The sequence below is a fragment of the Vibrio sp. J2-3(2022) genome, from assembly GCF_021725735.1.
Lineage (GTDB): Bacteria > Pseudomonadota > Gammaproteobacteria > Enterobacterales > Vibrionaceae > Vibrio > Vibrio diabolicus.
The window spans coordinates 865,074-922,744 of sequence record NZ_JAKKCK010000001.1 but is presented as its reverse complement, the minus strand read 5'-3'; the positions used below and the strand labels follow the sequence as shown (position 1 = coordinate 922,744).

General features: G+C 40.8%; 43 protein-coding genes and 2 pseudogenes (2 of these 45 cut by a window edge). 25 read left to right on the top strand and 20 right to left on the bottom strand.

Features of this window, described 5'->3' with window-relative positions; all coding sequences use genetic code 11:
• The 10 genes from L3V27_RS03965 to L3V27_RS03920 all read right to left on the bottom strand — a co-directional run.
• Positions 1 to 852 carry the 5' portion of a DUF1501 domain-containing protein gene (locus tag L3V27_RS03965; protein WP_237311068.1) on the bottom strand. 474 nt of this gene lie to the left of the window's left edge, so 852 of the gene's 1,326 nt are visible here — the first part of the coding sequence; it begins with the start codon at positions 850 to 852; its stop codon lies off the left edge, out of view.
• Between the two features lie 9 nt (positions 853 to 861).
• Positions 862 to 2,430, bottom strand: a complete 1,569-nt coding sequence (locus L3V27_RS03960) for a DUF1800 domain-containing protein (RefSeq protein ID WP_134645694.1) — start codon at positions 2,428 to 2,430, stop codon at positions 862 to 864.
• A 406-nt stretch (positions 2,431 to 2,836) separates the two neighbouring features.
• Positions 2,837 to 4,099: a hydroxymethylglutaryl-CoA reductase gene (locus L3V27_RS03955; protein WP_237311066.1), complete on the bottom strand. Its 1,263-nt coding sequence runs from the start codon at positions 4,097 to 4,099 to the stop codon at positions 2,837 to 2,839.
• 352 nt (positions 4,100 to 4,451) lie between these two features.
• Positions 4,452 to 5,669, bottom strand: coding sequence for a mannose-6-phosphate isomerase, class I (manA, locus tag L3V27_RS03950; protein ID WP_237311064.1), 1,218 nt, complete (start codon positions 5,667 to 5,669; stop codon positions 4,452 to 4,454).
• 124 nt (positions 5,670 to 5,793) lie between these two features.
• Positions 5,794 to 7,134: an MFS transporter gene (locus tag L3V27_RS03945; RefSeq protein WP_237311063.1), complete on the bottom strand. Its 1,341-nt coding sequence runs from the start codon at positions 7,132 to 7,134 to the stop codon at positions 5,794 to 5,796.
• Positions 7,135 to 7,140: 6 nt separating this feature from the next.
• Positions 7,141 to 8,643 (bottom strand): signal transduction histidine-protein kinase/phosphatase UhpB, encoded by a 1,503-nt coding sequence (gene uhpB, locus L3V27_RS03940; protein WP_237311061.1) that lies wholly within the window; start codon positions 8,641 to 8,643, stop codon positions 7,141 to 7,143.
• On the bottom strand, positions 8,643 to 9,251 hold the full coding sequence (uhpA, locus tag L3V27_RS03935) for a transcriptional regulator UhpA (RefSeq protein ID WP_005376090.1): 609 nt from the start codon (positions 9,249 to 9,251) through the stop codon (positions 8,643 to 8,645). The genes uhpB and uhpA overlap by 1 nt, the downstream gene beginning before the upstream one ends.
• A 138-nt stretch (positions 9,252 to 9,389) precedes the next feature.
• Positions 9,390 to 10,784 (bottom strand): hexose-6-phosphate:phosphate antiporter, encoded by a 1,395-nt coding sequence (gene uhpT, locus L3V27_RS03930; RefSeq protein WP_021707729.1) that lies wholly within the window; start codon positions 10,782 to 10,784, stop codon positions 9,390 to 9,392.
• 406 nt (positions 10,785 to 11,190) lie between these two features.
• Positions 11,191 to 12,021, bottom strand: a complete 831-nt coding sequence (gene fdhD / locus L3V27_RS03925; protein ID WP_237311059.1) for a formate dehydrogenase accessory sulfurtransferase FdhD — start codon at positions 12,019 to 12,021, stop codon at positions 11,191 to 11,193.
• 53 nt (positions 12,022 to 12,074) lie between these two features.
• Positions 12,075 to 12,959 carry a LysR family transcriptional regulator gene (locus tag L3V27_RS03920; protein ID WP_237311058.1) on the bottom strand — a complete coding sequence of 295 codons (885 nt, stop codon included), beginning with the start codon at positions 12,957 to 12,959 and terminating at the stop codon, positions 12,075 to 12,077.
• Between the two features lie 666 nt (positions 12,960 to 13,625).
• Between L3V27_RS03920 and L3V27_RS03915 the strand changes: the two genes are divergently transcribed.
• The 4 genes from L3V27_RS03915 to L3V27_RS03900 all read left to right on the top strand — a co-directional run bounded on the left by L3V27_RS03915 (position 13,626) and on the right by L3V27_RS03900 (position 18,507).
• The gene (locus tag L3V27_RS03915; protein ID WP_237311057.1) at positions 13,626 to 15,950 is read left to right on the top strand and encodes an FdhF/YdeP family oxidoreductase; all 2,325 of its coding nucleotides are present in this window, start codon (positions 13,626 to 13,628) and stop codon (positions 15,948 to 15,950) included.
• A 297-nt stretch (positions 15,951 to 16,247) separates the two neighbouring features.
• Positions 16,248 to 16,724, top strand: a complete 477-nt coding sequence (locus tag L3V27_RS03910; RefSeq protein ID WP_046875407.1) for a DM13 domain-containing protein — start codon at positions 16,248 to 16,250, stop codon at positions 16,722 to 16,724.
• A gap of 141 nt (positions 16,725 to 16,865) precedes the next feature.
• Entirely contained in the window at positions 16,866 to 17,666 is an 801-nt protein-coding gene (locus tag L3V27_RS03905; RefSeq protein WP_237311055.1) for a PhzF family phenazine biosynthesis protein, read from the top strand.
• Positions 17,667 to 17,811: 145 nt separating this feature from the next.
• Positions 17,812 to 18,507: an aspartate/glutamate racemase family protein gene (locus L3V27_RS03900; protein WP_237311053.1), complete on the top strand. Its 696-nt coding sequence runs from the start codon at positions 17,812 to 17,814 to the stop codon at positions 18,505 to 18,507.
• Between the two features lie 76 nt (positions 18,508 to 18,583).
• Here the strand turns inward: L3V27_RS03900 and L3V27_RS03895 are convergent.
• Positions 18,584 to 20,176, bottom strand: a pseudogene (locus tag L3V27_RS03895) (FAD-dependent oxidoreductase); the annotation flags it as partial.
• A 48-nt stretch (positions 20,177 to 20,224) separates the two neighbouring features.
• Here L3V27_RS03895 and L3V27_RS03890 point away from each other — a divergent pair.
• The 8 genes from L3V27_RS03890 (at position 20,225) to L3V27_RS03855 (ending at position 28,678) form a co-directional block, all read left to right on the top strand.
• Positions 20,225 to 21,862, top strand: coding sequence for a recombinase family protein (locus tag L3V27_RS03890; protein ID WP_193280022.1), 1,638 nt, complete (start codon positions 20,225 to 20,227; stop codon positions 21,860 to 21,862).
• A gap of 863 nt (positions 21,863 to 22,725) precedes the next feature.
• Entirely contained in the window at positions 22,726 to 23,271 is a 546-nt protein-coding gene (locus L3V27_RS03885) for a chromosome partitioning protein ParA (RefSeq protein WP_116921287.1), read from the top strand.
• On the top strand, positions 23,261 to 24,649 hold the full coding sequence (locus L3V27_RS03880) for a relaxase/mobilization nuclease domain-containing protein (protein WP_180208754.1): 1,389 nt from the start codon (positions 23,261 to 23,263) through the stop codon (positions 24,647 to 24,649). Before L3V27_RS03885 ends, L3V27_RS03880 begins: the two co-directional genes overlap by 11 nt.
• 309 nt (positions 24,650 to 24,958) lie before the next feature.
• Entirely contained in the window at positions 24,959 to 25,726 is a 768-nt protein-coding gene (locus L3V27_RS03875; RefSeq protein WP_025794814.1) for a hypothetical protein, read from the top strand.
• 156 nt (positions 25,727 to 25,882) lie between these two features.
• Positions 25,883 to 26,080, top strand: coding sequence for a hypothetical protein (locus L3V27_RS03870; protein ID WP_005444613.1), 198 nt, complete (start codon positions 25,883 to 25,885; stop codon positions 26,078 to 26,080).
• 130 nt (positions 26,081 to 26,210) lie between these two features.
• Positions 26,211 to 26,582: a transcriptional regulator gene (locus L3V27_RS03865; RefSeq protein ID WP_180208755.1), complete on the top strand. Its 372-nt coding sequence runs from the start codon at positions 26,211 to 26,213 to the stop codon at positions 26,580 to 26,582.
• Between the two features lie 693 nt (positions 26,583 to 27,275).
• Positions 27,276 to 27,662: an HNH endonuclease family protein gene (locus L3V27_RS03860; protein ID WP_193280018.1), complete on the top strand. Its 387-nt coding sequence runs from the start codon at positions 27,276 to 27,278 to the stop codon at positions 27,660 to 27,662.
• 521 nt (positions 27,663 to 28,183) lie between these two features.
• Positions 28,184 to 28,678: a hypothetical protein gene (locus tag L3V27_RS03855; RefSeq protein WP_180208757.1), complete on the top strand. Its 495-nt coding sequence runs from the start codon at positions 28,184 to 28,186 to the stop codon at positions 28,676 to 28,678.
• A 230-nt stretch (positions 28,679 to 28,908) separates the two neighbouring features.
• Here L3V27_RS03855 and L3V27_RS03850 read toward each other — a convergent pair whose 3' ends face one another.
• The 6 genes from L3V27_RS03850 to L3V27_RS03825 form a co-directional block, all read right to left on the bottom strand.
• Positions 28,909 to 29,922, bottom strand: a complete 1,014-nt coding sequence (locus tag L3V27_RS03850; protein ID WP_180208758.1) for a restriction endonuclease — start codon at positions 29,920 to 29,922, stop codon at positions 28,909 to 28,911.
• 66 nt (positions 29,923 to 29,988) lie between these two features.
• The gene (locus L3V27_RS03845; RefSeq protein WP_048624877.1) at positions 29,989 to 32,307 is read right to left on the bottom strand and encodes an AAA family ATPase; all 2,319 of its coding nucleotides are present in this window, start codon (positions 32,305 to 32,307) and stop codon (positions 29,989 to 29,991) included.
• Between the two features lie 286 nt (positions 32,308 to 32,593).
• The gene (locus L3V27_RS03840) at positions 32,594 to 33,316 is read right to left on the bottom strand and encodes an NYN domain-containing protein (RefSeq protein ID WP_025559098.1); all 723 of its coding nucleotides are present in this window, start codon (positions 33,314 to 33,316) and stop codon (positions 32,594 to 32,596) included.
• Between the two features lie 244 nt (positions 33,317 to 33,560).
• Positions 33,561 to 34,073 carry a hypothetical protein gene (locus tag L3V27_RS03835; protein ID WP_025605171.1) on the bottom strand — a complete coding sequence of 171 codons (513 nt, stop codon included), beginning with the start codon at positions 34,071 to 34,073 and terminating at the stop codon, positions 33,561 to 33,563.
• The gene (locus L3V27_RS03830; protein WP_237311049.1) at positions 34,073 to 34,897 is read right to left on the bottom strand and encodes a hypothetical protein; all 825 of its coding nucleotides are present in this window, start codon (positions 34,895 to 34,897) and stop codon (positions 34,073 to 34,075) included. Before L3V27_RS03830 ends, L3V27_RS03835 begins: the two co-directional genes overlap by 1 nt.
• Before the next feature lie 351 nt (positions 34,898 to 35,248).
• Positions 35,249 to 35,881, bottom strand: a complete 633-nt coding sequence (locus L3V27_RS03825) for a GGDEF domain-containing protein (protein WP_180208759.1) — start codon at positions 35,879 to 35,881, stop codon at positions 35,249 to 35,251.
• Between the two features lie 335 nt (positions 35,882 to 36,216).
• Here L3V27_RS03825 and L3V27_RS03820 point away from each other — a divergent pair, with 335 nt between their 5' ends.
• From L3V27_RS03820 to L3V27_RS03795, 6 genes are all read left to right on the top strand, one after another.
• Entirely contained in the window at positions 36,217 to 37,182 is a 966-nt protein-coding gene (locus L3V27_RS03820; protein WP_140360246.1) for a WYL domain-containing protein, read from the top strand.
• Between the two features lie 5 nt (positions 37,183 to 37,187).
• Positions 37,188 to 38,810 carry a dynamin family protein gene (locus tag L3V27_RS03815; RefSeq protein WP_140360247.1) on the top strand — a complete coding sequence of 541 codons (1,623 nt, stop codon included), beginning with the start codon at positions 37,188 to 37,190 and terminating at the stop codon, positions 38,808 to 38,810.
• 11 nt (positions 38,811 to 38,821) lie between these two features.
• Positions 38,822 to 42,445, top strand: coding sequence for a patatin-like phospholipase family protein (locus L3V27_RS03810; protein WP_140360248.1), 3,624 nt, complete (start codon positions 38,822 to 38,824; stop codon positions 42,443 to 42,445).
• A gap of 13 nt (positions 42,446 to 42,458) precedes the next feature.
• The gene (locus L3V27_RS03805) at positions 42,459 to 43,694 is read left to right on the top strand and encodes a TerB family tellurite resistance protein (protein ID WP_180208760.1); all 1,236 of its coding nucleotides are present in this window, start codon (positions 42,459 to 42,461) and stop codon (positions 43,692 to 43,694) included.
• A 79-nt stretch (positions 43,695 to 43,773) separates the two neighbouring features.
• Positions 43,774 to 44,916 carry a TerB family tellurite resistance protein gene (locus L3V27_RS03800; protein WP_180208761.1) on the top strand — a complete coding sequence of 381 codons (1,143 nt, stop codon included), beginning with the start codon at positions 43,774 to 43,776 and terminating at the stop codon, positions 44,914 to 44,916.
• Between the two features lie 4 nt (positions 44,917 to 44,920).
• Positions 44,921 to 47,137, top strand: coding sequence for a dynamin family protein (locus L3V27_RS03795; protein WP_140360275.1), 2,217 nt, complete (start codon positions 44,921 to 44,923; stop codon positions 47,135 to 47,137).
• A gap of 85 nt (positions 47,138 to 47,222) precedes the next feature.
• On the opposite strand, the gene L3V27_RS03790 is transcribed toward L3V27_RS03795, so the two are convergent.
• Both L3V27_RS03790 and L3V27_RS03785 read right to left on the bottom strand, forming a co-directional pair.
• Positions 47,223 to 47,876: a HEPN domain-containing protein gene (locus L3V27_RS03790; RefSeq protein ID WP_193280006.1), complete on the bottom strand. Its 654-nt coding sequence runs from the start codon at positions 47,874 to 47,876 to the stop codon at positions 47,223 to 47,225.
• Between the two features lie 392 nt (positions 47,877 to 48,268).
• Entirely contained in the window at positions 48,269 to 48,844 is a 576-nt protein-coding gene (locus L3V27_RS03785) for a DUF2913 family protein (protein ID WP_180208762.1), read from the bottom strand.
• A gap of 570 nt (positions 48,845 to 49,414) precedes the next feature.
• Between L3V27_RS03785 and L3V27_RS03780 the strand changes: the two genes are divergently transcribed.
• Both L3V27_RS03780 and L3V27_RS03775 read left to right on the top strand, forming a co-directional pair.
• Positions 49,415 to 49,837 carry an ATP-binding protein gene (locus L3V27_RS03780; RefSeq protein WP_180208763.1) on the top strand — a complete coding sequence of 141 codons (423 nt, stop codon included), beginning with the start codon at positions 49,415 to 49,417 and terminating at the stop codon, positions 49,835 to 49,837.
• Positions 49,834 to 50,226 carry a hypothetical protein gene (locus tag L3V27_RS03775; protein ID WP_025796295.1) on the top strand — a complete coding sequence of 131 codons (393 nt, stop codon included), beginning with the start codon at positions 49,834 to 49,836 and terminating at the stop codon, positions 50,224 to 50,226. The genes L3V27_RS03780 and L3V27_RS03775 overlap by 4 nt, the downstream gene beginning before the upstream one ends.
• Positions 50,227 to 50,238: 12 nt before the next feature.
• Here the strand turns inward: L3V27_RS03775 and L3V27_RS03770 are convergent.
• Positions 50,239 to 50,382 (bottom strand): annotated as a pseudogene (locus L3V27_RS03770) (DUF4113 domain-containing protein); the annotation flags it as partial.
• 106 nt (positions 50,383 to 50,488) lie between these two features.
• Between L3V27_RS03770 and L3V27_RS03765 the strand changes: the two are divergent.
• The 5 genes from L3V27_RS03765 to L3V27_RS03745 all read left to right on the top strand — a co-directional run.
• Positions 50,489 to 51,376: a WYL domain-containing protein gene (locus tag L3V27_RS03765; protein ID WP_025796294.1), complete on the top strand. Its 888-nt coding sequence runs from the start codon at positions 50,489 to 50,491 to the stop codon at positions 51,374 to 51,376.
• Positions 51,369 to 52,148 (top strand): hypothetical protein, encoded by a 780-nt coding sequence (locus tag L3V27_RS03760; RefSeq protein ID WP_001088014.1) that lies wholly within the window; start codon positions 51,369 to 51,371, stop codon positions 52,146 to 52,148. The genes L3V27_RS03765 and L3V27_RS03760 overlap by 8 nt, the downstream gene beginning before the upstream one ends.
• Complete coding sequence (locus tag L3V27_RS03755) at positions 52,148 to 52,693, top strand: BREX protein BrxB domain-containing protein (protein ID WP_001283833.1); 546 nt, start codon at positions 52,148 to 52,150, stop codon at positions 52,691 to 52,693. The genes L3V27_RS03760 and L3V27_RS03755 overlap by 1 nt, the downstream gene beginning before the upstream one ends.
• Positions 52,694 to 52,705: 12 nt before the next feature.
• Complete coding sequence (brxC, locus tag L3V27_RS03750) at positions 52,706 to 56,179, top strand: BREX system P-loop protein BrxC (protein WP_180208765.1); 3,474 nt, start codon at positions 52,706 to 52,708, stop codon at positions 56,177 to 56,179.
• Positions 56,180 to 56,332: 153 nt separating this feature from the next.
• Positions 56,333 to 57,671, top strand: partial view of a DNA methyltransferase gene (locus L3V27_RS03745; RefSeq protein WP_193280004.1) — the 5' portion only. The gene runs 2,042 nt beyond the window's last position; only the first 1,339 of its 3,381 coding nucleotides appear in the window; its start codon is at positions 56,333 to 56,335; its stop codon lies off the right edge, out of view.

Here is a 57,671-nt window from a genome sequence, read left to right as displayed (position 1 = left end):
TTGGCTTGCGATCAATTTATAGACGGTTTGCATCTGCTTGCCGAGTGTTGATGAGGTGAACAGCGGCGCGTCATCAATATGATTGAGTTGCTCGCTTAGCACACGGCTCATCATCATCGACTCATCAACCATCAAATTAAAGTGACCACTAAACGGATTCTCTGTTTGATGAGAAAGCAGTTGGTCATAGATCCCCTTGTATAGCGGGTTATCAATCGCGGTAAGCTGAACCGCACGGTCTTTTTTCAGCACGGTTTGGCGGTGTTCCATCGCGCGTAACCAAAGCGAGTTCCCGTGCACACTGTATAGTGGGGTTATTTCTGATTCAGAAGTTAATACGTCCAACATTCTTCCTGCCCAACCCAAGTTGCTAGATTCTTGCATACCACCAAGTAACCAAGCGTCAGTTTGTGAATTGTGGGAAAACAGTTGCTCGGGAAGTGACGCTTCACCTAGCTCAATCGCTTGTTTTGTAACGGGATGGTTGAGAATGCCGCTATTGAGCACGATATTGGCATCGCCTTGTTCGAAAATTGAAGACAGCGCCTTTAGTTTGGGGTGTAAGCCAAGTTCTACCAGATTATCCGAGCTATCGGCGGTATGCAAATTGATAGGGAGTATGTCGTCTTTGGCGACAGAAAGAGCACCTCTGACTTTGGCATATTGGTTATAGTGCGCGTCAGACAACGGCAGTACAGTGTTGAACGCATCGTTTCCACCTGCTAAATAAACACATATCAATGCTCGAAAGTCATTGGATGGCGCCGCGAGAGAATAACCCGGTAGACCAAGCGAAGCTAAAGCGCCCATCGATGCAGTGCTTTTTATAAAATGTCGTCGTGAAATATCCATAATCCACTCCTAATCCTGAATATAGAATTCATCGCCGGAAATGGCGGTAAAAATCACCAAGGCGAGCTTTGTTGTTGGCACATAGTCCTCACGATATTCATCTAACACGGTGAGCATGAGTTTTTTTAATTCCGCCGAGGCCGTTCCAGCAAAGAAGCGTGCGTTAACCAGCTCGACTAAGGCATCGTGATCATCCAAAAGAAGATAAAACTCGCCGAGATCGAGAGTGTAGGAATCACCGCCGCCTCTGCGAGTGCTGGTCAACATATAGTTGACCAAATCGGTATAAACAGACCAGTTCAGTAGCTCATACTCCGGAGAGCTAATACCAGACTCCGTAAACTCGTTAGATGGTTGGTAATCAGGAGAGTAAAAATTAAATACGGAAGGAGAACGAAGAGGTCCTTGATTGGCGATATTCATCATCGTAGTAGCGTCTTCGTAACGTGTAGATTTGATTGTAAAACCCGCTGCTCGATGAAAATTAGTTAGGACCAGTATTGGCTCTTTCACTTTTATTGGCGGGGTATCTGTCATGCCTAGAGCCTCAGAATCGAGCAAGATGGCATGAATGACCGCGTTTAAATCTCCTTTTTCTCCTTTGCCATTGTTATTGAATACCGAAGCAACACGTGCGATGTACTCCGGACTTGGATTCGAAGTTACAAAACGTTGGATAAGTAGCTTAGAAACAAACGGCGCCATGTTTGGATGAGACATCAAAATATCGATCACTTTTGAAAGCTCTTCTTGCGCAGTTAAACCAGCAGGAATTGTGTTACCAAGCAATCGTTTCTCGCCATCATCGTGTCGGTGGCTGATGACTCGCATCGGTTCGACAAACGCTAAATCGGCATTTTTCCACCCAGTTAATGCTCGAGCGAGCTCTTGAATATCCGTTTGGGTATATGTGGGGATAGGCTTACCCGTTGTACGATCAAGCTTTTTACTGCCATCGATATTCAGTTCATACAAGCCTAGGGTGAACAACTGCATCAACTCTCGAGCGAAGTTCTCATCAGGTAATGCACCCGTCGTGTTGTTCTCTTTTGCGCTCCCGAGCATGGACAAATAGCTGCCCATAACAGGATGAATGGAAACGTCATATAATAAATCTCGGTAGTTGCCAAAAGCGTTAGCAATCAATACATCATAGTAGTCGACTAGACCAGTGGGCTTACTGGAAAGAACACCGCCATAGCGAGAGACCACTAAGATCTGGCTTAATGCATACGCCATGCGTTGTCTGAGTTGATCATCAGCAGTAATAACAATTTGATACCAAGCGTTTTCGCGATTGGATTGTGCGCCTTTGGAAAAAGGTGTCCGATAGAGCGGTTGATGATAGGTGGCAGGAAGGTAGATTTGTTGAGATATCCAACTTTCCATCCCGACTTCTTCTACCTCATCAATTAATGTTGGTGTTGGCCCAAAAGTGCTCTGATAGAGGAAACGCGCAACGGTTTGATCGGAGGGCGTTAGTTCCATTTCTGCTGGTACTGAAGGGACGTAACTTAGTAATAAGATAATCAACCCTAGTACCCAACAAGAGATTTCATTCTGTTTCTGACGTCTCATAGTTAACTCGCTTACCCGAGGGAACGACTTAAATCCATTTAACGGGAGTGATTAAGCTCATTTGAGCTAAATAATAAATTTAGAAAAATCAAGTAGCTGCAGGAACGAGTATAGTCTCTATAAGTGACTAACAAAAAACTCAATCTATGAATTTGGTACTTTAGTGCTAGATGTTTTTGATATTTATTTAGGTAACGTACTGATATTTAATATCGTGTGAGAATAGGGTCAAACAGTGATATAGCGAGGAATGTGTGGTGATACTGCAATAATGCGGTCAACGTGAGAGTGGTGTAATCATTGAGTCTGCAATATAACTTAAACTAATTTATGAGCTAATAAATAAAGTTGCTTTATTGGCACAAGAGAAAACCGCATGGGTGTTCTCTTGTACAAAGTAAAAGGATTATTTTCTAGCAAGTTTATGGTGAGCCCGGGAGAAGTGATCGGCACAAAATGCGCCCACAATCGAGAGTTCGCCAGCCAGACAAAGCGCAGCTGCGACTTCGGCTAAGGCTTTCGCTTTGCCGTTGCCGTGCAAACCCAAAATATCCAAACATGCTTTTTGCGTTGGAAGGCCAGTACCCCCGCCAACCGTGCCAACCATGATGTTTGGCAAGGTCACGCACGCGTACAAGTTGCCTTGAGCGTCCACATCCATACGAGTGATACCAATGGCAGACTCTGCAACGCAAGCGGCATCTTGACCACAAGCAATGTACAGCGCGGCAAGGGCGTTTGCGTAATGCGCGTTGACGCCAATTGTCCCGCTGAGTAAACCGCCCACCGTTGTCATTTTGCCAAATTGAACCATAGACTCCGGCGTTGTATGCAGATATTTCTCCACCAACTCAGCAGGAATAGTCACTTCGGCGGATACTTTCTTACCGCGTACCGAGCGCAGTGTGTGCGCGTTTGGTTTTTTGTCGCCTGATAAGTTGCCATCCAAGAAGGCTTGAGTTGGTTTGATTGGGCTGGTCGCCAAAATATGATGGAACACTTCGTTTGTTGCGATGGTCACCATGTTTTGTCCGGAAGCGTCACCAGTCACGTATTCAAAGACCAAATAAACATGGTTTCCTTCGATATTTACATTGATGTCTTTGAGTTTGCCATGTGAGGTGGTGGATTCCGCAATTTGACGAAATGCCTCAAACTGAGTCACCACCCAACTGACGAACTGACCCGCATCGGCAAGGTTGTTAAAGGCGAACACTGGCGTTCGGCTCACCCCTTCACTCAGCAACAATGCGCTCGCGCCACCAGCGGCGGTAATAAGATTTGCGCCACGGTTGTAGGAAGCGACTAACGCGGCTTCTGTCGTTGCGAGCGGAACCAAAAAATCATCGTTCGCATACAAGCCGTTGACGCGCAAAGGGCCTGCGATGCCGACCGGCACATTGACAGTACCAATGAAGTGCTCGATGTTGTTGGAGTAAGCGTCGCAATGTGATTGCGTGAAAGGATCAAGGAGATGATCTTTATTGGTCACTTGTTCGAGTACTTGCCAACGGCGCGCTAAATGCTTATCCGATAGGCCAGGGCTTAAGCAGAGACGTTTCTCTGGCTTGTGAAACTTCGGTTCTAATGCCGATTGAATCTTGCTGCTGGTTTCGATATCGGAAAGGGCGGAGCTTTGAACAGGGTTATCTTGGTTTAACTTCGGCATACAAACGTTAACTGAAAAATCGAACCAGAGATTGTAGTGATTGGGGCTTTGATTACAACGTTGATTATACGTTTTGCAACAAATACCACTGTGCAAGCGCCTTTATTATCCAAGTGATTTGATATTGGAGCGACGAATTTACCGGACATAAATGGGGTTTGACAATGAATGTTGCAGTAAATGGCAGATCCGGGAGGTTATGGCTCTTAGAGAAACTGGCCTGTAGGTGTTTGGATTCGACAAGGTGTAAGCATGAGTGCCTTAAAAGCGGAATGATTCAATCTATGAAAGGAATAAATTGTCTAACCCAGTCCCTTGGGTCAGACGTTAGTTTGAATCAGTTATTCAAAAACTAGTTGAAGGCGCGAGCCACACGTCCCGCACTTTGAATGCGATAATGGCCAACGTAAGCAGGAACAAATACAGATTGTCCTTTCGCGGCGGTTAACGTCTCACCGTTATCACTGATGAGTGTCAGTTCGGCATCAATCGCCATCAAAATCTCTGCGCTGTTTGCCTCAACCACGTCGTGATTCGGTTGGTTAAGAATGCTGAAACTAAAGTCTGCGACTGGAACGGGGTAAAGGTTCTGGCAACCATTGGCATTGGGTTCTAAAACAAGGCTGTCAAAAGGCTTAGGCACAAAATCTGTGCATTTAACCAGTTCTTCAACATCCATATGTTTCGGCGTGAGTCCTGCACGCAAAACGTTATCTGAGTTCGCCATGATCTCTAATCCCGTACCTTTAATGTAAGCGTGTGGCGTTCTTGCGCTCAGGAACATCGCTTCGCCAGGCTGCAGCGTGATGACATTCAACAGTAAAGGCGCAAACAAGCCGACATCGCCGGGATATTGAGTGGATAGATCCAAGATGAGCTGGAAGACGTCGCTGTCAGTGCCTTGCTCCGATTGACGTGAAGCGTGGGTAAGAAGCTGTTTCAGTGCTCTTTCTTTCGTTTCGCCTTCCATGGTCAGAATGTGCACAAAGAAATCTCGCAAACCTTGTGAGTTGATTTCGCGTTTGAATGCATCTAATGGCGCACGTAGCTCATCGATATCACAAAGGCTAAATGCCTCAATAATCTCGGCATACGAGCGAAAACCGTTCATGGCTTGGTAACTTGTCAATGCGTATACCAACTCAGGCTTGTGATTTGGATCCTTGTAGTTACGATGGCTCGCGTTTAGTGGGATGCCAGCACTTTGCTCTTTTTCGAAACCTATTTCAGCATCTTGTTTACTTGGGTGAACTTGAATCGACAGTGCGTGTTCGGCCGCTAAGATCTTAAACAGAAAGGGCAGGTCGCCAAATTTCGCTGCGGTTTCTGCTGATAAGTAAGCGGGTTGGTTTTGTTTGATCAGTTCAGACAAAGGCAGCGTGTTTTGCTCAATCTGAACTTCAGAGCAGCCGTTTGGGTGAGTCCCCATCCATACTTCTGCTTGAGGCTCATTCGTTTCGTTAGAAAAGCCAAACAAATCGTGAATAGAAGAGGTGCTTCCCCAAGCGTAGTTTTGGATTTTGTTGTTCATTTGAAAGAAGCTATGCGATGAAATAGTGTTCAAATTCATGAATTTTTCCCATAGTTAACCCTCCGAACTGAATCGGAAGAAAAATTGAGCAGAGATACGTTAAATAAGGATGGCGAGCGCGGTTAGGTCACTCGCCAATTTGCCCGAAGGGCGATAAGTCGATTTACAACCGAGGTTTTGGTTCGAGTGGTTTTCGTGATGGTTGCGCTTGCAAAAATGGCAGCAACAAAAGGCCAATGACGGCTGCACAAACTGAAATGGTGATGAAGAAACCCGTCCAATGATATTCTTCAAGAATTAACGCCAGTGGATAGCCAGACAATGCTGCGCCCATGTAGGCGAACAAGCCCACGAATCCTGTTGCCGCGCCGGCAGAATCTTTGTGAGAGCACTCAGCCGCCGCCATACCGATTAGCATTTGTGGTCCAAAGACAAAGAAGCCGATGGAGAACAATCCCGCCGCTTGGAATGCAAAGTTGGTCAGAGGCATCAGCCAAAGCGCGGAGACAGATAAGAAAATCCCAATCGCGAACAGCAAGTTCATTGGCCCACGGTTACCGCCAAAGAGTTTGTCTGAGCCCCAACCCGCAACCAATGAACCAACAAAACCGCCGATTTCAAACATAGAAAGGGCAGCGTTGGCGTTAATCAGGCTATAGTGATGCTGCTCGGTTAAGTACAGGTTTCCCCAGTCATTGATTGCGGTTCGGACTATGTAAACCAACACATAACTGAACGCGAGCAGCCAGATGTATTTGTTGTTAAATACGTACGATTTCAGAATTTCGCGGTAGGTGAGGCCACGTCCGTAATTTTCTTGCGCAAGTTCTAGCGCGTCGTTGCGCCATTGTCCGACACTTGGTAAACCCATTGTTGTGGGTTTATCGCGCAATCGCCAACAAACGAATAGACCGAGTAATACACCGATGATGCCGGGTAGAATAAAGCCTTCACGCCAGCTGTAGTGCAACGTTAAATAGCCCACCAAAACAGGGATCAGCGCGCCACCAACGTTGTGTGCGGTGTTCCAAATCGCCCATAAGAAGCCACGCTCAGAGCGTGAATACCAAGTGGTTAACAGCTTGGAGCATGAAGGCCAGCCCCAGCCTTGGAACCACGCGTTTAAGATCCACAGAGTGATGAAAGCCGCGAGTGAGCTAGAAAAGCCGAACGCGATATTGACCAGACCTGTCGCAATCAAGCCTAGCCCCATGAAATAACGAGGGTTAGAGCGATCCGAAATCGTGCCAGAAATAAACTTCGAGCAGCCGTAGGTGATGTAGAAAAGCGTGCCTATAAGACCCAAATCGCCTTTGTCTAGGCCAAGATCGGTAATCATAGCTGGTGCGGCGTAGTTAAAGGTCTTACGGGTAAAGTAGAAACCTGCGTAGCCGATGTACATTCCCAACATAATGTGCAAACGCCAATGGTGGTAACGCTGGTCGATTTGCTCGTTGCTCAGACTCGGTTGAGTAAATTTAGGTGAACGTAAAAATCCAAACATCTTGAGTTACACCTTAGGTAAAGTAATGCTGATTTGTGTGCCGATCACTTGATCGCTGGTGGAGTAGATAACCATTTTTCCACCTAACGCGTGCACACGCTCTTGCATGCCGCGAACGCCCATGCCTTTCATGCTGTCCTGAACTTTGAAACCGACACCATCATCGTGAATCATTAGTGACACCGCCGTTTCTCCGATCGTCAGTTCAATACTGATCAACTGCGCTTCTGCATATTTGGCGGCGTTATTCAATGACTCTTGGCATAAACGAAATAGGGTGACTTTGAGCGTGTCACTCAGGCTGGTGTAATCGCCCTGCCAGTTCAGTTGAACGTTGGTTCCGTGATTGGCGAACTCCATTTCTCGCGTTAGTTGCTCGACGGATTCTTTTAAGTCCAAATCATCCAGCATTTTTGGTCTTAGCTTGCTTAACAGTCGCTTAGTGGTGTCGTACACGTTGAGGGAAAGCCCTTCGATCATGTCGGCGCAACCCACGCGTGTTTCTGTGTTATTTACCCGCTTAATGATGTTGGCTTGTGTGCGGATTGCCGTGATGTTCTGGCCGATTTCGTCATGTAGCTCGCGCGCAATATCGCGTCTTACGGATTCTTCCGCTTTGATAAGCTGGCGAGACAAATTCTGATTGCGTGCAAGTTCGCCGCGCAGTTTGTGATTGAGGTCTTTTTGTTTCTGAACCCCTAAACCGAGCATAATGCCGGTGATGGTTTGCGCCGAGAGAGATAATAACAAATCGGTGATTTCTAGATTTGATACGCCGCTGCGAGCCGCAATCAGCGCAATGCTGTTGAGCATGGTGGCGAGTAGGGCACCTTGCCAGCCGTAACGCAGAGCAAGCACGATGATTGGAATCGCCATACAAAATGGCGCAAATCGTTTTAGCTCTTCAGGCAAACTGGTTTGCACCAAAATACTGCCGATCAAAAGCAGCGCATAAAGCACGATATGACGCACCTGAAATACAACGGTATTACTAAGTAGGAGAGAGCTAAGCGGAGACCAACGACTTTGGAACAAATAACTCCATAACAAGTAGCACATAGGCACCACGAGCAAGCCTCCAGAAATGCTAGCCAGCCATACCATGTAAACCGAAGGAACGTGAAAACCAACGGCCATCACATTAATAAACGCGCTAATGATAATGACTGCGCTCATCACGGCTAAATGGCGGTTTTGGTCTCCGTAGTAGTATTTTTTCGCAATCAGAGTGACCGGGATACTGGCAATGCTCGCAATCAGCACGGTAAGCCACTGCGGTTGACCCAGTAACATCGCAAGTGCGATGGAAAGCCCCCACTCCGAAAGGTAAATCGTTGGCCAATAAGCGGTGCGAGTGTGTAGGGCGACACCTAATCGTAAAGCGAAAGGAAACAATAAGATCGCCAGCTCGGGATCATTGACAAAGTAATAGGCAATCACCCACAAGCAAAACCAAGCGCAAGCCATAACAAATAGTCCGCAAATGGTAGTAACAGCGTAAGCTCGCATTAAAAGGACTCTTGAGAAAATAGTTTGGCGAGCTCAACGTTGTTTTTCACGCCGAGTTTGTCGATGGCATTCGCACGATGCACATGCACGGTCTTGTGGCTCAAGCCAAGCTCTGCCGCGACAGACTTTACATCCAACCCGGTCGCAAGTAGCTGACATACCTCGTTCTCACGTTTTGTCAGTTGGCATAGAGAGGTGGTGTTGTCGCTAGGCGTTGCAAGTTTAAGTGCAATATCTGATGTGAGGTAACAGCCACCAGAAGCACTGGTTCTCACGGCTTGAATAAGTTCGTCTGGGCTACAGCGTTTACTAAGATAGCCTTTTGCACCTAGCTTTAGTGATTTTTCCACCATCGCAGGGGAGTCATGCACGCTAAGCATCACGCAGGCAATGCCAGTTGGTATTTCGCTAAGAAAGTTTAAGCCGCTTTCATCTGGCATGGAAATATCTAGGATGACGACGTGTGGGTGTACCGCAGGCAACCCTTTGCGCGCTTCTGCGACAGAACCAAATTCACCAACAACGGTAATATCACTTTCTAAATTTAATAATTGTGCGAAACCTGAACGCACGATGACGTGATCATCAACTAGAGCAACATGAATCATTATTACAACCAAATAGAGCAGACGACTAACAACAATAAGCTCCAACAGGAGCTAATAGAAAAATCTTTAATGATACTGAATTGAGCCATGCTTTTTAATGATCTTGCGCGCTTTACCGAAGTAAAGCGCGCAGAGAAGCTAGGCTTGATTTTGTGCAAGTTGAAGCTTCTTCGCGTGTCGAATCTTCTTCTCTTCCGCGATAGCGACGAAAGCAAGCAAAACAATACAAATCATGGCGGAGGTATCTAGGGCTGCGAAGGTACCTTTCCAACCTGTTAAGCCGAAGATAGGTGTACCGTCTGCAATCATACCCAAGCCTAGTTTTGCAAAGCTATCGCCGATTAGGTAAGCGAAAGTACCTTTTACGCCGTCAGCCACACTGATTGCTTTTTTAGGGACAAAACCAACCGCGGCAACACCGATAAGAAGTTGCGGACCAAACACCAAGAAGCCCAATACAAATAGAGAGGCCAAGTACATGAACTCGCTAGTAGCGTGCTGGTAGAACTCAAGCGATACGATGATCAAACCAAGAGACACACAAGCAACCAATGCGCGGCGACCGTTTGCTAAGTCAGATAAGTAACCCCACATCAAAGTACCCACAAGCGCACCAACTTCGAACAGAGTAAAGCCAGAGATTGCCGTTTCTTTTGACAGACCAAGCTCTTGGTACGCGTATACCGTTGACCATTGGTCGATACCGATGCGAACGATGTAAAGGAAGATGTTGGCAAAGCAAAGTAGCCAGATAACTTTGTTTTTAAGAACGTATTCAACAAAGATTTCTTTCTTGGTCATCTGGTTTTCTTCAGCGGCGGTGTCTTCTTCACTCACTGCTTCATCGAAAAGTTCTTCTACTTTACCTAGACCGTAAGCTTCTGGTGAGTCGCTACCAAAGCGCATACCGATAAAACCAACGATGATCGCGATGATAGAAGGGAAAACGAACATGCCGATTACGTGGCCGTCGAATAGGTAGTTAGCACCGAAAAGAGCAACACCCGCTGCGCCCGCGCCACCAACGTTGTGTGACATGTTCCACAAACCTAGGTAAGAGCCGCGTTTGTTACGAGGTGTCCATTTTGTAATGGTTGAGTAACTAGAAGGGCCACCAGTACTTTGGAAGAAACCACTTAGAGCGTAGAAAGCCACCATCAAGAACAGGCTTGCACTACCGCCGCCCATGCTGAAGCTGAAACCAAGCATTGCAAGACCAGAAAGGATCAGCATAAAAGGGAGGAATTGCTTGGTGTTCTTACCGTCAGCGTAGTAAGACACAACGGTTTTACCGATGCCGTATGTGATGGAGAAGCCAAGGCCAATAAGACCTAGGTCTGTCATGCTCAAACCGTAAGTTGAGATCATGTCGTTTTGCGCGACATTGAAGTTCTTACGAATCAAGTACATGGTTAGGTAGCCGATGAATACGACCAAGTAAGATTGGATGAACGGTTTAAACCACATCTTTCTTCTAACTTCGACAGGAAGATCGAGGGTCGGCTTCCGCACCTGTTCGAGGAATTTTAACATGATGAACTCTCTTGTAATTGTTTTAGAAACACAACGGAGACCGTTATGCTCTCTTGTTACCTTTGACTGAGCGGAATTCTAGAGAGTGGTTTTGTGAGGCACATGAGATGGTTGCCTAGATCGGCTAGGAAAAATTCCTAGAAATGCCTAGGAAGGCGGAAAAGCGTGAAAAGAGTCACACAAAATCCTTACTAATTTATGGGTTTTTGACTGGGTTCTTATCGGATTGGAAAGCGTTCAAATGCAAGCGGATTAATATGCGTAAGTTTAGTGCTGACAAGGGGGGAGCACGTTTGGTTGGAGAGAATTGTGTCTTGTCGCTCAGTATCAATTGGGAACGAGAAGCAAACAACAGAGACCCAGAGGTCTCTGTTAGAAATATTAGGAATTCGGCTAGGTTGACGTGTTAAGGCGCAGGGCTGTATAGACGCGGCGAGCCGTGTTTTGGCAAGTGAATTAGGTTCAAATGGTTTCTTCTTGCCCACTCGACGGTTAACGCTGTAGGTGCAGATAAGCAAACCAGAGTGTGGATACGCGCGCGAACGGCTTTGTGGATCAACTCCAAGCTGCAACGGCTGGTCATGATTGCGAAGCCACTTTGAGGCTCGATGTGATTGTTGGCCAATGCGCCAATCAACTTATCTAGCGCGTTGTGGCGGCCGATGTCCTCTCGGCACAACTTGATGCTGCCTTGTAAATCGGCAAATAAAGCGGCGTGTAACGCGCCAGATTCACGTGCGGCTTCTTGATGCTGTGCGACTTTGTCTCGCAGCCCTTCGAATACATCGGAGCGCGGAGGAAGAGAAGGTGTCAGTGGCACCAAATCAGGCAAAGCTTGTTCAAGAGCCTCGACGCCACAAATGCCGCATCCGGTTGTGCCTGCAAGATTCCGGCGTTGTGTTTTTAACGCCCAGAAAGCGCGGTTGCTGATTTCCACTTCCGCATAGTGAGATTCGTGATCGCCACCAATTTCAATGTCTTTGATCTCTTTGAAGTCGTGGACGATGCCTGTGCTTAAGCTAAACCCTTTCACGAAGTCTTCCAGATGGCCTGGCGTCACCATCATGACCGCTTGGCTAATGCCGTTGTAGCTGATAGCTAAAGCTGACTCACTCGCCAGCGACATTTGTTGCACTGGGCGGCCATCAATCAATTCTCGATAATTGAACGCACTTGGTTGAGGTGGTGCTTGATTGAAATCGGACAGTTCAAAATAAGACTGAGTAGTACATCTCATGAAATCACCTCATAAGCCGTTGTCTATGCCAAAAATTGACGTGTGTATTCTTGTTATCGATTGAATATGTTTTTTGCTTCTGTAAAGCACTGATCGGTTAGCGCGGAGAAGGGTTCTTGTTTTCTCTTTAACAAACCTAGCGGGGCGTGAACGGCGGCTTCTTCGATAGGGATAATGCGAAGCGTATCGTTCAACTCTTCCAATCCACAATTCAGCGGCATAATGGCGCAACAAAGGCCACTGGTTACTGCTTGGATCAAGTGAAAGGTGGAGTTACTTTCAATGACGGTTTGCGGAACCAGCCCTTTACTCACAAAGCTAAGATCAATTGAGTGGCGATAGTGCATGCCCTTCGAAAGCAGCCCTAGCGGAATGTTATTGAGTGACTCCCACAACACTTCAGATTCGGCAAATTCAAAATGACGCTCATCGAATAAAACGCCAAGTTTGGTCGAATCTAGCTCGATAACATCGAAGTAAGCGGTGTTAACTTGATCGACATAACACATCCCCAAATCAAGTTGATTGCGATTGAGTTGGTCTATGATCTGTTCGGTCGTCATGGAGAGTATTTGAAAGCGTAACTCAGGGAACTGTTGAGCTAATGGTTTGAGCAATTGCATAGGGTTTTGGCTGGCGAGTGGCACCATTCCAAGCCGAAGTGAACCGACCAACTGACCACGGCAGTTGGCGGCTTCGGCTTGCAATCCATCATGAGCGGCTAAGACGGTTTTTGCCCAAGCTAAAATGCGTTCTCCGGCTTCAGTAAATCCTTCAAATCGTTGACTTCTTTGGATTAATTCGAGATCGAGTTCTTCCTCTAAGCTTCGGATTCTCATGGACAAGGTAGGCTGCGTAATGTGGCACAATGCGGCGGCTTGACCAAAGTGTTTGGTCTGTTCAAGTGCGATGAGATATTTAAGTTGTTTGATATCCATAATGGCTTGTTCACCTTGCGTTGTGAGTCACATGTACGGGGGAACTCCCTAAAAAGGGCACAGCACTACCGTACTTTTTAAGCGCTGGAGCGTTTTAACTGGGGAATGGGAAACCAAAACCAAGTCAAGAATAAAACCACGCTTAAAATTGATCTGAATCAAGGCTATTCCTGATATTAATTAGGGTCAAATTTAAAGTATCTATAGTGTGATAGATATTATCTATTATCAAGAGTGCCGATTTTATTGAGTTCGTTAAGCGAACTAGGTGGAATAGAATGGGAAAACGATTAACCTCATAAATTGTATTGATTAAAAATGTGATGACCGTCAGTGGAAAAATTCGTCATAGATTTTGTTTATCACTCGGTCAGGATTATCAATTGGACGCATATTGAATAACGACTTAATCTTTGATTTAGATCAAGACGCAACAATGCAAATTGAATCTAACAGTCTTAGACACAGTAGGCGGGTATCCGATATCAAGAATCTAGATAAGTAAACGCTCGGACAAGCGAGAGCATGTTGAGTGGTTACTTATTTGGATTAAAAAATACATGGATTAGAAACTAAGCCCTTCAATACTTCCGCATTATCTCAATAAATAACGCGCTTGTTTTCACGGGCACCCTGCTTGCTGGTATATCTGCGAGGAGTAAAGTCGTGAGCCAAAAAGAACAAATAAAAGCATACAAAGGTCCAGCTGGTGGTTGGGGTGCACTGAAAGCCGTAACCAGAAGTTGGTGGGGCAGTGAAAATGCAGTTAAAAACATTCGCACTATGCTCAAAACCAACCAAAATGGCGGTTTCGACTGCCCGGGATGTGCATGGGGTGAGTCGCCAGATAGTGGTAAAGTCAATTTCTGTGAGAATGGCGCGAAAGCGGTAAACTGGGAGGCGACCAATCGTCTGGTTGATCCTGAGTTTTTTGCCAATCACAGCGTTTCTTCTCTCTCAACGCAAACCGATTACTGGTTGGAATACCAAGGCCGTATCACGCACCCAATGCGATACGATGCCGAGTCCGACCACTATGTACCTGTCTCTTGGGATGAGGCTTTTTCTCTTGTGGCTAAACATCTCAATCAATTGGATTCACCGCACCAAGCGGAGTTTTATACCTCTGGTCGTGCAAGCAACGAAGCGGCGTTTTTATATCAGCTATTTGTCCGCGCATTCGGTACCAACAACTTCCCAGATTGTTCCAACATGTGTCACGAAGCCAGTGCAATCGGGATGAAAGACACCATTGGTGTTGGTAAAGGCACAGTGATCTTTGATGATTTTGAAGAAGCTGATGCGATTTTCGTGATTGGTCAAAACCCGGGCACGAACCACCCACGAATGCTTGAACCTCTGCGCGAAGCGGTAAAACGTGGTGCACAGGTTATCTGTCTAAACCCACTGAAAGAGCGCGGATTAGAGCGTTTCCAAAACCCACAAATGCCGATTGAGATGTTGAGTAATGGCTCAGAGCCTACAAACACGGCGTACCTGCGTCCTGCTTTGGGCGGAGACATGGCAGTGTTTCGTGGCATCGCGAAATTCTTGTTGCAATGGGAACGCGAGGCATTGCAAAACGGTGGCAAAGCGGTATTTGACCGTGAGTTCATCAAGCAACACACGATAGGTATTGATGAGTATTTGGCTGAAGTGGACGCAACCTCTTGGGAACACATCGCGGAACAATCGGGTCTTGATTTAAGTGAAATCGAGATGGTGGCGAGCATGTATCGACGTGCAGAAGGTGTGATCATGTGTTGGGCGATGGGGTTGACTCAGCATCGTCACTCTGTACCAACCATTAAAGAAGTCGCAAACGTGCAAATGTTACGAGGTAACGTTGGTAAGCCGGGCGCGGGTCTTTCACCAGTGCGTGGTCACAGTAACGTTCAGGGCGACCGTACGATGGGCATTGATGAAAAACCTTCAGATCTGTTATTGGATCGCATTGAAAGTCGATTTAACTTTGCCGTCCCGCGTGGTGAAGGCCACAACACTGTGCAAGCCATTAAAGCGATGGAAGAAGGGCAAGCGAAAGTATTTATCGGTTTGGGCGGTAACTTTGCACAAGCAACGCCAGATACAGAACGTACGCACAACGCGATGAGAAACTGTAATTTAACCGTACACATTTCGACGAAGTTAAATCGTTCTCACCTTGTCACAGGGAAGGATGCGCTTATTCTTCCATGCTTAGGTCGTACTGAGATTGATCAGCAAGCGACTGGCCCACAAGGTGTGACGGTTGAAGATACTTTCAGCATGGTGCATATCTCATTTGGTCAGCTAAAACCGCGTTCGGAGCATTTGCGTTCAGAACCAGCGATTATTGCTGGTATTGCCAATGCGACACTCGGGGCAAAACCAATTGATTGGTTGTGGGCAATTGAAGATTACGACCGTATTCGCGATTTGATTGCCGACACGATTCCGGGCTTTACCGACTTTAACCATAAGCTTAAACACCCAGGTGGATTCCACTTGGTAAACCCAGCTGCCGAGCGTCGATGGAATACACCAAGCGGCAAAGCACAGTTCAGCTCTAGCGAGTTGCCGAAGCAGTTGATCAGCGAAGCGATACTCGAAAAAGGCCAAAAGCCAGATTTGATTTTGCAAACCATGCGCTCACACGACCAATACAATACGACACTTTACGGCTTAAATGATCGTTATCGTGGTGTATTTGGCATGCGCGAAGTGCTGTTCATCAATGACGCGGATATTCGTAAACTCGGATTTGAACCGGGCGATAAAGTGGACATGGTGTCATTGTGGGAAGATGGCGTTGAGCGTCGCGTGAGCGGATTTACGCTTGTTGCCTATGACGTACCAGCAGGTCAGGCGGCGGCTTACTATCCAGAAACGAACCCATTGGTTCCTTTAGATAGTTATGGGGATAGAACGTTTACGCCAACCTCTAAGTTTATTGCGATCAAATTGGAAAAATCGACATCCGATAAGATCGCTTTGGTGGAAGCAGAATAGTTCCCAAACCAGCACAACGACATTCCCGATAAGCAAACGGCTGATATCAATTATCAGCCGTTTTTAATTGCTCACTTTGCATTTAGATCATTTCGTCGAAGGCGTGTAGGGGGCTGAATTAAAATAGTTATTTTCGTTAATAACGGGGTTATTGGATAGCACTCTAAAAGGCAGCAATTAAGGCGCATTGGTCCAGCTTGTGTATAATATTAATGAAATTAGGCTATTAGACGTATAACCTGATGGATGTCTGTATTTGATCCGAAATCTAAGCTGATGAAACTAACAAGAAGATAGATGACCTTGAAAAGTATAATTAAATTAACGTTAAGCCACTTAGTGGCTGTTGCGATTGGTATTGCGATAGGTATCTATACTTTACCGATTCTTATTGCACCGCCTGCGCCGACCGATGAGCAAGTTTCTGAGCGCATGCAAGGTGCAGAATACAGTGCAGTTGTCACGAGGGACCTCAAAGATAGCGACGCTTTTCATTGGGGAGAAGGTGAAATTCATTTGAGTTCCCAAGCTATTACGCTGGTAGGAAAACTCGCTCCCGGGCCTGACTATAAACTCTATTTATCTCCTAAATTTGTCGAGACTGAACAAGCGTTTAATGACCTTAAATCTGAGATGAGCTTGGTTGGTGATGTCAAAACGTTCAATAACTTCGTTGTTGAGGTTCCTCAAGGCATTTCCATTTCTGAATACAATACTGTTGTTGTTTGGTGTGAAACATTCGGTGAGTTCATTACTTCGGCAAAATACCAATAAATCCCATCAGGAGAAGAAGTGGTTTCTTCTTAGTTAAGAAAGGTTTACTGCTCAAATAACTGGTGCAATACATTACGTGGTACAAATGCACTAAGTGCTGCTAATGGTTCTACAGTGGTTGATAGAACTTAAGGATATTTTGTGGAAGTTAAAATTTTTCAGGTCGACTCGTTTACATCAGATGTGTTCAAAGGCAATCCTGCAGGTGTGTGTATCACTGAATCAAGCCTTGATGAGGAAGTGATGTTGGCCATAGCGGCAGAGATGTCACTATCTGAAACCGCGTTTCTGTCATTAAATACAATGCAACTTCGTTGGTTTACACCTGAAACGGAAGTCGCTTTGTGTGGACATGGCACATTGGCCACGGCGCACGTGCTGAGAGAGCAAGGGTTATATAATACTGGTGATACCATTGAGTTTGCTACGCTATCCGGCGTTTTAACTGCACAACTTGATCATGACGACATTCATTTGGTGTTTCCTGCTCCTATTTTAGATATGCGAGCAAGTATTAACACAGACTTGCTTCACGGCTTAGGGCTCGATGTGGCTGATGTAATCGCTTATGGTCAGTTTGATAATAAGCAGTTGATCGTCATCAATGATGAGTCTTTGATAGAGCAACTCGAACCTGATTTTAGTGCGTTACTTAAACAAAAAGGTCGTGGAGTTGTTATCACTGCTCAATCAAGCACTGACGCTGATTTTGTCTCTCGCTATTTTGCCCCTTGGGTGGGTGTTGATGAGGATCCAGTGACAGGTTCTGCTCATTGCGCTTTATGTGTTTACTGGGCTAAAGAGCTCGGTAAAGCGCAATTAAAAGGCTTCCAAGCATCCAAGAGAAGTGGAGTTGTTTATACAGAATTATTGAGTCCGGAATGCGTTAAGCTTTCTGGAAGTGCGGTAACAATGTTGCGAGGAGATATGAGAATCGCGTAGTCGTCCTTTTTGGTTCTCGTTTTTTCTGATTGCAGGTTTATCCAGTTTTCACTAGTGACAAAGCTAGAAGGCTGTCTATCCACGTGGTTGACTTTGTTTGTAAAAGCACCCCTCCCACGGTGGTGTATAACGATTGGAGAGTTATATGAAAACTATCGGTCTTCTAGGCGGCATGAGCTGGGAGTCGACGCTTAGTTATTACAAATTGATCAACAAAGGAGTCAAAGAGACGTTAGGCGGCCTAAATTCCGCAAAAATTTGTATGTATAGCGTGAATTTTTCAGAGATAGAGAAACTTCAACACCAAGGTAAATGGGAAGAAACGGCAAGTATTCTATCTGATGCTGCATCTTCAATAGAAAAAGGGGGCGCTGATTTTATTCTTATTTGTACGAACACAATGCACAAAGTTGCTCCTCAAATTGAAGCTAGTATTAATATCCCCATACTACATATCGCAGACGCGACTGCTGAGTTACTTCGTGAGAAAGGGGTTCAAAAGGTCGGACTCCTTGGTACTCAATTCACAATGGAGCAAGACTTTTACAAAGGACGGCTTTCCGACCTCTATGGGCTGGATGTCATAATTCCCGCTCAAGACGATCGCTCTATAGTGCATAACATTATTTATAAAGAGTTATGCAAAGGTGAAATCAAAGAGGAATCGAGAACGATATACCTGCAAATCATTGAAAAACTAAAAGAGCAGGGAGCTGAAGCTGTGATTCTCGGGTGCACTGAAATTGCCTTACTTGTAAACCAAAGTCGCACCGATGTTACGCTACTTGATACCACTTCTATCCATGCTCAAGCAGCAGTCCGTTTGGCGATAGAAGGTTAATGAGTTAGATTTGAGTCCATGTAAATAAACAAAAGAGAAAACCAATCCCTCGGTTTTCTCTGTTTTTATTATCCCGTTATAAGCGCGAGAATTTGAGTGTTCTGTATCCACCAATCAAGTTACGAGCTTTGTAACCATTGTTGACCAGTTGACGGTATGCCACGTTACCGCGTAAGCCTACTTGACAGTAAATCACAATCTCTTTGTCTTTTGGTAGTTCACCCATACGATGGCGCAGTTGATCAACCGGAATGTTGATTGCCCCTTCAAGATAACCAACAGACTCCAATTCACCCGGGTTACGGACGTCGAGGAGAATTTGATCTTCAGTCAGGTTGTCGATTTCATCGTAATGAATCGCCGTTGCATCACCTTTGATGATGTTATTTGCCACAAATGCCGCTTGGTTGATCACATCTTTTGCACTGCCGTAAGGTGGCGCGTAAGTCAGTTCAAGATGCTGCAGTTGTTCAACCGTCATGCCAGCACGTTGTGCAACAGCCATAACGTCGATGCGTTTGTCGATACCGTCTTTACCAACTGCTTGAGCACCTAAAATCTTGCCTGATTTTGGATCGAACAACATTTTGAACGACACCACTTCAGCGCCAGGGTAGTAACTCGCGTGGCTTGCGGTATGCACGTACACTTTGTCGTATTCGATACCAGCGCGTTTTAGTTGCTTCTCGTTTTTACCGGTAGAAGCCACTGCAAGGTCAAAGATCTTACAAATCGCTGTCCCTTGTGTGCCTTGGTAGGTTTCTTTGCGGCCAAGCATATTGTCTGCTGCCATACGACCTTGACGGTTTGCCGGGCCTGCAAGTGGCACTAGAGTTTGCTCGCCTGTCACGAAGTCTTTCTCTTCTATCGCGTCGCCGACAGCGTAGATAGATGGGTCGCTGGTTTGCATGTATTCGTTCGTGTAAATACCGCCTAGCGCGCCAATTTGAAGGCCGGCTTCTTGCGCCAGTTTTGTCTCAGGACGTACACCGATTGCCATGATCAGAATATCGGTAGTGAGTTTTTCACCGTTGTTCAGTGTTAACTCCAATTCACCTTCTAGGTGTTGGTGTTTCTCACTCTCACCAGAGTCGAAACTTGCAACGTGCTCGTTAGGTACGAATTTCACAGATTCAAGCGCGACGCCAAGTTTTAGGTCGATACCTTTGTCACGAATTTCTTCATGAGCAAAGCCTGCCATTTCACGGTCTACTGGCGTCATGACTTGGTCTGCCATTTCGATCAGAGAGGTTTTAATGCCAAGTTGGTGGAAGGCTTCCATCATTTCTAAACCGATGAAACCGCCGCCAACAACCGTCGCATGCTCTGGCTTGTTCATTTGGATCGTTTCGATGATGCGATCCATATCTGGAATGTTACGTAGCGAGTGGGTGAGCGGGTTATCGAGACCTGGAATTGGCGGAACAATAGGGCCGGCACCTGGGCTAAGCAGTAGAAAATCGTACGATTCTACGTATTCAGACTCATCCAACAGGTTTTTGATCGTAACGGTCTTGTCCTGTCGGTTTATAGAAACCACTTCATTCATCACGCGAACATCAACGTTAAAGCGTGCTAAAAAGCTTTCTGGCGTTTGTAGTAGTAACTTACTGCGTTCTTGGATATCGCCGCCGATGTGATAAGGCAAGCCACAGTTGGCAAATGACAACTAAATGTTATACTACATTTTATAACTCCTAGGAATGTGTAAGAAAAAGTGAATAAGTATCATCTATATCAACGTGTTAGTAAGCAAATTCAGGCTGAGGAAGGACAGGGTATACAAAGGCAGGAACAGGCTTGTGAGCATTGGATTTCTGATTACAACAAGCGCCTTTTAAGTGAAGGGAAATCGGCATACTCAAAGGGATTAATTTATGAAGATCGTGGTAAGAGCGCTTACACAGCCGCGAACTTTAAAAGAGGTGAACTGGGGGCTTTGATTAATGATATTGAAAATGGAAAGATCGAGAAAGGCGACCTTATTGTTATAGAGCTAATAGATAGATTTAGTCGAGCTAATGTTGACTTTGTCAGAAGTCAATTTCAACGGATTATCGATGCTGGTGTTAAAATTGCTATCACGAAATGGAATCTTGTTTTTGAAGAAAATATGGAATCTGTATCTAGTGTAACAGGAAGAATACTACTTGAAATTGGAATGTACTTAGCATATCAAGAATCTAGTCAAAAAAGTTCAAGAATAAAAGCCAGTAGAAAATTGCTTGAAGATTCAGGAAGGAAATCTATAGCGAAACCACCTTTCTGGTTAGCTAGAAACTCAGATTTAAAATCTTATACAATAATTGAAGAGAATGCGGAAATTATTAGGAAAATATTTGATTTAAAACTTAACTTCAATTACGGGCCTCAAAAAATTATTAAGAGTCTCGGTGACTTGGATATCTACAGATACAGTTTTGATGAAAATGGAAATCTAATAAAAACAACAAAAAATAGTCCTCTTAGTGAATCATCTATTAATGCATACATCAGAAATACGAATGTAATTGGAAAGTTAGATGGTAAGGATTACTATCCTAGAATTATTGATGATAGAACATTCTATGCAGTTCAAAAAAGAACTCGGGAAAATACAGGTGGAGTTGGTGAAATTTTCCGTAATGTGTTTGTTGGTGTTGGTAAATGTGGTTGCTTAATACGGAAGGAAAATGAGAACGGTTGTGGTAGTTTAGCTAAATGTGGTTATATAATGGCATTCTCTAGTAGGAAAGTTAAGAATCCAACTAAAGGTATGTATTTAAAGTGTAACAGAAAAAGAAAAAGTACTAAATGCGACTCTGAAAATATAAATTATTACTTGGCTCAAAATAAAATTTATAATGTTCTTAAGTCTTTAAAATTTGACATTGACCAAAGTGTAGACATTTCTCACTTAGAGGAGAAAATTAATACGATCGATAAGAGCATGTCAAAGATACGTGATTATATGACACAATATTCTGATGATGAAGAATGGGAGAATCAATATAAAATTAAAAGAATGGAAAGAGAAAAAATTGAAAATGAAATTAAAGCTAGTAAATCACGTATTACAGGAAAATTGTCTAACCTTGATATTGATTTTTCGAAAGAAAAGGATAGAGTTTTATTCAATCAGTTTTTGAAAGATAATCGTATAACAGTATATTTCACAAAGGAGAGAATGGAAATAATTATAGGTTCTTTAAACAACTTTTCGATAAAGTGTGGATATGATGATAGTAACCGTGACATAGACCATATCATTGAATCTTATTCAAAAAATGGTTTAGTTGGAATAGAAGAAAAATCTGGTAAATCAGAAGGTAAGGGATTACTTAGATTTAACCTACCCACTGTACCAGGATCGTAGGAACATTCGAATATGTACAAGATACAAGACTGTTATACGATTGAACCAGCCGTATCATTGTTTTACTCATAATAAATGAGCAGTATTTCTTCTGCTCTAATTTTATATAGATTTATAACTGCTAGAGCAGAAATCTCACTTAACGTTTGGGATAGATGAGCACTCCTCAACGCCTTGAACGGAAGGTGTTGAGTTAAGTTAGAGTTCTACATAGGACGTTCGATTTCGCTCTAAAGATAACTTCAAGTATACAAATCTTAGATATATATGCATAATTTGGGTATAAAATTTATAGTAAACATAAATATTACTATTAATTATATTACAATTAAGAATAGAGCTATACCTATTAAATTCTTAATGAGATATTCATTTTTAGTAAGTAAAGTCTATTTTATTTTTAATTAGTCTTGATGTCATACTACTTACGCAACAAAAATAAATTACACTAAGATTACTTAATATTTAAGTAATTATCTATTAAATCTACTTACATGATAAGAAAATAAAAAAATTTAATTAAGATACTATTTTATAATGTTGAATTTTATGAGGTTATTTATTGATTGTATTTTCTATAAGTTTATTTTAAATGTGAACTGTGCTTTTGTTTGTGTAAAAATAAATATTGAAAATTTTATCATTTAAATTAATAATATAATTATCTAGTTTTGAAGCAAGCTGTGTCTGCGCGTTTATTTGTCCCAAATAAAATCTCCGACAAATACTCCGCCCATTCTGGTTGGTTGCACTAACCCCCTTCGGTGTTAGCGCTAGTTTATCATATGCTGTTAGTCTTAGATCTTAATAGCTATATCTAATTATTTGAGAGGTGAGTATAGATACAATAAAAGGTAATAATTATGAACAACGATGTGTTAGACATTCTAAGAAATGTAGGTGCAAAAGATTTTAGAGCTATTGAAACTGCCATTAAGACAGTAAAAAAAGAGAAATACAAAGCTCGTAAAGAACCTGCTGATTTACAGATTAAATCAGTAAAGACAAATCTCACTGAAAAAGAATATCAAGAGCTAGTTAAAAAGCAATGTGTGGCTGGTTATTCAAAGCTTTCAGCATTTACTCGTGACATCATCAATAATGCTGTAAAAGTCAAACCTATCATTCTAGAGGCATCTAAAGAGTTCTTCTCAGAAACTTCAGAACTCAGTGATCAAATTAAAACAATTGCCACCGATATTGAGAATAGTAAAGCTCTCACAAGAGAAGAAATAGAAAGTACTCTTGTAGTACTAGCGGGACTATTAAGAGAGTTTCAGGCCACTCGTCACTTGCTAGTGAATAGCTTTACTCAAGAAGCGGCTTATGAAATAGCAAAACAGCATTTAAGTGAAGACAAGCTTGTTCAGGCACTGAAAGAATTAAGAGGCTCAAGTCATGATCTATAAGGAACCTGCACAAAAAGGCGGTAAGCATACTAAGCTAACCGCAGATGCTCTCATAAAGTATGTTGCTGGTGACGATGAACGAGTGGCTAAATATTTAGTAAATTATGGTGCAGGAGCGACTAAAAGCGCTGATGCAGTAACAGAATTTATTTATGCAAATAATATTATACATATCCCTGTAAATGCTAAAAACGCACCAGGGGAGATGTTAGATATGGCGCTTGCGATAAGGGAGATGCAGGAGTCTATAAGGCTTAATCCAACCGCCAAACAGCAATTTAAGCACATGATTGTAAGCTTAGATACTAATGAGAGTTTAACTAATTTCCAATGGTGCAAAACAGCTAAAAAGTTGATGAATCATTTGGGTTACGCAAATTGCCGATATATTGCTTTTAAACATAATGATACCGATGAACAACATATACATGTAGTCACATCAACTATCGATATAGTAACAAGAAAACGCATCAAAGACTCTTATAGCAAGATACGAGCACAAGAAGTAATGAGGGAGCTAGAGATAGAGTTTGGTCTGCGACAATTAGTAAGTAGTAATAAGATTGGTTACGATTCCTATGCTGATATTAATGACGCTAAAATATTTAACAAAAAGGCTCAAATAGCTCGTCTGGTAAAAACTGGTATCAATAAGTTAAAGCCACGCTCTAATCTTGCAGAGTTTGTCACTGCTGTTGAATCAACACATTCAAGCCTCAAAGTTGAGCTACAAACAAAGAAGGGGGTTGCGGTGGGTATCGTATTTAATCTCGACGGAGTTCGAATGTCTGCCTCCCAGTTAGGTGGAAATCGAAAATATACACTCGGAAAGCTTATTGGAAACGGTATTCTACATGACGCCTGTAAGGACCTGAGTAACTATGAAGAAGAACTAGAAAGAGCGGCTGCGCACGCTCAAGAACAATCAGATAATGCGCTTAGAGTTTACGAAAGTAAGCAAGATCAAGATATGAGGACTTATCTTGTGATGCTTTCTGTGAATGTTAGATATCGCAAAGAAGTAGAACAATTCATAGATGACATGAAATGGAATCTGAGAGCACGTAAAAGATTAAAAGGCGCTTCTGATGTCGTGTATGTCGTTGAGATGATTTCTATGCTTAAAGATGTCGAAATGGGTTTTGAAACAGTTATTGAAGCGCTATTTTTGGATACTCTTGATAAAGCATTTAGCTGCATAACTAAGCGAAAAACAATGGAAAATGTATTTGAAAATTTAAGCACAAAACAGATCTCTGAGAGTGACTATAAGACTTTTATTGCTACTGCTCATGTTGAGATCTTACACAAGAATGATAAATCACAACGAAGTTCGGTGAACAAACTATTAGAAAGTATCATTAGCCAGGATCACTAAGGTATAAATAAGTAGCCTAATATTTATAGCTATCATTAAATGTAATTATATCACTTTCTATATATAATTCACTAGTCATTATTTTTTAATTCTTCACTAATTATTAAAAATTAATGATTCGTCATAGTTAATAAATATTTTATTAAATTTACCCGTCAATAATAATTAAAATTAGTTTATTCGTAATAGATAAAGTTTACTAATCAACCTGTTAAAATTATATTTTTTGTAAATTCCAGTTTGTTTACTTATATAAAGTTAACTGGTATCTTGTATTAAAAGATAAGAATAAATTGTAAGGTTTAAGTTATGGCTAATTATGCAGATGCAATGAATGTCGCGATTGATAAGAAAAGAAATAATATACTTGATGATGGTAAGAACTTCACTCCGTATCGACATAGGAAAGGAATGACTCTTTATCTTCGACTAAATATTAAAAGATGTGATGAAGAAGTAAGAAATGGCTGTCCTAAGAATAAGGTTGTCATTGTTGCCAAAAAACGTATTGATGACATTCCAAAGTATACATTTGAAGAGTTTCTAGAAAACGATGTAACTGAATGTGTAAAGTCAGGGGAGTATAATGTTACCAAAGGGGCTTACGACAAGTTTATAGCTAAACACAAATCTTATTATAGAATATATCATGAAGCAAAAGTGAATGAATGCCGTGGTTATTTCGATATTGACAGAGCTGGAATTAAGAAAGAGGCGGCAAAGATATCAAAGCCAATCCATGATGTTGCAGATATTGTTGAAAAGCTTGCTTTAGATGGTCTTTTGACTGCTGTAGAAGCACAAGATCTGTATCAGTCAATGTACAGAATTAAACAAGTATTAGACGCATACGTTATGCCTGATATTCTTTTTCAGAATATGCTTTTCTATGATAAAAAATTAACTGATAAAATTAAGACTTACAATCATTTATCTAACTTCAAAATTTCAAGTAAAGCAAATGCTGATCGTTTTGTTAAACACATGAGTAAAATAGACAGTTTTGAGACTGGTAATAGAGTTAAAAAATTAAGCACTGAAAGAAAGGTGTTAGAGTCTTTGTGTTCCAGTCTATAATAAAACCTCATTGATATCTGCCAGATCAAAGATCTGGCTTTTCATATTATATTCAAGTGTCCATTTTTAAACATAATGGATGAATAGTATTGTTTTACTGAACATCATGGATTAGTATTCATCATATTCTGCTACCAACATGTAATAGGGATGATTATGAAGGATGATATGCATGAACAACTTGGCGTCAATAAGTCCTTTCTTAACGATACATTCGCAATGATCCGCATATCTAAAGACGGAGAGGTTTGGGTGCAATATCAAGACAAGATGGATATACCATCTGGCACTAAAGCGATTAATATTACTGCTGATGTCCTGAAGATTATCGCCCTTCATCAAAGTAGTGAGTAATGATAGTGCGGTTTAATGAAATTAGATTTAGATAATAAGGTTTGAGAAATCGACTGTAATTTATGATTATTATCACTGTTTTCCTTTTCCATTAAAGGGAAGTATTATATTTTATAGATATGGACAGACTATGAAAGCTCGAATTGGAATAGCCGATGAAGAACTAGTTCGTAAGTATATGTTGGGTGTTTCAGCTGGAAAATTAAACCATGTCGAAAATTTTCCTCATTTGTGGTTTACATCATTAACGGAGCTGGCACAGGTTTTAACTAACGAACGTATTAAGCTTTTGTATATGATTTCTAGTGATAGAGCAAATAGTGTAAGGAAGTTATCTGAGATAACAGGTCGCAGTGTCGAAGAACTTTCGATTTCTATTGACAACCTTGCATCTAAACGTTTTGTTCGTATTGATAGATGTGGAAACGAAGAGTGTCTTACAGCAATCTATACATCTTTTGTGATACTAGTGGGCAAAGAACTGGAAGAGCTGCTTCAATAGCTACTTTGATACTAAAATCAAGCGCACTGATACGCTTTTTGTTTGTTTCCAAGGCATAGAACAGAAATGGGGGCATGCGAAGAGAAATGACTAACTCCGCAATATACGACTAACTGGCTAGATATTATACCTAAAGTAACGTGCTAAGAGCTTAATTCGGGACATAGATATTTTTATCATGCACATAACACCGACGTGATTACGAGTTGCTAAGCTAGCTAAAACGAATGGCGATATTTCTGAGCCAAAAAAGCTATTCACGACGTGGAAGAAAACTATTATCAAACTTGTTTTCTCAGTAAGGCTCAGTTTTAGTCCTAATTATCACGAAGCGAATCGATTCACGATGGCTTTACTGACACCGCTGGTAGGGTAGGGGGGCCGTGTAAACAGTTCCATCCATAATAACATGTTCCTGCTAAGGTTTAAATTTAGAATAACGAGCTGAACCTCGCACTAAAGGCTCCTCTAATATGAAGGGAATATCTTTGATTTGTGCCAAAATCGATCTCTTCTTCACGAGTGAAGTCTGCCATAGATTCAAACGTAAGTAACGTAGCGTCAAAAAATAGAGCATTAAGAACAATAGGGAAGTTCGAGGGGCAGGATTTGCTTTTTCAGCAATTAGATAATTTAATCGAATTAAGAAACTGTACAATAAAAGAGATGCTAATGAGCTTCTAAAGTCGGTACATGAAAAACTACAAGATCGTGTTCCTAGTGAAAGTGAATTTATTTCCAAGTTTGTGCAGAACTTGTCATTTACAAATCAAAAAACGACAAACAGGTGAGTTAACTGCACACTTGTATACACTAGAGCATATTGCTCCTCAAAAGCTAGGTCACGAATACATTGGAATGGTGGGTAACCTATTGCCTCTATGTGCTGAGATCAATGGTGATATAGCTGACAAAGATCCTAAAGAAAAGCTAAGCTACTACAGTAAGTCTGAGCTTATTTTAGTTAAAGAGTTTGTTGATGAAGTGAATAGCGATGATTTTGACCTGGACAATTGGAATGAAGAGCAGATTAAGACAAGAACAGAATCGATCGCTAAATTAGCTTATGAACTAGTCTAAGACACTTTAAGCTATAGTCCGCATACTACGAAGTTACGTTGAATTTACCCCGTGATACAACACGGGGATTCACGACTAACAGTATCAGAAGAATGGATAACTTCTAGTCGGGCAACACCCCATGAACCAGATGCGAGTGAGTAAAAGGTCTAAGCAACTTTGGTGCAGATCTGAGGTAGTTACGCCAGCTAGCTCTGTACTGGACATAAACGTTTTGGTGATCTCTCTAAATTAGTATCTAACGGATTAATTGAGGTATTGAAAGTTAAAGTTGAGTTAGCCATAGTTTTACTTATTCATAATCCAAGAGTGAATCAGAGAGTGAGCAAACTTGAGAACATCATTCGGAATAAACATAGAATGACCAACAACAGTTGTGAGACCATCCCATTTGACTGTCAAGAGAGGATATATGAACACTTTGAGTGTGATAAGAACTGCTTCCTCAGCAATAGCATCCAGTTCGATGATTTAATTAACAATTTGACAATATCACGTACTGAAAGTCCTAAGGTAACCCAATGAAAAAATGGAAGTTGTTCGCCGTTATCTGCACCTCACCATCTCTAGCTGTTGCAAAAACCATTACCATCGATTACGTATCTACAGGTAACTTTATCCAAAACGAGGCATCATCAGCTATCGGTTGGTTATCAGAGCAAACTGGTGACCCTGACTACCTATTCATAGCAGAGCCTGGTCAATCTGCATCGGGAAAATTTAGAATGTATTTCAACTTTATCCAGCTTGATGGGTTCAGAGTTTGTAAAGATGACTATTTGGGAAAAAGTGTCGTTACTATAAACAATCAAGATGTAGAGATGAGTCGTTTCTGTGTAGATTCACCGAATAATGTTCACACATCTATGACAGCAACTAGTGAAAGAGGTAATCAGTATATTTTAGAGCAATTTCAATCCAAGAATACTGTCCATTTTCACTTCGGGTCTCATCATGTAACTTTTGATGCAAAGGGGTATGTTTCACGCTTTGGAAAAACTGGAACAGTTCTGTAGCAGACAAGTGAATCACCACCAAACCCATAGAAACTTTGTGGTATAAGAAAAATTGGGTCAAATAACCTCGTATAGAAACGGGGGAACAGGACAGTTCTAGCTTCGAATGGGGCAAAGGTGAGTTTGCCGTGATCAACGCTGGCGCATCTCTGGACAGAAACGAGTTAGATGTATAACTCCAACCCCTTTCTGTCAGATTAGAAAAAGTATGTTGAAGCTATAGTTGTATGTTATATCCTGATAACTCCTGAACCTGGAGTTCTCAGCGCTTTTATCCATTCAGAAACCTTTTCCCCATTAACTTCCTTAATTGGGTAGCTTCGAGCTGAAATAGTAGTCCTAGCCCCTGGACTAAATTCTGATGTGGTAACTAGTAAGCCCGTTGTTGCTTTCGCTTCTAAAACGTCTGCATATAAGCCTTTTATTGTTACTTTATCGATCTTCGACTTATACCGTTTGCATTGAATGATAAATTCAGGGTGTATTTGAGCAGAATCATTCCAAACACGAACATCAACACCGTCATCATTGGTACCAGGTCCAAGTTCAACTCTATATCCTGATTGACTAAAACACTCACTAATTAATTCTTCGAATTTTCGCCAGTGGATTTCACCCAATTTAGCCAAATTATTAGACAGGTAATTGATGAAGCGTTGATCTAAGAAAGTGCCATGTGAAACTACAGGTTGATGTTTCTCGAATAAATCATTTAGATCGACTATATCTTTCCATTCTTCCCACCTCCCTGCAGTATGAGGGCTATTCTGAAAATGAGCGTCGTACATTTTCATCAATTCAATAAGGTCACTCGCACCAGTTTTTCCGTACCTTTCCATTGCTTCAGCTAGCATTGGCATAGGATCAACAGAGCTTTGACCGTTTTTTACTGCTAGTTCTACACCCAGTCTATAATGTTTACTGTAAATATTTTGAAGATCAGTAATGTAATCTAAACCTTTTTCTTTCATTGCTCTTATGAAGAACTGTGATTGTGTAAACAATCCTTGTCTTGGGGTATCAGTAACACCAACCTTATATAAAAGTTGGTAATATAAATCCTCGTAATCTTCAGAGCGAATAGCAAGCCCATTACCTTCAGATCTCAATATATCATCAGCATATCCAGTACCTGACAGTAAATCGCACATCTGTTCAATTGAACTAGCTAAACCTGCTTTGTAACCTATTATCTCATGGAGATGATCGGCAAGGTCACCAGGAGAAAACCAAATTCTTGCCATAATTCCTCGTAATTCACTGGAGGGTATAACGTTGCATCAAGACGTGAACAACGCAATCAACCAACCTTAAGCTGTTACTACCGCTTCCATTTCATTGTAATGGTGCTCATCTATTGTTTTAACCATGTCTAGGATTGTGTTCAAAATAGCGGGTGATTCACCTAACAAGTTATCTGCATTATCTTCCAGTTCTATCTCTTGATTATGCGAGTACTTGTTTATAAAGCGATATACTTTTTCAACATCCTCTGACTTGATATCTGAATACCCTCGCGTACCATCATCTACCAACTGCCTAAAGTTACTTCTCTTCTTAGGGAGCTTGAAGCACAAGAATGATTCGAGTAGTTTTCTCGATAAGTTTGCGCACAGGTATACTTCATCAAGATTCAAATTCGCTTTGTCTTTGAATGAATACAGCTTTGAGAATAAGTAGTGATACTCAGAGTTGTACTCCGTCAACGTACCGCCAGCACTTACAATTTTAGATTTTCGAACACCGTCACACGTACTTTCAATTGTATATGCTCTTGATTTAATTATTGGGTCTTTACCCTTGGGGAATTTATTCTTCTTGAGTACCCAATCTCTGACTAACTTGAAGTACGAGAAGTTATGTGTCATTACAAATAGCTGTTTAGCGTTCTCGCAGTGCTTTTTCAAAAATGAATACGAATGGAACAAGTGGTTTGAATCAAAGCTAGAGACTGGGTCATCAACAACCACTATAGTTTCTTTGATATCGTTATCATGCTCTTTAAGTTTTGTCACAAAATACACGAATGCTATTGCTGTTTTCTCACCTTCACTCAAGTTATTAGCCAGCTTACCAGTGCCATTACGAGATATTTTGTACCCTTTTTCTTTAGCATCAAACTCTAGCTTAAGTTCTGTACGCCCCAAGAACTTAGCAAGCTCATCATTGAAAGGGTCTACCGCAATAGATTCATTTGACAGCTCAGCCTCAAGCCTTACTACCTCTGTATTGATAGCTGTAATTTCATCACTTACTTTCTTAGCTTTATCCTGCTCCGCTTTTAACGCCTTTTTCTTCATGTCATAGTCGAAATCAATAACTTTCTCCGCAGCATAATGTAGCTCAAGAGCTTGTTTGTGTGTCGCTGTCACAGCTTGGAAATTACCTGACTTGTCATTATGCTCTTTCACACAAGCATTGATACTTTCAACAGCATTGTTGTATTCATCAATAAGACTCTGAGGGACATTTACAACTACCATAGAAACATCAAAAGGGTCATTTGTTTTCTGGACGAGGCAATCTTCCCAGCCCTTTACAATGTCTGAAACTTTTCTTCTAATTTCGTCGAGTGGAGCTATAGCTTTTTTATAAGCAGCTTGAAACTCTTCGAAAAAAGAATCTACAGCTGGAAGATCGATTTCTGGTAACGACTTGCAGTACTTGTCAGCTTGCGCAATTTCTTCCTTTAACAGTTTAAAGGCCTCGCTAAAGTGATTATTCAACGAAGTCAACCTAGACTCAGTTAGCGTACTTCCACAAAAGTGACACTCATTTGATTCATGCTTTTCGTGCAAACTTATACCAGTAGACACCCACGTTTGGACATCAGGGTTTTCTTTTAAAAAATCTATTACCTCATTTACAGCGGTCTTCTGCATTAATGCTTTCAGTGCATTAAAATCACTTTCAAAAAAGTCTGTTTGTATAGGTGAAATCGACAAAGAAATTTTTGGTTTTTCAACAGGAGAGGCAGATTTCGTATGATGAACAATGTCTTCCTCTGAAAGTACTGAGTCTGTGTCACTAACCCCCGTTGGGTCGGAAGTGATTAATTTCTCAAGTGACGTTTTGTTGTAGTTCAAATACTTACGGTCATCTGTTCCAATCACTTTCAAGCTTATCTTGATGCTCTTCGCCGTATCTGAGAGGAACTTATTAATTTCGGCTTCTAAATCACTGGCGGTCTTGGTGGCACTCTTCGACTCCTCTCGTTTTTGCTTCAACTCATTTTTCTTTTGGTCAAGTTGCTTACGCTCTGAGATTTTCTGTTTATCAACTAGAAGTATGCTCTTAACCGTACCGCTCCAATCAATGTTTTCTTGAATAAAGTCATTATTAAACGTTCGAACGTTGAGTGGATTGGTCTCGATATTAGCTTGTGTCAAAGTATTTACATTCGTTCCGTCAGTACTGTACTCAATATCAAAAGACGGAGTTTCATACGACAAGCTATTCAAAGACTTATTCTCAATACTTCTAAACAATCTTGAAAGCGTTGACTTTCCAGAGCCGTTCCATCCATAAATAAGATTAAACCTCACAAACTCATCACACCCAACATTCGTATGGTTCTCGTAGATTCCAAACGAACGAAGGCTCTTTATCTTACTGATACCATTAATCATTCGTGTCTATCCGCATATGGTTGATTTTCCAACTATCTTAACCATAGCCAGCATATGGACAATTTCAGTGATACATATCCAAAATCCAACTAAAACAATATATTTCATTCGGTTACTAACAGTTCTATCAGTGTGGAAAAAAGACAAGCGATGAGTTCTGGTCTTGCCTTTCATAAGTTCAAGTATTGAAAATGACTTTCTTACAACTTAGAAAGGGATAGTGGTAACAAGAAATGGGGCAATTTTGAGTTACCCAATTGCCGTATAACGTCAGCGAAGCTGCAAATCATTTTTGTTTGCTAGCCTTTGTTATCAACTGAAACTCCATACCAGAGCGTTTAGTGTTACGGGTTCTATAGCGCGTTGGATATTTATCAAAAAAGTCAGATAACTTCTTCAAACCGTAGTTTCGAGGGTCAAAATCTGGCTTCAATCTTTTTAAATATTTGCCAATTTCACCTAGTTTTGCCCAACCCGATTCATCTCTATAGTTCTGCCAAGCTTGATGCATTAATCGCCATAGTTCGCGTTCTGCGTCTTGATTAGAGCTTGATTGTGCCTCCTCAAGATCAACATCAGCGTTTAAGTTCTCTATTGCAACAAAGTCGTCACAAGCGTTTTTAAAAGAAGTCGGAGTCATCGCTTTTCCAACACCGATAACGTGTATCTCTGACTCTCTTAACCTCGTAGCAAGACTTGTAAAGTCACTATCACTGGATATCAAGGCAAAAGCATCAAACCGTTGACTGTATAAGAGATCCATTGCATCAATAATCATTAAAGAATCTGTGGAGTTTTTTCCAGATGTATAGGCAAATTGCTGTTTGGCTTGAATAGCTAACTCATTTAAAGGCTGCTTCCAGTTTTTTAGTTGCTCAGCAGAAAAATCGCCATATGCACGTTTAACGATGATCTGCCCAAAACTAGAAAGCTCTTCAATAATCAGGTTTAGCTTTGAGTGCGGAGTGTTTTCTGAATCAATTAATACAGCGATTTTTCTGTTACCCATAATCCGTGCGTGACCATCCTTTATGTAGTTAGTTGCACTATATCGGCATTAGTAATATTTGTTCAAATGGGATTGTTCAGAAATGATAAGAGTAACAATTCTAAACAGGAAAAGGGCACTTCTGTGCTACGAAGCAACAATTAATACTGCAAACAATGAATACAAACATTTACGAAACATTTACGGACTACGCAAGGATTTAACTAGCTGAACGACACCTGACACCTTTGAAACGACAATACCGTTAGATAGCCTTCATTTTTGCGAGGAGGTTGAGGAGTAAAGCGTCTACTTCTTCCGATTGAGGGGGTAAACGTGTCTCTGACGGTAAAGAGCTGTAACCGTAGGTACTTTCACACCACTCATTTGAAGCTAAGGCCGCACAAAGGCCGCTATCATGTGTAAAGCCAATAGTCTCAAACACAACCATCGCTCCAATGAGTACCAATGAGAGTAAGCTAGTAAAAAACTGAAGGCGTATCTTCCAAAATAAGGATTTCTTAGCCTTATCAGTCAATGGCGCTTTATTTTTCTGTTTTTCATTATTGTATGATTCTTGTTTTATCTTAGAATCGATTACAACTTCAAATGCTTTGTAGCAAAAGAATGCACTGATCATGACAAATATTATAGCCAAGATAAGCAGGACACTTGTAAAAAAAAGCTTTGCATTTGCCCCTATTGCGGCAGTAAAGGCGAGTATGGCAATAAGAGTTAAAAGTAAGTGTTTTGAGAAATCGAGAATGCTATCTACCACTATGCTACCTCATTGAGATCGCTTTGATTCAATTTCAGAGCAAGATCCACTACTACCTTTTTCATTGTTCTTGCGTCTTTACTGTTTTTTATAAGAAGCAAGAGTCCTCCTAGGCGAAAACTATCCTCAATACTCGCTTCCGCAAGTACTTCGAATATTTTATTGAATTTACTAAAACCGCGCTTCTTAAATCGCTCCAGATCTCCTTCATCTGTATGCTGAAGGACAAGTTCACCCACTTTGTTAAGATTGACACCTTTATCAACGGTATGGGCTTTTAGCATCCCCTTAAATGGCGTAGTCATATGACCATATATTCTAGTGAAATCAAAAACATTAGCGTAAAACCTAACGGTTTTTCTTCTCATTTCCTTTGGGCTTACTTTGCTTTGAATACCATCTGATGTTAAGAGTGCTTCCTCATTCATTACATCGATAGAATTGATGATGAACGCTCTTACAATTTCACGGCCAAGAGAGGAGTGCTTGTTCTCATCGTACCAAAGTAACCAGAGAGCAATCACATAGTAATACTTGTTGCTTGCCTTAAGAACTACATCTACGTAAGAGGTGCCCTTGTAGTGGATATAGCATGTTTCAGTAATAGGAAAGGGAGCAACAGAGATTTTAAAATCATCTTCGTCTGAACACGGGAAGTAAGCTGAACGATTTGGGTCTATCCTAGCAACTACTCGAAGTCGTTCTAACACTTGAGGAGTCAGCTTATGGAAGTGGAACTGAATGAACTCAGCGTGTTCTGGGTTAATGTTTTTGAAAAGTCTTAGCTGAAGTTCTTCGTATAATTTACTGTATAAAACTGCCATTGTGATGTTTGTGCTCCACTCTGAACAAGTTGATTATAAAACCGTATGTCTTATCTTATGCGGTCATATGCAACCAAGTCCAAGGTGATTGCTAGAAACTGTTACCAATGGCTCGAAACAGCAATACATTCCTCTCTTTTTCTAAAAACTTCAATTGGTGGTTAACCCATTAGCTAATCTTATCTCATTGGAGACAGGCTCTAAAACGGTTTGGGCATAAATTTGTCAAGGTTTTGCTGACACATCCTTGAAGTTTTTAAGTAACAAAGTACGAATTGTGATGAAGCGATCAATATTCGTATGTCTTAACTCTTAACTTACCCAGGTAGTTCCTAGTTTTTGGATGGTTCGTTAACGAATGTGACCACCTTTCTTTTGATACATATCGAGGTCAACCAAACTGATTAATTGGTTCGATGTTAATTTTTTATCGCCTTCCATGTTGTAAACATAACTTCCAGTAGTGACGGTGATGGAAAGTGATGAACGAGCAAGTGGTAGTCGTTGTTTTGCGAGTGTTTCGTGGAGTTGTTTACACCAGACATTGGTTTCTTGATGTGTTGCATTGGGTAGCACCGCAAGGAATTCGTCGCCACCATAACGTGAGATAGATTGGCAAGGCTTCTGAATATTCTTGAGTGCACTACCCACATAAGACAAAACTTTATCCCCTACCACATGTCCTTCTGTATCGTTGATTATTTTAAGATGATCGACATCTATAAAGACTAGCCCTAGTGAGTTCAATTGTTCATTTTTTAAAGACATTTCTAAGTATGTCATCCCGTATTCACGAGTTTCAACTTTAGTTAAGCAGTCTATTCGAATCTGATTTTCTAAAGAGCACACCCTATCCTTGAGCTTCTTATTTTCTAGTTCTAAGAAACGTATCTGATTGATTAGATCCTGCCATGTCGCTTTACTAATTGTGCTGATATCAAGGGGGTCAGCAGAGACATTCTTATCACACGTATTAACAGACATTATGCACTCCGATGTTAAAAGTGTCCTTAATAGAAGTGATCTTAAATTCAAGTACGACATCATGTGTCACATAGAACAAGAGATTTTCTGTGTGTTAGAAATGGCTCTATCACTCAAAGTGATTGTTTTTTAAGCGGTTTGGTGCGACACAATTTGACATATAACACGTTATAGTCAATTTGTTAGGTATATGGCTGCTTGTTTCTTAACTAAAGGTTGCATATTGAGGTATAAGGAGTTCATTAAAAGGTATGACATTACAATATGAAATATCATTTCTTTTCAGTTGTATCAAATAAAGACATCAGTTTTTGAAAAATTAGGTAAGACTAAGTATGGCCAAACGAACGAGCACTCACGAGTCTCTTGTTGTAGCGTTTGAGTTGCTAAAGCGGATACCAAAATCACATCAAGTTACGGCACGAGAGCTTCACCAGCAACTAGAGCATATCGGTATAGAGAGGGAACTCCGTACAATTCAGCGGAATTTAGAACTGCTTTGTGAACACTTTGACATCATTCGTGATGAAAGAAGTAAACCATATGGATATCGCTGGAACAAAGAAGCTGGGGGGGTGACGCTACCTAAGCTGTCAGCACAAGAGGCATTGCTTTTAAACCTAGCAGAAGAGTATTTGATTAAGCTCTTACCAGTTAACATAACAGCGTCACTTGATGGTTTTTTTCAAGAGGCAAAATACAAACTCAACCCAACGAGTGGAAACTCTAGAGAAAGAGAGTGGCTAAAAAAGGTGAGAGTAGTGAGTGAAACTCAACCACTATTGCCACCCAAAATTGCCACAAATGTATTTTCCGCAATTAGCGAAGCTCTATATCACGATCGTTTGCTCAATATTGATTATTACAATACTAAACAAGTTCAAAAGTCTGCATTGGTGATGCCGTTAGGTTTGGCTCAGCAAGGCCAACGAATGTACTTAGTTTGTCGATTTGATGGCTATGACAACGAACGGAGCATCGCAGTTCATCGGGTAAGTAAAGCCTCTGTTTCATCTTTCGGTTTTGAACGCCCAAAAGAGTTTAAGCTAAGCCAGTATGATGCTGATGGAAGGTTTGGTTTTGGCGAAGGACAGAAGATCTCCCTCGAACTTGAAGTTAAAAATGAGTTAGCGTTGCTTCTTTCGGAAACACCAATCTCGACAGACCAAAACATTACCCAACAGGGGGATATATACAAAATTTCAGCAACTGTAGTTGACTCAAAGCTATTAGCTCAATGGCTCTCTGGCTTTGGTGACTTAGTTATAACACAACGCATAACTGAGTATTTGAAAGGTTAAATGAGATGGATATAGATAGCTTGATGAATGGTCATTTAGCATCACTAGAAGAAAAGAAAGAAACAACGCCTTTGGTATCATCAGGTAAATATAATCGTTATCTTGAAGATTCAGATCTTGGGTTGGAACTATTTGCCAGCTTAGTCGCAAAACCAGAGGTAAGAACTCCGAGTGATCAAATTTTAGAAGATATAGATAAGCTAATTAATCAAAAGTTTTTATCGCACACAGAAAAGAGTGAAAATACTAGCGGTGCAAGTGCTTATGTTCGACTTCTTGAGTGGTTTGATTTACTTAAAGAAGCGGTGTCATTTCCTCAGTTACAACAGAGTCATACTGTGGCAGTTGGAGGCTCTTTTAGTGCAGGTAAAACACGTTTTCTCAATACTGTTTTAGGTTGTCCTTCACTTCTTCCTGTAGACACGACTCCAACTACGTCCATACCCACTTTCTTATTCAAAGGGGCTTCGAACAGCATTGATGCACTGAATTTCTTTGGAAAGAAGACCGAAATTGACGAACACGCAGTCAAAGCGATTTGCCATGCATTCAACAAAAAGTATCGAGTGACCTTTAGTCATATATTGCAAATGATTGCTGTTGAGAGAGAGGTTTTTCATTATGGCAATCTGATCTTTTTGGATACTCCAGGATATAGCAAATCTGATAACCAAAAGAAGATTGATGAAAATATTGCTCGCACTCATTTAAGAGCGGCAGATTATCTAATTTGGTTAGTAGATAGTCAAAGCGGTACCGTTCCCCAACAAGATATCAACTTTCTTCAAGGCCTGGAGCTAGAGCAGCCAGTCTTGGTAGTAATGAGTAAGACTGATAAGAAATTGGAATCAGAAGTCAAAAGCATTATCGAAGTAGCCAAAGTTGATCTTGAACATGCCGAGATAAGTTTTGTAGATGTGATTGGGTACTCTTCGGTAGAAAATATGGAGATCTCAGCGCACGGTGATCGACTAAAAGAGTTTTTGGCTCAAGTAAACCAGGGGAGTGACGGCTCAACATTGAAATGGCAGCTTTCAAAAATCTTTGAAGAATATCACCGAGAATACTTGGCTACTCAACAAACACTGAAACTAACGATTGGTACGTTAAATGAGCTTATTTTTGATGAAAATTTAGTTGGGGACAAGAAAAAGCACTTAGCTGATTTTCACAGAAAGGTTAAGTCTCAGCTAGATATTCTTCATCACCAAAAACGTGACTCAGAAAAAATTTATGCCCACATCGAAGGTTTACTGATTGAGGTGTGTAGGTTAAAAGAAATTGCATTGGCCAGTAGTCCAAGTGTGATGCAATTAAACTCGATGAAAATAAAAACAGATCGGATACAGAGAGACATAGTGACTTTTGACGCGCTTCTTCAAGGTGACCTAAAGGTTCTTTCTGGAATGGCGAATCTTAACTCCCTGCAAGGCAGAGTGGTCAAGATCAGTCCGATTGGCGTGTCTATTCAATTGGATGATGCTCCTGAAATAGAGATTATGGTGTTAATGATAGTTATAGCCAAGACTGCACCCGCTATAAAATCGGAGCAGTTCTACATATCACAAGAAGTCCAAGTTCAAATTATTAGTGATAAAAAATCATTAGTATCAGTCAGTTTCGATTAATAAGGTAAATAATGAGTAAATTAGGTATTGTCTTCTCGGGTGGAGGTGGCAAAGGCGCATATGAAGTTGGCGCTTGGAAAGCACTTAGAGAGTTTGGTCTAGATAAAAACGTTGAAGCTGTGGCTGGTACTTCTGTTGGTGGCTTAAATGGTGCGTTATTTGTTAAGGGTGATGTGGAAGCAGCCGAAAAATTATGGCGTGGAATATCTAAAGATCAAATCATGTCTTTAAATAAAGACAACCTTGCAAGAAAAGCAGCATCTTTTGCTAGTACATTGTTTACCCCTTCATTGGCTGCTAGAGCTGCACTGGCGATAACAGGGCTGAGCCAATCACAAGGTTTGTTTAATCAAAGTGGCTTAAAGCACTTGATTGAACAAAGCGGTGCTTGTGATGGTGTCTGCCAAAGTGATATTCCATTCCATGTTTGTGCGCTGAACTCTAGTACCAGAAAGCTTGAATACCCTGATTTAACGGATAAACCCCCGACAAGTATAGTTCAATGGTTACTCGCGTCAGCAGCGATTCCTATTGTCTTTGATGGCATTGATATTGATGGAACAACTTACTTCGATGGTGGGGTGTTGCCTGGTGAATATAGTGATAACACACCTTACAAGGTGTTGATTGAAAAGCATAACTGTACTCATATTATCAATTTATATCTAGAGAGAGACCCACAGTTAGCTCAAACGGTAAAGCAGTACCCTAATGTTCGTTTTTGGAACATCGTGCCCACGAGAGAGTTTGATGGATTAATTGCACCGCTTAACTTCACTCCAGAAAATGCAGGGAAATTGATAGACGAAGGCTATGAGGACGTGAAGCGTATCTTAGAGCAGTTTAAAGATTTCCAAGATACTGAAGAGAGATTTGTTGCTGTGGTCGATAAGTTGGCTGATGCCTCAAAAGATTTTGATCAAAGTGTCGAGCTAAATAAGCAGTTAAGAAGTGGGCACTTTGAAACCTATGACAGCCTTCAACAAGTCACACAGCAAGTTGCAATGGAAATTGAAGCTCAAGAGCAGACCTTTATTGATAATAGTATCGATACGTTGATTGAAGAGATGAAAGGTAATTCAACCGAGTTACTTAACGAAGCCTTTTCATCAATTACTGCACTTGCGTCAACCGAAGGGACAGTAAACTCTCAATTAGAGCAAAGTCGGTTCGGTCGAATCATTGGCAATCTTACGGGTAGTAATAGTGTACGACAGTCTGAAGTGAATCATGGGCTAAGCAGAGCAATCTATGCTAATCAAAGACTGATACAAAAGCTGAATCATAAGAATATGCTCACAATGGAGGTAGTCGCGTCCCTATCGAATAAAACCAGTTATCTGATGAAGCATGTTGATGTTTTATATGGAAGTATTCAGATGACTGAGCATAGACTTAACCGCTCATTGACCCTTATGAAACATGGTTTCGAAGTGCTAGAGTCTGAACTGTCTCAAAAAATAGTCAATGTTTCACAAAGAGTTGACGCATTGGAAAGAAATCAAATTATTAATGATTGGTTTCATACAGCTACAGCACAAGGCCTAGCATCCAACCCATACCAAACACTTCTTAATTTGACGAGCAGTTTCTATGTGACATCTGGACGTACGTGGGAGACTAACGAACTTGCTCGCTATATAAATGCGTTAAAGTTATTAAAGCTTGATGAAGAAGAGTTAGTTCCAGCGACTCTAATTTTACAGTCACAAGAATGCAACCTTATTGATAATGTTGAAGGTGAGTACATTCTTCCAATCGCTAGCAGTAAACAAAATGATTACCCTCTTTTGAGAGGTATTCAAATGGCTAACGAGATTCAGAGTGAGCGAGATATTATCGGTGAACTTGAGTTAGATCTAAGTTTGAACTTATTTACTCCTCGCCCAGCTAAAGAACTTGGTTTGGAGCTGCTACACGCATTACGCCAAAATGATCGTAGGGCAACCACGATCCACTCGAGTTGCAAGGATACGCTATTACTTGAGCATGGTGTCGTTGCCTCAGAGCTACAGTATCAATGGTTATCTGTTGTCGAGCAGTTGGAAGATATCAATAGTCAGCACTTGAATGATGATAGTGTGAAGGAACAATTACAGTTTGTACGTTCTCGAATTAGCAACTTCAAAGTTGTCATACCAATTATTGGGAAGTTTTCAGCAGGTAAAAGTAGTCTATTAAACAGTTACCTTGGGTATGACTATCTTAAGGTAAATATAGCAGCAGAAACAGCTGTTGCAACTGAGCTGACGTACGGAATGACAGAGCAGTTCACCGTTCACTATGTTGATGACACCCCTGTATCCGTCTATCCACTTGACACCTTACATAGTTTTCAACCAAGCGACCATGTTGCCCACATCACAGTTGAGTTAAATAACCAACGTCTAAAGAACAGAAGGGGGGCTATATTAGTTGATATGCCAGGGTTTGATGCTCGTAATGTAGCGCACCAGAAAGCAATAGCGACGTATCTAGAGCGTGGTGATTACTTCGTAACGTTGTTTCCCGCAGATATACCGTTTGATAATAGCGTGATGGAGCGCCTTGAAGAGATCTACTATGACTACAGTAGAGATATAGGGTGCTTAATTTCTAAATCTGCTCGTAAATCGGAATTTGAACTAGTGAAGAGCGTGGAGCAGCTCAAACTAACGTTAAGTGAAAGATTGCAAGATAGTTTTGATGTCATGAGTATCGAAACACAAGATAAACAGCTCTACTCAATTAAGGGGTTTGAGGTGATGATTGATAACGCTGTAAGTCAGTTCGACCACTTGTTAAAGCACCGCTACCAGTCTGCAATATTAGCTTTGATAACGAGCATCGAAGAAGCACTGAAAACAAAAAATTCATACATGTCAAATAGTGCTGTTGAAATTGAAGAGAAGATCAACGCATTGGAAAGAAGCTTTAATGAAGAAAAGCAAAGTCTTCAACTTATGCTAAATGAGCTTGAGTATAATCTGTGCAGTGTTGGTAAAGAACAAATAACGTCAAAGGTTAGCTCTGAGTTATCTAACAATACGCTTAACCTAGTAAGTGCCGCAAAAAGTAATACACTGTCCGACTCTATTGTAAGTATTGTTCGACCTGTGGTGCAACTAGAGATAGATGAACTAATCCGAATAGAGCTAGAGCGTTTTAAACGTAAACTAGAAAGTAACGTTACCGTCTCTTTAGAAGGAATTGGTGTTCATTTAGACATCCCTCCCCAAGAAAAAGAAAAGTTCTCGCTAATAGCAGGCACAATCGCTGGTGGAATTAGTATTGCAATGTTAAATCCAATTGTGGGAATTTTTGTTGGAGTTTTTGGTGGATTACTTGGCAAGAAAAGAAGTAATGAAACAGAACGAGACCACCAGATCGAGCAAGAGATTCGTGGTCAGATTATCCCAGAGGCGACAAGCCAAATCATTGATATGGTCGCTGAGCATCTGAACCGAGTAATGAAGAACTTCAGTGAACAACTCAATATTACTCTTGAGCAGAAGCTGCGAGCACATAATGAACAACTTATGTCATTGAACAAGCAACACAAAAAACAATCAGACATATTGGAAGAAACAAAGCAAAAACTGACGGAAGCTTTAGTTTATGTGTCTACCTTAAAACAACGTATCGATAAAGATTAATTGCGAGTCTGTTATGCTAGATATTTTAGACATCATCAATGAAGCGACGAAAGAAGCTAATTCCTTTGAAAACCATGCAGCAAAAGATCTTAGTCTAGAAGAGCGCTTACTTTATTTACAAGGTATAGCGCTTGTAATGAATGCTGATGGTATGATCCACCCTGAAGAGAAAGAATTTATCCGTATTCTAATCAAATCATTTGAGATGGATGAATCGATTCTTGAAAGCGTTGTCGAGTTTGCGCAGTGTCCTGACAAAGATACTGTTCAAGCATTTTTCCGTACATTTAGACGAAGACCGATTTCTCAATTGTTCTTATTTGATGCATTAGTGATGACACGAAGAGATGAAAATGTTGATGAGCGTGAAAATGCAGTAGTTGATAAGATTGCAGAGCAATTAGAAGTCTTAAAAGGGACATATCAAGATATCTTCGACTTATTCTGCCATATTAAGAATAAAGACTGGGAAGAAAGTTCTTTATATTTTTCGAGTCACTTGTTAAATCCAGAATATTTTAGGCATTTGTTAGATTATTATGAGGTCGATTTTGAGGGTTTATTAGAGCGTACTAAAAATATTAGAAATAAAAGAGTTTTAGAAATCTTCAAAAGCCGTGTAAATTCTTTATCAGAAAGCAATGAGATGAAGATAACACTTAATAATGATGTTGTATTACCGATAATTCAATCTGGAATCGATAGAGGTGAAGTGAAAGTATTCATGGGAAAAATCATATTTCCAGAGGAAAAAGAATGTGAACTTTCTACAGTAGGTTTTGGTTACCATCAAGAAAGCAAGAGCTTATATTTGGTTAATGATGAGAATATTTCAGATAGAATAATAATTTCATTTGTATCAAATTATTTGAATATTAGTAATATTGAAATGTTTGAGTTTTTATTTGATAGTAATAATATAATTCATGGAGAAATTGATAAAGTATCTAATCGAAAGTTGAAATTATCTACAAACTTTGAAAATGGCAAGTTTATAGCTATTGCTAATAAACTTTTTCAATATATCAATAATGGAAAATATGACATTTTCGGGAATGATGAAATTTACTCATCAAAAATAGGAGTTGATTTTTATGAGTATATTTACCAGGAAAAGAAAAATGAAAAGGGGACTATGGCTAGTCTAATCTCGTCCTCTTTCTTTAGTAGAGATGGAGATATTTTTCTTGATTATGGACTCGATGATCAAGATTCTAAAGGCTCATTAAAAGAAGTGGATTTGTTATAGTTTTTGTCGAATTGTAGATAACTATAGTTCTCAGTAAAATATATAGTACGAGTTTCATGGTTAGGTTAGAGTTAAGAGAATGATAGATATTTTATCAACAATAAAAGAGGCTGCTAAAGAAAGTAGTGCATTTGAAAGTCATGCAGCTAAGGAGCTATCCCTCGAAGAGAGGTTGCTCTATTTACAAGGGTTAGCATTAATAATGAATGCTAACGGTGATATGCATGAAGAAAAGAAAAACTATTTATTAACTTTAATTATATCTCTTGAGGTGGACGAGTCTATTCTTGATAGTTGTATAGATTTTGCTAACAAGCCAGACACAAACATAGTTCAAAGTATTTTGAAATATTTTAAACGTAAACCAATCGCGCAACTTTTTTTATTCGATGCTTTTATGATTAGTGTTCGTGATGGAGCTATTTCAGTATCAGAAAAAAATATTATAGATGAGTTGGCATTGCAATTTGAAGTTTCTAAAGGTCTCTATAGCGATATTTTTGATTTTTTCTGTCACGTCAGAAATAAAAATTGGCAAGATAGCGAATTATACTTCAATACTCATTTATTACAACCTAAATTCTTTAGCCACATTCTTAAATACTATGAAGTTAATTTCAATGAGTTGACACAGAGAAGTAAAAAAATCTCTAAGAGAAAAATATTAGCTAATACTAAAGATAAAATTAAATATGGATTTAATAATGAAGTCTTACTGCCATTGTTACAATCAAAAATTAGTAGAAGGGAGGCGACTGTTCAGAACGGGATTTTTATTTCAACTGATATGAATGATGTTAATTTAAGAACAATCAAACTAGGTTATGATCAGTTAAATGAAAGTTTGTATATAGAACTACCGCATTTAATTAACGATAATGATTTAATAGAATATTATTATAATAGCCTTGGGATCACTGAGGTAGAACGCTATATGTTAGAAGATGGTTCTAAAACTGTTATATCCTCTAATGTTGATAAAAATAAAAGAATTCTAAACTTAGAAAAAAAATATACTGAGGGTAGTCTAATTGATATCAATGGTATTCTTTTTGGATATAAAAAATATAAAGGAAGACCAGATATTGTCGGGTTGAGTTCTATTTATAGTACCACAATGAAAAACTTTGATCATATAAAAAAATATAAAGAATTAATGTTACATAGTTCTTTGACGGATAAAACTATCCAAGGGACATTATATAGGGTTTTTAATAAGTAAGTCTATGAAAGATAAAATAAGTGAAGTCTATTCACGATATGAACATCATAATACAGTGATCGATTCTAAGATTCTTGAAGATGTAAACCAGTTGCGCACCACATTCGAAGCTGACCTCTTGAATGCTCAACAAGAAAATCGCATTTTGAGGATTGGTATTGTAGGTCAGATTAAGCGAGGAAAGTCTTCTTTCCTGAACAGCCTCCTATTTGATGGTGAGTCAGTTTTACCAAAAGCCGCGACACCTATGACCGCTGCGCTCACTAGAATTAGCTATGCACAAGAGCCAAGTGCCAAAATTGAGTTTTACAGCAAAAATGAATGGAACAAAGTTCTAGAACAAGCACTACGAGTTGAACAAGAAGAGAAGCATTATCAAGATTTGATAGCAGATTTCCAAGCCTCCCAAAGCTCAAGTATAAGCCGAAGAGGTGTTCGGCCACCACAGAAGCCGAATCATCCAGAAGAGTCTAAGGCATGCTTTGAGCTTTATCAGATGGTAAAACGTTCAGGGTTGAATGTTGATAATTATCTTGATCAGGTGCAGGTTATTGATGAAGTTAGCTCAAACGAAGTTCTAATTTCTGACTTAACACCTTATGTGGGAGCTGACGGAAAGTTTACTCCTATTGTGAAAAGCTCTTCATTAGCGCTGAACTTACCTGGTCTTAAAGATATTGAAGTAGTTGATACCCCAGGGTTGAATGACCCAATTGTGTCTCGTGGTAGACGTACACAAGAATTTTTGGGGCAATGTGATGTTATATTTTTATTGAGCTACTGTGGTCAATTCCTAGACAGCCAAGACATGGCACTGCTAGCACAAAATATCCCGAATAAAGGTATTGAAGAGATCATCTTAATTGGTTCTCTATTCGACAGTGCGTTGCTTGATGAGTACAGCAATTATGAGTCAATTCAGCAGGCTTTGCCTGCATTGACGCAAAGTTTAAATGACCAAGCACAGTCCGAAGTTAGTGCAGTCTGCCGCCAAGATGAGTTGAATAATTGTGGTCAATCACACTTGATGCAAACACTGAAGAATGCATTACCTCCTATTTTTGTATCTTCTCGTTGCTATGATTTAGCGAGAAAGGGGAGCGATTTGAGTGAAGAAGAGCAGCATACACTCAGTCGTTTGAACCAAATGTTTGACGATTTTACTTTTACTCCTGAAATCCTCGCAGCGGTTGCAAATTTCAATAAAGTTCACTCTAAATTGGAGCTTGTCCGAGAAAATAAAAATGCAATTATGTCCGAGCGACTCGATAACTTAATGAAAGGTGCCGAGAGAGAGTTATTGCAAAAGCTAACAGCTATTTATGATGATATTACTCATAAGAAAAACAACCTTTTACAAGGTGATTTAGCCGTAATTGAAAAGAAGCAGAAAGAATTAGCCGAGCGAATCAATGCTGGGAAAACAAAGGTGAGTATGGTTTTCGACAAGTACCGAGTACATATCGAAAAAACACTGCGAAAAGTGGAACATGGAATAGGGCAAGACTCAGTTTCAGTACAGCGTATTAACTCTCAAACGGGCAGCCGAGAAGAGTCTTATACCACCTATAATAAGGTCTATGATCCAGAGTTATTCAGTCCGTCTACTTGGTTTTCAAGGAAAACTGTGGCTAGTACAAAGTATAGAACTGTCAAATATACCTACGCAAATGTTCAAGATGCTGTACAAAAGCTAGAAGATTTTGTTATTGAGACAAGTGATAGGCTTTACCAGGTAAGCTCACAAGCAATTAACATCAATCAGTTCCGTGAAGATATTAAGCATGCAGTAAAAGGTTTATTTGACTTTTCAGACCCAGATTTCGACCCTGAAATGATACTATTGCCTCTGAGTAATTCTGTTGATCGAATTACGATTTCTGCAATTAGTTTAGACCTAGATCATCACATCAACTCGATCAGGCAACAGTTTTCTATAAATGAAGTCGAAGGTGAAGAGATCCAAAAACTGAGACAAGAGCAGGCTAGGGTGGTTGGTTTGTTGCTAACGGAAATCAATGAGGAAGTTGCAAAGTGCAGCTCTGAAATGCTCGGAAAAATCTCAAAAGAAGAACAAAAGTTTCTTCCCACGCTTATTAGAGATTTAGAGTCTAATGTTGAGCAGCTGAGAGCAGACTTAGAGAATAAAGAACAAGCTCTGAAAGAGTACAGCGATATTCTTCAGATGGTTGAAGAGGATAAGCTTAAACTTTGCGTATGACACCTGTTTATCAAACTTGACAAAAAGAATAAAGTAGTAAAGTGACTGAGGGCACATATAAATGCCCTCAAGCTCAACTCAACTTTTAATCTTGTATTAACGGATAGACAGGGTCTCCCCATAATTCATTGCTAGAATCCATCATAACTTTAATTATAGTTGGTAATAGCTTTTCCAACAGATTAGTACAATCTCGGAGTTGTTTACGGTTCGCTGAGCTACCGTAAGTTGCTCCACCATGAATAATTTGGTTACGTAGTGTATATAGACGGGCAAATACGATTGAAAGAACTGAAGCGGTATTGTCCTGTCCAAGAGCTGCGTTAGCCGCAATCTTGGATCTACTTCGGGCTGCCTTCCATTCACCTTCGGTGATCCTCCCTGCATGATAACTCCAATAACTTTCTAGAATAAATTCATTGTCCAATAAAGATCTTATAGCCCCAGAGTAATTATGCCAGACGATGTGTGATAATAAATTTTCAGTATCCAATTCAACAAGTCGTGTCAAAAACTCTTGATAAAGTCCTCGTTCCCCATAATTAACTTTTTGTTCAAACTCTTGTGCGTATGCAGCATTGAAAGCAATCCAAAGGAAAATAAATTTTGAGTCTTCGTCATCACATGACTCAGCTTTCTTAAGCCAGCTCAGTGAGCGATGTACTCTAGTTGAAAGAGCCTCAGAGTAGTATTCCCTCTCATTGCGGTGACGTTTTTTTAAAGTATCGAAAGTAAGCATTTGTTCCTCGTTTACTATGATTATGGGAGTGTATTTTTTATGACCAGCCATCACTGTGACTAGACATGGACTAAAAGATTTTTAAATATGTTTTTTATATTTGATATTCTCCCTGATTGCGATTTCATAGCAAAGAGCGAATAATCGTCTGTAGTATCTAAATATTGAAAAAGGTCAAGCTTAAATACACATATGAAAAACTTTACGATTTTATTGCTAAAGTTTTATCTCAGTATCAGGTTAATCGCAGTCGTCTGATTGTTGTGTAAGCTTGATTTTTTAATACAACTACACTCATTTGTCTGATCACAAAGAATAAAAATCTGAAAGTCTCTAATATCGCCGTCATTATAAACACTTTTCTACTTTGGAAACCTTCGCTTGTCTGAGATTTATGATGTAGGATGTAAGCGATAGTGATAGTTCTTCAATGATTCATTAAATTGAAAAAATTCATATTTAAAATGGATTTGTTCATCAAGACATTGAGTAAACTTGTCTAGTTGTTCTGTATGAATGAGTAAAGAAATTGGTGCGATTTGGTGATTATCGATCTCATCGAAACAATTGTTAATGTGTGCTCTATCTAAATAAACAACATCTTGATTCTGTGTTGGAGTTTCTTCAATCAGCTTTGTTTCAAATCCTGCCTTCTCGAACTGCTCAAGCAAGTCATAGAGTTTGTCTACATCATTCATGCTCTTGATTAAACTATATTGTTGAACAATCCCATTTAAGTGTTTCTCGATTGACCCAAATTTGTTTTTCATTAAGCAGACGGTTTTTAGCTTTTTTTTGATAAGTGAATAGCGTTGATCTCTCAATTTTGGTTTTAAGAAGTCAATGAGGATTTTGTTGCGCTGTACTTCTTTGACAAAGCTTTGAGACGCACTGACCTTAAAGTAGAGATGAAGCAGTGCATTTTCAAAAGTAGATTTTAAAAGCTTGTGATATGACTGTTCTGACATTGTAAGCGTTGATTATTTACTGGTGTTGTTATTCTAACATACAAAAAGAAATGCAAACGAACACAGCAATTGGATTACTGTCATTTTTATAAGGGGGGGCCCGATTATCTGAGCGGATGTCCACTAAAAGGTGGTGTGGATCAGTCTAGTAGTAAGTGTAATGGAACTAACTAAGTCAGTTCTGCCCTTTCCATATTAAATGTTTGCCCAATGTGGTACCAAGCGTTTTCGTTCAGCACTGCTTTCGCAGTGCATTAATCGATGTTTGATTCATAGTCAATAAACCATCTTTACCCCTTATAGAGGGTAGTCTGTCGTTTACCCCCGATAAGGGGTAAAACCGATTCTTTGTTTTTATTAGATATAAATAGCCTTAAAAGTAAAGAATATGTCTTTGTTTTTATTGAAATAAATTGTTGACGAAAAGGTTTTCATACGTTTTAATAAGCTTGAACACTCTCTATCTCAATTTGTATAAAGATTGAGTTAAATAAATTAAACAATATCAAAGAATTCATCACCTTATCGGTGAGAGGAGGGAATTATTTTTTAATAAAAGGAAACGCCAAAATGGCCAAGCAAACACTTACTCTTGTGCGTGGATTACCAGGCTCTGGAAAGTCTACATACGCAAAAACTCTCGATGCTGTCTTAGTTGAAGCTGACCAATTTTTTATCGATAAAAACGATACCTATCAATACGACCCCGCTCTAATCAAAAATGCTCATGCCTGGTGTCAACTCGAAACGAAGCGCTTACTTCGTGCAGGATTTGACGTCGTGGTTGCAAACACATTTGTAAAAAACTGGGAAATGTCATTTTACAAATCACTTGCGGATGAGATGAATGTATTATTCAAAGTCATTGAGATAAATGGGAAATACCAAAATATTCATGGCGTACCTGATGCTGTCATTACTCGAATGAGTAAACAGTTTGAGAAGTTAAATCCTGCATTGATGTCTTCAGCTGCAATGGAGGCGTCACAATGAGTTCAATAAAAATTAAGGGTTTAGATGAAGCGCTCAAATCAGTGCAAAAAAGTTCACGTGCTAGAGAATTAACTAGCGAAGGTGTCTATAAAATACTCAACGAAGTGCAGCAGACTTTAGATACTTATCTATTTAAAAAGGATCAGGTAGGTATTCAAGTGTTGGTTACAGTTTATACAAAAGTTGCGGGTTCATACCAGGGCATACCATATTCAACTTTTGTTGAAGTTGAACGCGGTAAAACCGTGTGGAAATTGAACAACGTGTATCGCGCTATAGGGATTGCAGCGGACGCAAAGATCCTTAATTCGGAAAAATTTGCTGATCAGATTTATTGTAAAGCTGAAAAGAAACTCAATAGACTGGTATATCCTGACATAGAATTGTAGATTGTGAGATAGCTAGCTCTTGATCTTCGGTAAATCGACCCACCGTGTCGTATATTGCGGCGTTAACATTTGACGCCGCATTTGCACTTCTGCGATTCCCCCTTGTTCCACACACCCAAATCTTTGGTTTAACGTATCATAAACATCCATTAATTCTGAACCTTACACTTCATTTCTATATCATATGGTCTAATCATTTTGATTGTACCATGCTCGTATTAGGAGTATATTAACTGTCAGATATTCTCAACAGAAGTTTCTGATGAAAAAACTCGAACAATTACCTCACGCTCAAAGAGAACGCTTGGCGTTTATCGATTTTAGTTTGAGCTACTTTGGTGAGATTGCTAGAGCCGATCTCATTGCAAAATTTCAAACAGGTTTAGCCGCAGCAACTCGTGACTTCGCCACTTACAAAGAGTTTGCTCCGTTCAACCTAGAGCTAATTCATCAATCAAAGTCTTATCATCGTACAGAGCAGTTTGTGCCTCTGTTTGAGCACGATCCAGATACCGTTTTAGTAAGCCTTGCTAGAGGATTTGGTGATGGATTGACGAGTCAACTAGAAAACAGCCAAGTTTGTATCCAGCCACAACAGTTGAATAAACCTTCGACTGACATCCTGTCGGCGGTTATGCGTGCCATACACCAAAAATCTGCCCTTAAGATTAAGTACGTTTCCCTTAGCTCTGGTAACTCAGCAAGAGTAATTGTGCCTCATAGCCTCGCGAATAACGGCAGTCGTTGGCATGTTCGTGCTTATGACCGTTCGACAAGTTCTTTTCGTGATTTCGTTCTTACTCGCATCAAATCCGCGAGCCTTGCTCAGAATGAAATCGATAGTGTGAAAGAATCGATTTCAGCAGACAAGCAGTGGAACCGCATTGTTGATTTAACCTTTATTCCTCATCCAGCAGCAAAACACCCTGAAGCGATAGAGCTTGATTACAGAATGGTTAATGGCAAACTTCAAGTCGAATGCCGTGCTGCGCTGGCGGGCTATTTGCTAAACCAATGGAATGTGGATTGCTCAAGTACATATCAATTAAACCCACAGCAATACCATTTAGCGCTGGAAGAAAATGCAGTTATATATGGTGTTGAGACTGCGAGTTTAGCCCCTGGTTACAAAGGCAATAACAATGAATAGCCAAGCTTACCTCAAAGCACTGGGTTTTAAGTTCGGTAATAGTGGTGCTCATACATCTCGCAGCATGATGATAGAAGAGCTGAAGATCTTATTATTTGGGCGACCTGAAAACGCGACACTAGAAGACTACAGGGAAGATATTGAAGTATTCAATGTCCTTCAAAAACCAAGCGAAAATGCACGTAAGTACAGTTTCCAACCTCTGGCTTCAATGTATGGTTTATCACCTGATATTTTCCTCTTTAAAGTATTTCGAGATTGGTGGGAGCTGCATGAAGGCTCTCAACCGATTCTAGCGTTACAACTTGCTGTCGCCAGAGACCCACTGTTGCGTAGTTCTTCGGAAGTGATTTTGAGCCTAGAACCAGGTCAACACTTAGCTAGAGAGATGATGGAGACGTTTCTATCAAAAGATGACCCTGAACGTTTCAGCAAGGCATCACTAAAGTCTTTCGCACAAAACATTAATGGTACCTGGACGCAAGCAGGATACCTATCTGGGAGAGCAAAGAAGTACCGAAAAATCCCAGAAATTAGTTATGTGAATGTCGCATACGCTCTATTTCTAGCCCATTGTCACGGGCTTAGCGGGCAACGTCTATTTGATAGTTTCTGGTGTCGTATGTTGGCTCAAGATAAAGAACGATTGTTTGAACTAGCACATAGAGCATCGCTAAGAGGAATGATTAACTTCAAACAAGCAAGTGAAGTGGTTGAAGTAACTTTCCCTGGTCTAGTCATGCCCGAATTTAACGAATCTGAGGACGAGTGATGTCAGATCGATTATCCAAGCTACTAACAAGCTTTGAAAAACACATTAGTATTCCATGGCCAGTGGCGGTTTCTGCTGATGAGCGAACCATATTTCTGGTCTACCACAAAGAAGATGAGCTAAAACTTCGTGCGCGTGTCGAAGAGTTTGAACAAGCATGTGTTAAGCATAACCACCCATGGCAACTGCTAGATTTGACTCATAGTTTTGAAAATTGGATGTCGGCTCAAGACTACAAAGAAACGTATTTTGAAGATCCTGAGTATCTCAAAGGACTCTACGATGACTTCGCCGATGAGCTAGTTGAAGAACTGACCAATAAAGTCGAGTCAAATCAAACAGAAGATGGCGTAATTGCTCTTCTTGGTTGCGGCACTCTATTTGGCTTCGCATCTGTGTCGGGTGTCGTAGAGTCTTTAGCTGAAAAGGTGACAGGGCGCTTAGTAGTCTTCTTCCCTGGTGAAGTACAAAACAACAACTATCAATTATTAGATGCGAAAGACGGTTGGGGATATCACGCAACCGCGATTTCGGCAACGTCATAAGGGCTTTATTCAATGTTAAACCGTGAAATTTTCGTAAACGATCCTGTTAGTAGCCGCTTAGCTAACAACGGCGTCGCTCAAGTAAAGGATGACCTTTCTAAAGGTGCTCTAGATACGCTTGAATATGAGTTGCGTACATTCGTTTGTGATGGTGCATATGCCAAAGGCATGGACAGCATTCTGAGCAACTATTTGTCAGCGTTTAAGACGAACAATGAGCAACCAGGCGTATGGATCAGTGGCTTCTTTGGTTCAGGTAAATCTCACCTTGCTAAAATGCTGCGCACACTCTGGACAAACCAAACGCTAAACAACGGCTCTGATGCTCGTTCAATCGCAGATTTACCTGAGCACATTGCGAAGCATTTCGATGAGTTATCATCAATTGCAGCTGGTAACGGTGGCCTTCATGCAGCTTCAGGTACTTTGGGGGCAGGTGCTGGCGATAAAGTTCGTATGGCGTTTCTTGGCATCATTTTTAAATCAGCAGGTTTACCCGAGCAATATCACCTAGCACGTTTTGTCATGTGGCTAAAAGCGGAAGGTGTTTTTGAACAAGTTAAGTCGTTTGTCGAAGCCAAGGCAAAAGTGAAAGAGGGTGTAGACCCTTGGACGAAAGAGCTTAAAAACCTGCACGTATCTCCAATCATGCATGATGCGGTTCTGCAAGCCATCCCAGGCATCGGCGCAGATCTGAAAGAAGTGCGCGAGATGTTACGCGCTCAATACAAAATTATTGATGATGTGTCCAACGATGAGATGGTCTCTGCGATTGTTGATGCCATTTCAAACGATGGCGAACTACCACTAACTCTAGTTGTTCTGGATGAGGTGCAACAGTACATCGGTGACAACGTTCAAAAAGCGTTTGATGTACAAGAAGTCGTCGAGACCTGTAGTGGCGCTAGTGCGCTTAAATCAAAGCTATTGTTTGTTGCAACAGGTCAAAGTGCCTTGTCTGGTATGGCAAACCTCCAACGTTTAATGGGTCGTTTCCAAGTTCCTGTGCAGTTGGAAGACACAGATGTAGACGCAGTAATTCGTAAAGTCATCCTTCAAAAGAAACCTTCAGCAGAAAATGCAGTTAAAACGGTTGTCAATGACAACTTAGGTGAGATTTCTCGTCATCTACGTGGTAGCACCATTGAGCACAATAAAGATGATGAGAAGTGGATGGTGCCAGACTATCCGCTACTTCCAGTTCGCCGCCGTTTTTGGGAGCGTATCTTACCAGCGCTAGATAAAACGGGTACAGGTTCTCAACTGCGTAACCAACTCCGTGTTGTGCATGAAGCATTAAAGACAACGGCAGACAAAGAGCTGGGCTACGTTGTTCCTGCTGACTTTCTTTATGATCAGATTTCAACGAATCTACTGCAAACAGGTGTGATCTCAAAAGATATCTATGAAACCATCAGTCGCAAGCGTGGTGGTGATCAAGAGGCACAACTACAAGGCCGTTTGTTATCTCTAATCTTATTGATTAGCAAGCTACCAGCAGAGATGGAATATGGCATTTATGCAACAGTAGATACGTTATCTGATTTGCTATTAGAGGATCTACAAAACGATAAATACAAGCTTCGCCCGCTTGTGCCAAAGATGCTGCAACAGCTTGAAGATGAGCACCTCATCATGGCTCGTGAAACGGCCCAGGGTCGAGAGTTCAGTTTGCAGACAGTAGAAAGCCAAGCTTGGTATGACGAGTTCCGCCGCCAAGAAAACGATCTTATGGGTAACCCTCAGACGTTAGAGGCTTACCGTACAAAAGAAATCCAGCGTTATATTACTAAGCAAGTGGCTCAAGCTCGAATTACTCAGGGTGAAGTAGCAGAGCCGCGAGTGATCAACGTGTCCTTTGACTCAGAGTTGCCAAGTGAAGCAACAAAACGGATTTATGCCTGGGCACCAGAGCAAACCGAGAAGCAATTTAACGACCTTTCTCGTGGCGCTGATCCAGATGGTGCAACCATCTTCGTTTATGTGCCAACTCTCCACCGTAGTGAGCTTAAGAATGCCATTGTTGCGCTTAAAGCAGCAGAGAACACGCTAGAGGTACGTGGCCGAGCAACAACAGAAGCGGGTAAAGACGCCTTACAGGCAATGGAAACGCGCTTAAGTGAAGCCGAACGTGCCAAGAAAGGCTATTTGAGCGATATCTTCTCACAGATACAAGTCCGTTTGGCTGGTGGTCAAGAAGTTGAAGGCGAAAGTCTTGCAGAGCAAATCCAAAATGCAGGTGCTTTAGCGTGTCAGCGTTTGTACAACAAATTCAAAATGGCAGACAGCCGTGGTTGGGCTAAAGTCTTTGATCAAGCAAGCAAGCTTGCAGACCCAAATGCGCTTGAAGCGGTAGGCTTCAACGGAGAAGCGAATCAACAACCCGTGTGTGCAGAGATCTATCGCTTTATTGGGACAATGAAAACGGGTAAGGAGATCCGAGATCATTTTTATGATGCGCCATACGGTTGGGGTAAAGATGTTGTAGATGGTGCGTTGTATGCAATGTTAGCCGCGGGCGTGCTACGAGCGTCAGATGTGCAAGAGCGTGCGATTGATGCTAAAAGCCTAGATCGTAGTTCAGTAACGCAAACTAAGTTCCGACCAGAAAACGTAACACTATCTAAAGTACAACTTATTAAAGTTCGTGGTGTGGTTTCTACCTTGCTTGAAGAAGTATGCAATACGGGTGAAGAAGCCACTAAGCTACCTTTTGCGATTATTAATGCTAAAAACGTGGCTCGTAGTTCGGGTGGTGACGCGCCACTACCTATGGCACCAAGTACAGTTTTGTTATCAGAGCTTGAAATGTACTCAGGTAATGATCAATTACAGAAGGCATTTGATAATAAAGATCAATTGATTAGTGACTTTCAGCAATGGAAAGAACAAGCGCATAAAGCTGAACTTCGTATGAAGCTTTGGAAGAAGTTAACTCAAGCAATGGAGTATTGTTACCCACTTGCTATATACAAAGAGCTGCAACAAGAACAACAGGCAATCGTAACTAACCGAAGCTTGTTATCTGAACCTTGCCCAGTTAAACCATTGCTAGACAAAGCGACCAATGAACTTCGCACCGCGTTAACTGCACATCGTGAGCGCTATGAAGAAGAGCATCGCGCTTGTATGTCTGACCTATTAGCAGATGAAAACTGGCAAAAGCTTGATGAAGCAAAGCGTAATGAGTTTTTGAACAAGCGCAGCTTAGACGTTATTCCAGCAATTAATATTGCTGACGAGGACTCGGTATTCAACTCGCTAGATGAAACCAGCTTTGATCGATGGAATGACAAAGTTGCCTTGCTTCCTGGCATCTTCGATGCGGTACTGAAAGATGCGATCAGTGAACTTCAACCTAAAACGAAGTATTACAAGCTCAATAAGCCATTGCTAGAAACGGAAGATGATTTGCAGAAGTGGCTAGCTGACGTAGAGCGAGAGCTACGTTCAGAATTAGAAAACGGGCCAGTTGTGCCACAGTAATATCTCTTTATTTTTAGAAGCCACCGTGAAAAGGGGCGTCGCCTAGGAGGAGTTCTCTTAGGCGATTTGAAGTTTGTGGTTAACGAACACTATCTCAACAGTCCAAATGCTCTTATCTAGGTAGGGCAGACTAATAGAATTAAGAAGAACGATATGAGACAAGCATTAGATAAAACACTGCGTAAGAAGCTAGAAGATACGGTTGTCAAAGCCCGCGATATTGTAGAACAAGCCGTATTTGAAGCGCTACAACGTTTGGGTGTGGCAGAAGCTCAAGCTCCAAGCTATTTAAGCGAAGAAGAACGTGCGCTACGTAATAAGTTGCGTGCCCACGCTCGTCAGCTCGGCGATAATCTAAAAGATGGTAAGCAAGAAACTGAGCGACTAATCAACGAAATGGCCTATGAGCATTGGCATCGTATGTTGTTTGCTCGTTACCTAGAGCAAAACAATCTATTGATGTATGACGAGTATACACCAGTCACACTGGATGAATGTTTTGAGTTGGCAGAAGAAGAGCCTGACTGTAAAGACGGTTGGGAGCTTGCAGGTCGCTTAGCACAAAAAATGCTTCCACAAATTTTCCGTGTGGACTCGCCTGTTTTCGATATCAAGCTGTCGATGAACCGCGTTGAGGAACTAGAAAGTCTGATTGCTCAGCTAGACCCTCAAACCTACCAAGCTCAAGACAGCTTAGGTTGGTGTTACCAGTTCTGGCAAACTAAGAAGAAAGATCAAGTTAACAAGTCAGGAGTGAAAATAGGTGCACAGGAACTAAGCCCTGTAACGCAGTTATTCACAGAGCCTTATATGGTGAGTTTCTTACTCGACAATGCGCTCGGTGCTTGGTGGGCGAACAAACGTCTTTCTCAAGATGATTTAATTCGCGCAAACAACGAGCAAGAACTTCGTGAGTTAGCGGCTATTCCTGGGGTTCCTCTAGAATATCTTCGCTTCTCTAAAGAAGAAAACGCAGAATCATGGAAACCAGCAGCAGGTGGGTTTGAAAAATGGCCAGAACATCTGTCAGAGCTTAAAACACTCGATCCTTGCTGTGGTTCTGGTCACTTCCTTGTTGCTGTTTTCTTAATGCTTGTACCTATGCGTATGCAACTTGAGGGACTATCTGAGAAACAAGCGGTTGATGCGGTACTGCGCGAAAATATCCATGGTCTAGAGCTTGACCAGCGTTGTGTAGAACTGGCAGCATTTGCGCTGGCTTTAGAAGCATGGCGTTATCCAAATGCAGGCGGCTATCGTGTGTTACCTGAGCTTCAATTAGCATGTTCAGGTATGTCGATTGCTGAGGCACAAAAAGAGTGGAAAGATTTAGCAAAAGGTGATGAAGCATTAACTGATGCGATTGCTTGGATGCAGCATACTTTTAAAGATGCGCCAACGTTAGGGAGTTTGATTAAACCGAACAAAGATTTAAATGGTGAGGCTAATACACCTTGGAAGGTATTGCAGGAAGCTGTGGTAAGAGCTGGAG

Bases quoted from the DNA above. Each gene is read 5' to 3' on its own strand.
- L3V27_RS03960 (WP_134645694.1), bottom strand. From the start codon at position 2,430: ATGAGACGTCAGAAACAGAATGAAATCTCTTGTTGGGTACTAGGGTTG.
- L3V27_RS03955 (WP_237311066.1), bottom strand. From the start codon at position 4,099: ATGCCGAAGTTAAACCAAGATAACCCTGTTCAAAGCTCCGCCCTTTCC.
- manA (WP_237311064.1), bottom strand. From the start codon at position 5,669: ATGAATTTGAACACTATTTCATCGCATAGCTTCTTTCAAATGAACAAC.
- L3V27_RS03945 (WP_237311063.1), bottom strand. From the start codon at position 7,134: ATGTTTGGATTTTTACGTTCACCTAAATTTACTCAACCGAGTCTGAGC.
- uhpB (WP_237311061.1), bottom strand. From the start codon at position 8,643: ATGCGAGCTTACGCTGTTACTACCATTTGCGGACTATTTGTTATGGCT.
- uhpA (WP_005376090.1), bottom strand. From the start codon at position 9,251: ATGATTCATGTTGCTCTAGTTGATGATCACGTCATCGTGCGTTCAGGT.
- uhpT (WP_021707729.1), bottom strand. From the start codon at position 10,784: ATGTTAAAATTCCTCGAACAGGTGCGGAAGCCGACCCTCGATCTTCCT.
- fdhD (WP_237311059.1), bottom strand. From the start codon at position 12,021: ATGAGATGTACTACTCAGTCTTATTTTGAACTGTCCGATTTCAATCAA.
- L3V27_RS03920 (WP_237311058.1), bottom strand. From the start codon at position 12,959: ATGGATATCAAACAACTTAAATATCTCATCGCACTTGAACAGACCAAA.
- L3V27_RS03910 (WP_046875407.1), top strand. From the start codon at position 16,248: ATGACCTTGAAAAGTATAATTAAATTAACGTTAAGCCACTTAGTGGCT.
- L3V27_RS03900 (WP_237311053.1), top strand. From the start codon at position 17,812: ATGAAAACTATCGGTCTTCTAGGCGGCATGAGCTGGGAGTCGACGCTT.
- L3V27_RS03885 (WP_116921287.1), top strand. From the start codon at position 22,726: ATGAACAACGATGTGTTAGACATTCTAAGAAATGTAGGTGCAAAAGAT.
- L3V27_RS03880 (WP_180208754.1), top strand. From the start codon at position 23,261: ATGATCTATAAGGAACCTGCACAAAAAGGCGGTAAGCATACTAAGCTA.
- L3V27_RS03875 (WP_025794814.1), top strand. From the start codon at position 24,959: ATGGCTAATTATGCAGATGCAATGAATGTCGCGATTGATAAGAAAAGA.
- L3V27_RS03870 (WP_005444613.1), top strand. From the start codon at position 25,883: ATGAAGGATGATATGCATGAACAACTTGGCGTCAATAAGTCCTTTCTT.
- L3V27_RS03865 (WP_180208755.1), top strand. From the start codon at position 26,211: ATGAAAGCTCGAATTGGAATAGCCGATGAAGAACTAGTTCGTAAGTAT.
- L3V27_RS03860 (WP_193280018.1), top strand. From the start codon at position 27,276: ATGAAAAACTACAAGATCGTGTTCCTAGTGAAAGTGAATTTATTTCCA.
- L3V27_RS03855 (WP_180208757.1), top strand. From the start codon at position 28,184: ATGAAAAAATGGAAGTTGTTCGCCGTTATCTGCACCTCACCATCTCTA.
- L3V27_RS03850 (WP_180208758.1), bottom strand. From the start codon at position 29,922: ATGGCAAGAATTTGGTTTTCTCCTGGTGACCTTGCCGATCATCTCCAT.
- L3V27_RS03845 (WP_048624877.1), bottom strand. From the start codon at position 32,307: ATGATTAATGGTATCAGTAAGATAAAGAGCCTTCGTTCGTTTGGAATC.
- L3V27_RS03840 (WP_025559098.1), bottom strand. From the start codon at position 33,316: ATGGGTAACAGAAAAATCGCTGTATTAATTGATTCAGAAAACACTCCG.
- L3V27_RS03830 (WP_237311049.1), bottom strand. From the start codon at position 34,897: ATGGCAGTTTTATACAGTAAATTATACGAAGAACTTCAGCTAAGACTT.
- L3V27_RS03825 (WP_180208759.1), bottom strand. From the start codon at position 35,881: ATGTCTGTTAATACGTGTGATAAGAATGTCTCTGCTGACCCCCTTGAT.
- L3V27_RS03820 (WP_140360246.1), top strand. From the start codon at position 36,217: ATGGCCAAACGAACGAGCACTCACGAGTCTCTTGTTGTAGCGTTTGAG.
- L3V27_RS03815 (WP_140360247.1), top strand. From the start codon at position 37,188: ATGGATATAGATAGCTTGATGAATGGTCATTTAGCATCACTAGAAGAA.
- L3V27_RS03810 (WP_140360248.1), top strand. From the start codon at position 38,822: ATGAGTAAATTAGGTATTGTCTTCTCGGGTGGAGGTGGCAAAGGCGCA.
- L3V27_RS03805 (WP_180208760.1), top strand. From the start codon at position 42,459: ATGCTAGATATTTTAGACATCATCAATGAAGCGACGAAAGAAGCTAAT.
- L3V27_RS03800 (WP_180208761.1), top strand. From the start codon at position 43,774: ATGATAGATATTTTATCAACAATAAAAGAGGCTGCTAAAGAAAGTAGT.
- L3V27_RS03795 (WP_140360275.1), top strand. From the start codon at position 44,921: ATGAAAGATAAAATAAGTGAAGTCTATTCACGATATGAACATCATAAT.
- L3V27_RS03790 (WP_193280006.1), bottom strand. From the start codon at position 47,876: ATGCTTACTTTCGATACTTTAAAAAAACGTCACCGCAATGAGAGGGAA.
- L3V27_RS03785 (WP_180208762.1), bottom strand. From the start codon at position 48,844: ATGTCAGAACAGTCATATCACAAGCTTTTAAAATCTACTTTTGAAAAT.
- L3V27_RS03780 (WP_180208763.1), top strand. From the start codon at position 49,415: ATGGCCAAGCAAACACTTACTCTTGTGCGTGGATTACCAGGCTCTGGA.
- L3V27_RS03775 (WP_025796295.1), top strand. From the start codon at position 49,834: ATGAGTTCAATAAAAATTAAGGGTTTAGATGAAGCGCTCAAATCAGTG.
- L3V27_RS03765 (WP_025796294.1), top strand. From the start codon at position 50,489: ATGAAAAAACTCGAACAATTACCTCACGCTCAAAGAGAACGCTTGGCG.
- L3V27_RS03760 (WP_001088014.1), top strand. From the start codon at position 51,369: ATGAATAGCCAAGCTTACCTCAAAGCACTGGGTTTTAAGTTCGGTAAT.
- L3V27_RS03755 (WP_001283833.1), top strand. From the start codon at position 52,148: ATGTCAGATCGATTATCCAAGCTACTAACAAGCTTTGAAAAACACATT.
- brxC (WP_180208765.1), top strand. From the start codon at position 52,706: ATGTTAAACCGTGAAATTTTCGTAAACGATCCTGTTAGTAGCCGCTTA.